We start from the raw sequence: 41428 nt of genomic DNA on the forward strand, positions 1-41428 counted from the left end.
GAATTGAAATACAGTGCAATATATCGCATTTGGCAAAAAGAAAAAACGCTTGAAATCAGCGTTTTTCTTCTGTATTGATTCGTATTGAACCCCTACTTCACTTCTGTAAACACAACGTGTTTGCGAAGTTTTGGTGAGTATTTCTTCAATTGAAGACGGTCTGGAGTGTTACGTTTGTTTTTAGAAGTAAGGTACAAGCGTTCACCAGATTCTTTGTGTTCAAGTGTAATATTTACGCGCATGGTATCTCCCTTCTATTATTCAGCTGATGCAGCTTTAGCGATCTTACGTCCTTTGTAGTATCCTTTAAGTGATACACGGTGTGAACGTGAGTAATCTCCAGTTGCTTCGTCAAAGTTTACAGATGGAGCTGTAACTTTGTAGTGCGTACGACGTTTGTTTTTCTTCGCTTTTGATGTGCGACGTGCAGGTACTGCCATTTCGTTTTTCTCCTTTTAAGATATAAATTCAATTAGGTTTGATTTTCATCAACTGTAACAGTATAACAAAACTTTTTTGTAAAGTAAAGTTACTTGACAAAAAAATTGAAATTTTTGAAAGAAACTTTTCTGTCGTCTGTCTCTTCAAAGACCTTGCCTATCTTTGTGCTCTCTTTTATGCTATAATGGTAAAAAATGAAACGAGAGGAATGACATGACAGAATTAGACAAACGCCATCGTAGTAGTGTCTACGATAGCATGGTAAAATCTCCCAACCGTGCCATGCTTCGCGCGACGGGAATGACCGATGAAAGTTTTGAGAAACCGATTGTTGGAGTGATTTCGACATGGGCGGAAAATACCCCTTGTAACATCCACCTTCACGATTTTGGAAAATTGGCTAAAGAAGGTGTGAAGGATGCAGGAGCTTGGCCGGTCCAATTCGGAACCATTACGGTTGCGGACGGGATTGCTATGGGGACTCCTGGTATGCGCTTCTCCCTAACATCTCGCGATATCATTGCGGATTCTATCGAAGCAGCTATGGGTGGTCACAACGTTGATGCTTTTGTAGCCATCGGGGGCTGTGATAAGAACATGCCTGGTTCGATGATTGCCATTGCCAATATGGATATCCCAGCGATCTTTGCTTATGGTGGGACTATTGCCCCAGGGAATCTTGATGGAAAAGATATCGACCTGGTTTCGGTTTTCGAAGGAATTGGGAAATGGAATCACGGTGATATGACGGCTGAAGAAGTGAAGCAACTGGAATGTAACGCCTGCCCTGGCCCTGGTGGCTGTGGTGGGATGTATACGGCCAACACCATGGCGACAGCGATCGAGGTCCTTGGGATGAGCTTGCCAGGTTCCTCTTCTCACCCTGCTGAATCAGCGGATAAGAAGGCCGATATCGAAGAAGCAGGTCGTGCTGTTGTCAAGATGCTGGAAATGGGACTCAAGCCATCTGACATCTTGACCCGTGAAGCCTTTGAAGATGCTATTACCGTGACCATGGCGCTAGGTGGTTCCACCAATGCCACTCTTCACTTGCTCGCGATTGCTCACGCAGCCAATGTGGACTTGACCCTTGAAGACTTCAATGATTTCCAAGAGCGCGTGCCTCACTTGGCAGACTTGAAACCTTCAGGGAAATATGTCTTCCAAGACCTTTACAATGTCGGTGGTGTGCCTGCCGTCATGAAATATCTTCTTAAGAATGGTTTCCTTCACGGGGATCGCATCACATGTACTGGTAAGACAGTAGCTGAGAACTTGGAAGCCTTTGCTGATTTGACACCAGGTCAAAAAGTCATCATGCCGCTTGAAAATCCAAAACGTGCGGATGGTCCATTGATCATCTTGAAAGGGAACTTGGCTCCAGAAGGAGCAGTTGCCAAAGTATCAGGGGTGAAGGTCCGTAACATCACGGGTCCTGCTAAGGTCTTTGACTCTGAAGAAGCTGCCATTGAAGCCGTTCTTTCAGATGAAATTGTGGATGGCGATGTTGTTGTTGTCCGTTTCGTTGGTCCTAAGGGTGGTCCTGGTATGCCGGAAATGCTGTCCTTGTCATCTATGATCGTTGGGAAAGGCCAAGGAGACAAGGTGGCCCTCTTGACAGATGGACGATTCTCTGGTGGTACTTATGGTCTCGTTGTTGGACACATCGCGCCTGAAGCTCAGGTCGGCGGTCCAATCGCCTACCTCCACACAGGGGATCTGGTAACAGTTGACCAAGATACCAAAGAAATCACCATGCACGTCTCAGACGAAGAGTTAGCAAAACGTAAAGCTGAAACAACCTTGCCACCACTGTATAGCCGTGGGGTTTTGGGTAAATACGCTCATATCGTTTCTTCAGCATCACGTGGTGCTGTAACCGACTTCTGGAATATGGAACAGTCTGGTAAACAGTAATTGCAAGGACGACTTTGTCCAAAGAGAGAGTGGGACAGAAATCGGCAATTCGTTAGAATTCGATTTCGTCGTCCCACCTCCGCACAGTTGAGTAGGGCTGTAAAAGCTGATGAAATCAGCGTAGTAGAGCCCACTCAACCACTGCGTCTTGCTCGACAATCCAAAAATAATTGAGAGGCTAGGACTTTTGTCCCGGCCTCTTTTTTGGCTCAAAGTAGCTATTTTCAACCCTGTCGCTGAATCGTATGAATATTACTTTTTGGGAGATTTGAGTGTATTATCTGTCATTTTTCTTGTAAATCCGTCTATAATTTGCTATAATTGTGACTAATCGAATCAATCCTTTAATACTGTCCAGAGAGGCAGGCAAGGAGCTATGGAAATGAAAGGCCTGGGAAGACCAGCCTATATTTTGTGTATCTCCTTGTTGTGGGGGATTTTTTTGTATAGTTGAAAAGTGGTTTGATGAAAAAGAGAAATCGTCGATGATGGAGCATGAAGTACTCCTTTACGATTTGGTCATCGAAGGTAGACGTTTTTGTTCAGCCATAGCTTGCTGCATCTTAATTTTAGGAGGTTTTTACGATCGTGAATGACGTTAAATATGATGTGAATGATATGCCAAAACCAGGCTTGCTGGTTGGTTTATCTTTCCAGCATTTGTTTGCCATGTTTGGGGCGACAGTGCTGGTGCCGATTTTGGTTGGGATTGATCCTGCCATTGCTTTGTTCTCATCTGGTTTGGGGACCTTGGCTCACTTGACAGTGACCAAGTATAAGATTCCTGCTTACATGGGGTCTAGTTTTGCTTATATTGCTGCTATGCAGATGTTGATGAAGACTGATGGAATCGCAGCAGTTGCCCAAGGTGCCATGGCGGGCGGTTTGGTCTACTTGTTTGTAGCTCTGATTGTTAAGCATGCGGGTAAAGATTGGATTAATAAGGTCCTTCCACCAATCGTGGTTGGTCCCATTATCATGGTAATTGGTTTGAGTCTTGCGGCGAATGCCGTCACTGATGCGACAACCTTAAATAAAAGCTATAGCGGTTATGCTCTATTGATTTCGATGGTGACCCTCTTTGCGGTTATCCTCTTTAACATGTATGGCAAGAAGATTGTCGGTGTCGTCCCAATTTTACTTGGATTAATTGTGGGCTATATTTTCTCATTGGCTCTTGGTTTGCTGACAGGACATAGTTTTGTCAATTTCTCAGAGGTAAGTGCGGCTCATTGGATTCAAGTTCCAAACTTTGACATTCCATTTGTGGATTATAGTTTTAAGCTCTATCCAAGTGCGATTTTGACCATGGCTCCGATTGCCTTTGTGACCATGACGGAACATTTTGGCCACCTCATGGTTTTAAATAGTTTGACTGAGCGTGATTACTTCAAGGATCCAGGGCTTGACCATACGCTTACTGGTGATGGCTTGGCACAGATTATTGCTGGATTCTTTGGAGCTCCTCCGGTAACTTCTTATGGGGAAAACATTGGGGTTATGGCCCTTAGTAAGGTCTACTCAGTTTACGTTATTTCAGGCGCAGCAGTGATTGCGGTTGTCATGAGCTTTATTGGGAAGCTATCAGCACTCTTGCACTCCATTCCAACTCCTGTATTGGGAGGTTTGTCTATTGCCCTCTTTGGGGTTATCGCTGCTAGCGGTTTGAAAATTTTAGTTGAACATAAGATTGATTTTGATAATAAAAAGAATCTCTTGATTGCAAGTGTGATCCTAGTATCAGGGATCGGTGGTTTGATGATTGACCTCGGTGGACTTCAAATCACGGGTGTGGCAACGTCAACCATTCTTGGAATTGTGTTGTATCAAATCCTTCCAGAACCAAAAGCTGACGAGGCTTAGTCCATTCTGGTAGTGAAAAAGTTTGAATGGATTTAAACATTATAAAAAACGAGGAACAAACTCTGATGGCAGAGCTGGTGTTCCTCGTTTTTTTATTGTGGATCGGATTTCCAAAGAGGCCTTCCTTCATTAGTTGAATGCATTTTTAAAAAGGTAATGTTTATTATCGTGGTGGAAGACCAAGGGCGATGCGCCCGTATCGGCTGATTCGTGTAATTTTCCAAGCGGGTGACCAAGTCACTTCAACCTTGACATCTTCGATCCCCTCGATTTCTTTTAGGCGAGCGACGATTTCGATCGGAAGACTCTCAGCACAGCTACAAGCCGTATCGGTAAAGGTCATAACCACCTTGCAAGTACCGGCTTCATCTAGATGGATCTCGTAGATCAGTCCAAGATTATAAACATCTAACTCAACATCGGTATCAAATACAAGCTCCAATTTTTCGATTAACGGCTTCTCTAGTGCCAGGGCGCGGTCATTGATTTTGATATCCTCTCTCATCGCAAGATCCTTTCAGTGTAGTATGGCTTCCATTTTCTCATAATTCGGCTGATAAGGCAAGAAGAGAAAGAGGATTTGAACGTGTCGAACGAAGGAAATTCGGTCCAGTCTCCATTTCTCTTCGAATTTGTGGTAAAATAGAGGCAAAAGTAAGACAAAGGATGAAGGCTATGAAATTACAAAAACCAAAGGGGACCCAGGATATCCTTCCTGGCGATTCAGCGAAATGGCAATATGTAGAAGGCTTTGCACGCAAGGTCTTTGCGCGATACAATTATGATGAAATCCGCACACCGATCTTCGAACATTATGAAGTCATCAGCCGTTCAGTAGGGGATACGACGGATATCGTTACCAAAGAAATGTATGACTTTTATGATAAGGGAGACCGTCATATCACGCTTCGTCCAGAAGGAACAGCTCCTGTTGTCCGCTCCTATGTAGAAAATAAACTCTTTGCGCCTGAGGTACAAAAACCAAGTAAGTTCTATTACATAGGCCCAATGTTCCGTTACGAACGTCCTCAAGCAGGTCGTTTGCGTCAATTCCACCAAATTGGGGTAGAATGCTTTGGATCGAGCAATCCTGCAACGGATGTCGAAACCATTGCCATGGCTGCGCAATTCCTGAAAGAACTAGGAATTGACAATGTGACCTTGCACTTGAACACCTTGGGAAGCCCTGCTAGTCGTCAGGCTTATCGTCAAGCCTTGATTGATTATCTCTTGCCAATGAAGGATCAATTGTCTAAGGACAGCCAACGTCGTTTAGAAGAAAATCCGCTTCGTGTCTTGGATTCAAAAGAAAAAGAAGACAAGGCGGCGGTTGAACAGGCTCCTTCCATCCTAGACTATCTAGACGAAGAAAGCCAAGCTCATTTTGATGCGGTTCGTCGGATGTTAGAAGACTTGGGGGTGGCCTACGTCATCGATACCAATATGGTGCGTGGCTTGGATTACTACAACCACACGATTTTTGAGTTCATTACAGAAATTGAAGGCAATGAATTGACAGTCTGTGCGGGTGGTCGCTATGATGGTTTGGTGGAATACTTCGGTGGTCCTGCGACAGCTGGTTTTGGATTTGGTATCGGTGTGGAACGGATCCTTCTCGTTCTTGAAAAGAAAGGCATTGAATTACCGATCGAAACAGGATTAGATGCTTATATTGCCGTTCTAGGAGATGAGGCCAATGAAGCAGCGCTTAGCTTGGTTCAAGCCCTTCGAATCCAAGGTTTCAAGGCAGAACGTGACTATCTTGGGCGTAAGCTCAAGGCACAATTTAAGTCAGCAGATGTCTTTGCGGCCAAAGCCTTGATTACCTTAGGAAGTAGTGAAGTTGAGAGCGGTCAAGTTACTGTGAAAAATAACCAAACTCGTCAAGAAGTAACGGTAGCTCTTGAAAGCTTGAAGAAAGACTTCCCTTCTGTTTTAGCAGAGTTGGGATTGGCTTGATCAAGTCTTGCAGACACCTGAAAAACAGATTCGCATGGGAGTAGGGGCAAAATCGTTGCGCCTGCTCTCTTTTATCTAGCTTCTGTTTGCCGACCTTTGCCAAGATTTGGCGAAAAGCCGTTAAATTTTCTGACATTTATGATATAATGAGAAGATAACAAGTAAAGGAATGAATCAGTCATGACATTAGTTTACCAATCAACACGAGAGGAAAAAAATACTGTAACAGCTAGTCAAGCCATCCTTCAAGGATTGGCGACAGATGGCGGTTTGTTTACTCCGGTCTCTTATCCTCAAGTGGAGCTGGATTTTGATACCCTCAAAGACGCGTCTTACCAAGAAGTGGCTAAGCTTGTTTTGTCAGCTTTTTTGGATGACTTTACAGCAGAAGAGTTGGACTACTGTATTACCAACGCCTATGATAGCAAGTTTGATACACCAGTCATTGCGCCTCTTGTCAAACTCGATGGCCAATACAACTTGGAACTTTTCCACGGTTCAACCATTGCCTTTAAAGATATGGCTTTGTCGATCTTGCCTTACTTTATGACGACAGCTGCCAAGAAGCACGGTCTGGAAAACAAGATTGTCATCTTAACCGCGACTTCTGGAGATACTGGGAAAGCTGCCATGGCAGGATTTGCGGATGTTCCAGGTACTGAAATTATCGTCTTTTATCCAAAAGACGGTGTCAGCAAGGTACAAGAGTTGCAAATGACCACTCAGACTGGGGACAATACTCATGTGATCGCTATCGATGGAAACTTTGACGATGCCCAAACGAATGTCAAACATATGTTCAACGATGTTGAACTACGTGAAAAATTGGCAGCCAACAAGTTACAATTTTCATCAGCTAACTCTATGAATATCGGCCGTTTGGTACCTCAAATTGTTTATTACGTATATGCCTACGCGCAATTGGTGAAGACAGGTCAAATCACAGCTGGAGAAAAAGTCAACTTCACTGTTCCAACAGGGAACTTTGGAAATATCTTGGCAGTTTTCTATGCCAAACAAATCGGTCTTCCAGTTGGAAAATTGATCTGTGCGTCAAATGAAAACAATGTCTTGACAGACTTCTTCAAAACACATGTCTATGATAAGAAACGTGAGTTCAAGGTGACCACCAGTCCATCGATGGATATTTTGGTCTCTTCAAACTTGGAACGCTTGATCTTCCACTTGGTAGGCAATGATGCTACAAAGACCAAAGAGTTGATGGAAAGCCTCGTTGCAACAGGTCAATACCAATTGTCCAACTTTGATGAAGAAATCTTAGATTTGTTTGCGGCTGCATACGCAGATGAAGCAGAAACTGCTGCAGAGATCAAGCGGGTCTATGAAGCGTCTGATTACATTGAAGACCCTCATACAGCTGTAGCATCAGCCGTTTATCAAAAATACCTTAGCCAAACAGGGGATGCTGCTAAAACAGTCATTGCCTCTACAGCCAGTCCTTATAAATTCCCAGTTGTGGCAGTAGAAGCGGTGACGGGCGAGACAGGTCTAGGCGATTTCGAAGCCTTGGCCAGATTGCACACCCTCTCAGGTGTTCCTGTGCCACCGGCTGTAGACGGTCTTGAAACTGCGCCGGTTCGCCATCGTACAAGCGTAGCTGCTAAAGACATGCAAGCAGCCGTAGAAGACTACTTGGGACTGTAATTCTCCCTATTAGAAAGATCAAAAGAGCCGTTTGGCTCTTTTATATACTCATGAATTCATACAAAAAAATCTTAAACATTGCCCTTCCTGCCATGGGTGAAAATTTCTTACAAATGCTGATGGGCATGGTGGACTCTTATTTAGTGGCTCACCTGGGCTTGGTTGCCATTTCAGGTGTTTCTGTCGCAGGAAACATCATCACCATCTATCAGGCCATCTTTTTGGCACTGGGTGCGGCAGTTGCCAGTGTCATGTCCAAAAGTTTGGGTGAAAAAAATCAAGACAACATTGCCTACCATGCGACAGAGTCCTTAAAGGTGACCTTGTTGTTGAGTGCTCTCTTAGGAGGGGCTTCGCTGTTATTTGGACGCCAGATGATTTCGCTGTTGGGAACGGAAGCTGCAGTCGCCGAAAGTGGGGGGATTTACCTTTCCTTGGTCGGCGGGACCATTGTTCTCTTAGGCTTGATGACGACCCTGGGCTCGCTGGTTCGGGTAGCCAACAATCCACGTATTCCCATGTATGTCAGCTTGTTGACCAATGTTTTAAATGCTCTATTCTCCTCTGTGGCTATTTTCCTTTTTGGTTGGGGCATTGTCGGAGCAGCTTTGGGGACTGTGCTAGCCCGTCTGGTTGGCGTTATCCTCTTGTGGCAAAAGGTCCAGTTGCCCTTTGCCCCCCTACGTTGGGGATTGGATCGTAAGCTCTTGAATTTAGCGCTTCCAGCTGCTGGAGAGCGGCTGATGATGCGAGCTGGAGATGTGGTGATCATTGCGATCGTGGTTGCTTTTGGGACTGAGGCAGTCGCCGGAAATGCCATCGGAGAAACCTTGACCCAGTTTAACTACATGCCGGTGTTTGGAGTGGCCACAGCGACAGTCATGTTAGTGGCACGAAGCCTCGGTGAAGGGGATTTTGAGCAGATTGACCGCCTTCGAAAGCAGTCTTACTGGCTGTCCTTTGTATTGATGTTGCCCATTGCTCTGGGTATCTTTTTCGGGGGCACCCTTCTGACCCATCTCTACACACAAGATGCGAAAGCGGTAGAAGCTAGCCTTTCGGTTGTCCTCTTTTCTTTGTTAGGAACACCCTTTACAGCAGGAACAGTCATCTATACTGCTGTTTGGCAAGGCTTGGGAAATGGGAAACTTCCATTTTATGCAACGACCATTGGCATGTGGGTCATTCGAATTGGAGCCGGTTATCTGCTTGGAGTAACCCTTGGCTTGGGTCTTCCAGGTGTCTGGACGGGGACCTTGCTGGACAATGGCTTTCGCTGGCTATTTTTGAGTCAACTTTATAGACGAAAAGTAGGAGAGAGAAAATGACAAAACGAGCTTTTATTTGGGATTTGGACGGGACCTTGCTGGATTCTTATGATGCTATACTGGCGGGTCTTGAGGAGACTTATGCATCTTATCAGCTTCCGTTTGACCGAGCGAGTATTAAAGACTATATCTTGAAGCATTCGGTTCAAGATCTTTTAGTAGCGGTGGCAGCAGAGTATCAACTGGATGTGACAGACTTAAATCATCGCCGAGCAGAAAGTCTAGCAGAGAAAAATGCCCAGGTCCTTCTGATGGAGGGAGCGCGTGATGTCCTGTCCTGGGCGAAGGATGCTGGGATAGAACAATTTGTCTATACCCATAAGGGAGAGAATGCCTTGGTCATCCTACGGGACTTGGGTTTGGAATCTTTTTTTAAAGAGATTTTGACCAGTCAAAGTGGTTTTGCCCGCAAGCCTGACCCAGAAGCAGCCATTTATCTGATGAAGAAGTACGGGTTGCATCCGGAAAAGATCTACTATATTGGGGATCGGAGCCTGGATATTGACTTTGCAAGAAATAGCCAGATTCAGAGTATCAATTTCTTGACATCTGACTATCAAGGCAATCACCAGATGAAAACTTTATGGGATATTCCAAGCGTTTTAAGCCTTGAAAAGAATCTGTAAAGAGATTGTTTTCATTTTGAAACAAAGCCGTAAGCTTTCTTTAAGAAATGTCCGCTATAATAGAACCATAAACAAAGACCTCCTAACTTTGTTTAGAAAAATCCTAAAACTTTTCTTTTTCATAATAATCTCCCTAAGAGTCGCCCAATCAGGCGGCTTTTTTTGTGCGAAAGAATAGTGCAAGCTCTTTTTCTTGTCAGGATAGAAGAAAAAGTTTATAATTGACTTATCAATTATTGATTTATCAAAAATAGATCGGAGAAGGACTATGGCAGAAATAAATGATTTGCTCTACCAACTACGCTTGGCAGATCAATCGACTACACAGCTATTTGAAAAGCGGCTAGGGATTAGCTTAACACGTTATCAAATTTTGCAGTATTTATTAGAACAAGCACCTTGCAATCAGATCGCGGTTCAGGAACGCTTACAGATTGATCCAGCGGCTTTAACCCGGCATTTCAAAATATTGGAAAGGGAAGGGTTTGTCCATCGGAGTCGAAATCCAAAAAACCAGCGGGAAATCTTAATTCATTTGACGGATATGGCCTATAATCGGTTGGTCAAACATCCCCCTCGCTATCATGTGGCTGTGAAAGAACAGATGAGTCGCATTTTGACCGCTCAAGAACAAGAGCAATTTTCATACTTGCTGGATAAATTAGTATCTGGTATTGAACAAATAACGATTGAATAAAAAGGAGAATCTACGATGTCATTACTGACGATTATTTTAGCAAGTCTTGCTGCACTGGAGCATTTGTATATTTTTTATTTGGAGAGCATCAGAACCACATCTGATACCACAAGTCGGGTTTTCAACATGGATAAAGAAGAACTCGCTCGCCCATCTGTGACCTCTTTATTTAAGAATCAAGGGATATACAATGCCTTGATTGGTGCCTTCCTCTTGTATGGATTGTTTGTCTCTAAAAATAGTGAAGTTGTTACAATTTTTGTGCTTTTTATTATTGGAGCTGCGGCCTACGGTGCGATGACAGCCAATAAAAAGATTATCTTGACCCAAGGCGGTCCTGCAATTTTAGCATTGTTGAGTATCCTATTTTTGGGATAAAAAGGACGGGCCACTAGGGCTCTTTGAGCTGATTTTATTAAATAAGTGTAGAAAAAAGTATAAAAAAAGACTAAAAATTTTATTGACTTTCTAAGAAAAAGGGTTATAATGGTAGCAACAGAAAAGTAATGAGTCAGCTATTTTCAGGGAGCTTGTGGGAATTGTGAACAAGCAATAGCGACTGATGAAAATTGGACTGTTATGATCAATGAATTCTAACCCATGTGAATTCGGTTGGCACCCCTTACCGTGCAACTCCTTGATAGAGGAGATAGAGATGTAGGGAAAGACCAGCTATTTTTCCCTATAAAAGAGGTGGCACCGCGGACATTACGCCCTCACACAGTTTTTGTGTGAGGGCTTTTCTATGTGCCTTAGCAAGCGAAGCGAGCTTAGGCACATTGATCCCAAAGCGGAAATAGAGCGTGGGATAACCGTGATCGCCTTAGCAAGCCAAGGTGCGGCTGAATTCCTTAGAATAAAAGAGTTCTAAAAGAGAGGTTTCTGATATGAAAAAAGTTTTATCTGCTGATGTGTTGAGTCCAATTTTGGCTTATATGCGTTTGGATGCGCCCCATAAAATGATCTTGGAGTCGATCCCTCGTGAAAAAGAGAATGCGCGTTTTTCAATTGTAGCTTATCGGCCGGTCAGTGAAGTCAAGTTTGAAAATGGTGTCCTCTATTACAATGATCAAATTATCGAAGAGGATCCTTTGGACTTTTTGAACCGCATCACGGTCAAAACGAAAACTTCAGAAGAGCTTCCTTTTAACGGTGGGGCGATTGGATTTGTCGGCTATGACTTGATTGGTCTCTATGAGAACATTGGTTCCATTCCTGAAGATACGATCGGCACTCCGGATCTCCACTTTTTCTTATATGAAAGCTATGTGATTTTTGACCACAAAAAGGAAAAGGTCTATGTGGTGGAAGAGAACCTCTATAGTGGGCGAAGTGAAGCAGAGCAAGCCTCGAGTCTGGAGCAAGTGTTAGAGCAGTTGGCAAGACCTGCAAAGGAAGAGTTTCAGGACAAGGACCTGCATGCGCTTCATTTCCACAATCATTTGGAGCAAAAAGAGTTTGAGGAAATGGTGGCCCTAGCGCGGGATTATATTCGAAAAGGAGATATGTTCCAATGCGTGCTCAGTCAACGTTTTTCAGCTGATTTTTCAGGAAAACCGCTAGATTATTACCGCAATTTGCGTGTGACCAATCCTTCGAATTATCTCTACTTTTATGATTTTGGGGAGTACCAAATTATCGGTGCTAGTCCAGAAAGTCTGGTATCGGTCAAGGATCGAGTGGTGACGACTAACCCTATTGCCGGCACGCGTCCAAGAGGGATCGATGAAGAGGCTGATCGGCAGTTGGCAGCTGATTTGGCAGGAGATCCTAAAGAAGTCGCAGAACACCGCATGTTGGTGGATTTAGGGCGAAATGATATTGGTCGTATCGCTCAAACTGGGACGGTCGAAGTGACCAAATATATGGAAGTGGAATTCTTCCGTTATGTCATGCACCTGACCAGTGTGGTCAAGGGACAATTACTTCCGGGGCTAGCCTCCATTGAGGCTCTGAAGGCAACTCTTCCTGCTGGGACCGTTTCGGGTGCTCCCAAGATCCGAGCCATGAAGCGGATCTATGAGGCAGAAAAAGAGAAAAGAGGCGTCTACGCGGGGGCGATTGGCTATCTCTCTGTGACGGGGGATCTCGATTTTGCTATTGCGATTCGAACCATGATCCTCAAAAATAAGAAGGCTTATGTACAGGCCGGAGCAGGAATTGTTTATGATTCGATTGCTGAAAATGAATACCAAGAAACCGTCAATAAGGCAAAATTGATGACAAGGATTGGAGAAGAAGGATGATTTTATTAGTTGATAATTACGATTCATTTACCTACAATTTAGCGCAGTATATCGGGAAATTTGATGAGGTCCAGGTGCTTCGAAATGATGATGCGAACTTGTACCAGGTTGCCAAAGAAGCAGATGCCTTGGTCTTTTCTCCAGGTCCAGGTTGGCCAAAGGATGCGGGCAAGATGGAGGAGATGATCCGAGATTTCGCGGGGATCAAACCAATCTTAGGGATCTGCTTGGGACATCAAGCGATTGCAGAGGTTTTTGGAGGACGTTTGGGATTGGCGCCACAGGTCATGCATGGGAAACAAAGCCAGATCCGGCTAGAAGCTCCCTCTCCGCTATATGCAGGTGTCGCAAAAGAAGTTCCAGTCATGCGCTACCATTCGCTGACGATTGAAGACATGCCAGAGGAGTTTGTCATTACCTCTCGGACGACGGATGATGGAGCGATTATGGGGATCCAACACCGTAGCTTACCGATTTATGGTTTTCAATACCATCCAGAAAGTATCGGAACACCAGATGGGCTGAAGACCATCGAAAATTTTGTCAAACTAGTCAAGGAGCGGAAGATGAAACAAGTGCTTGCAAAGGTAGCGGAAGGAATAGATCTAACCAGCGCAGAATTAGAAGCGGCCATGGAGGAAGTTGTCGCTGGTCGTGCTTCAGAAGCGCAGGTGACGGCCCTACTTTTAGGCCTCAAAATGAAGGGGGAAACTGTTGAAGAGCGGACGGCTATTGCAAAAGTGATGCAGGCCCATGCGGTCGCTATTCCTACAGGAGTTCAAGGAGCAATGGACAATTGTGGAACGGGGGGCGATCGTTCGTATAGTTTCAATATTTCAACAACAGCTGCCTTTGTTCTCGCTGGTGGTGGTGTCAAGATGGCGAAACACGGTAATCGCTCGATCTCTTCTAAATCCGGTTCTGCTGATGTCCTAGAAGCTCTAGGGATTAACCTCGATTTGGGTCCAGAATATTTGGGACGAGTGTTTGAAAAAGCGGGCATTGTCTTTCTATTTGCCAAAAATCTGCATCCTGGCATGCGCTATATTATGCCAGCTCGCTTGGCGCTAGGAGTTCCGACGGTGATGAATTTGACCGGTCCTCTCATTAATCCGATTCCTCTAGAAACCCAGCTATTGGGAACCAGTCGTCCGGACATGCTAGAAAGTACGGCAGAGATTCTAAAGAATTTGGGTCGAAAACGCGCAGTGGTAGTGAGTGGCCCACAAGGTTTGGACGAGGCAGGCCTTGATGGAGAAACCCAGCTCGCTATTTTGGAAAATGGACAGGTTACCTTATCCAGCTTTCAACCAGAAGATATGGGAATGGAGCGCATCGAAATTGATCAAGTACGTGGTGGAGACGCTAAACGCAATGCAGAAATTTTGCTCAGCGTCTTGAAGAATGAAGCGAGTCCCTTTTTAGAGGTGACGGTCTTAAATGCTGGCCTTGGTTTTTATGCTAACGGCAAGGTAGATTCTATCAAGGAGGGGATTGCCTTGGCACGGGAAGTGATTGCCGGTGGGGCTGCCCTTGAGAAATTGAGATTATTACAGGAGTATCAAAAATGAGTCAAGAATTCTTACCAAAGATTCTAAAGGAAAAGGCGCGTGAAGTGGCTGTGATGAAAGAAGAGGAGCTCCAACCTTTGCGTGAGACCTACCGCTTGTATGATTACCTAAAGAGTCATCCAGATAAGCTTCAGGTAATCGCAGAGGTGAAAAAGGCTAGTCCGAGTCTGGGAGATATTCATGTCGATGTGGATATCGTCGCGCAGGCTAAGACTTACGAAGAAAATGGGGCTGTGATGATTTCTGTCTTGACCGATGAAGTATTTTTCAAGGGCAGTATCGAGTATCTCCGGGAAATATCTAGTCAAGTACGTATCCCCACCCTCAATAAAGATTTTATTGTGGATGAAAAGCAAATAATTCGGGCGCGAAACGCAGGGGCGACCGTTATCTTGTTGATAGTTGCAGCCTTATCAGAGGCTCGTCTGAAGGAGCTCTATGAGTTTGCGACCCATCTTGGCCTGGAGGTTTTGGTGGAGACCCACAATCTGACAGAACTAGAGGTAGCTCACCGGATTGGGGCTCAGATCATAGGGGTCAATAATCGCAACTTGGTGACCTTTGAGACAGATCTCCATACTAGCCTTGAATTGGCGGCCAATTTTGAACAAGAACCGGTTTACATCTCGGAGTCTGCTATTTTTACAGCAGCAGACGCGCGCATGCTCGCTCCTTATTTCAATGGCATTCTCGTTGGGACAGCCCTCATGAAGGCAGACAATGTGGCTGAAAAAGTAAAGGAGTTGCAGATTGACAAAGGTTAAAATTTGCGGATTATCCACCCCAGAAGCTGTCCAGACGGCTGTTGAGGCAGGTGCGGATTACATTGGTTTTGTCTTTGCACCAAGCAAACGGCAAGTCACGCTGGAGCAAGCCCAGCAGTTAGCTACAGGGATTCCAAAGGGGGTTCAAAAAGTCGGTGTTTTTGTATCACCACAAAGAGAAGAAGTGGCGAAAGCTTGCCAAGTTGTGGGCTTGGACCTGATACAAGTGCATGGACCGATGGATGATACCATCTTGCAAGAGTTTCCCCAACAAACGATTCGCGCTGTTCAAGTGGGGAAAGATGCAGCACTTCCTGATACCAGTGCCGACTATCTGCTCTTTGATGCTCCTGTAGCAGGAAGTGGAGAGACTTTTAACTGGAAAAAGCTCGAAAGTCAAAACGTTACAAAGCCCTTCTTTATTGCAGGAGGCTTGACGGTAGACAATGTAGCAGATGCCATTCGCTTCTTTCATCCTTATGCGGTGGATGTATCCAGTGGGGTCGAGACAAATGGAAAAAAAGATCAAGAAAAGATAAAACGATTTATAGAAAGGGTCAAGCATGGCATATAAACAACCAGATAAAAACGGATTTTACGGGCGGTTCGGGGGACGATTTGTCCCTGAAACTTTGATGACAGCAGTTTTAGAATTAGAAGAAGCCTACAGAGAAAGTCAAGCAGATCCTTCTTTTCAAGCAGAATTGGATCAGCTTCTGAAACAATATGTCGGTCGGGAAACACCGCTCTATTACGCTAAGAATCTAACCAAGTATGTCGGCGGAGCCAAGATCTTTCTAAAAAGAGAAGATCTCAACCACACAGGAGCTCATAAAATTAATAATGCTCTAGGACAGGTTTTGCTGGCACACCGAATGGGTAAAAAGAAGATCATCGCAGAAACAGGAGCCGGACAGCACGGTGTTGCAACGGCAACAGCCGCTGCTTTATTTGATATGGAATGTACCATCTACATGGGGGAAGAAGATGTCAGACGCCAAGCCCTTAATGTCTTTCGGATGGAGTTGTTGGGGGCAAAGGTTCAATCAGTAACAGATGGATCGCGTGTTCTCAAGGATGCAGTCAATGCTGCCCTTAGAGCCTGGGTAGCAAACGTGGAAGATACCCACTATATCATGGGATCTGCTCTAGGACCTCATCCATTCCCAGAGATTGTCCGTGATTTTCAAAGTGTCATTGGCAGGGAAGCTAAACGCCAATTTGCAGAGCAAAATGACGGGGCTCTGCCAGATGCCATCCTAGCCTGTGTAGGAGGTGGATCGAACGCTATTGGCCTCTTTTATCCTTTTGTAGAGGATACAACTGTTGCCATGTATGGGGCGGAAGCTGCTGGACTTGGAGTAAATACAGACCAGCATGCAGCAACCTTGACCAAGGGACGTCCAGGAGTCCTTCACGGCGCCTTGATGGATGTTTTACAGGATGCGCATGGACAGATTTTAGAAGCCTTCTCGATTTCAGCAGGTCTCGATTATCCAGGAATTGGGCCAGAGCATTCTTATTTCCATGAAATCAAGCGGGCAACCTATGTGCCTGTGACAGACCAAGAAGCCCTAGAAGCCTTTCAATTACTTTCAAAAGTAGAAGGAATCATTCCAGCCCTGGAATCGAGCCATGCTATCGCCTATGCGGTGAAATTGGCCAAGGAGATGGGACCTGAAAAATCCATGATCGTTTGCTTGTCAGGTCGTGGGGACAAAGATGTGGTACAAGTCAAAGACCGCCTAGAACAAGAGAGAGGAGAGTAAGATGGGAAAGACCTTAACAGAGCATTTACAAAAGCTGAAAGACCAGCAGCAAGGGATCTTTGTTCCTTATATCATGGCAGGAGATCATGAAAAAGGTTTAGCAGGTTTGCAGGAAACCATCCAATTTTTGGAAGATCTTGGTGTCTCAGCTATTGAAGTTGGTATTCCTTTTTCGGATCCGGTGGCAGATGGCCCTGTGATTGAAGAGGCAGGACTACGAAGTTTAGGCCATGGGACGACGACAGAGGGTCTGGTGCAAACGATCCAGCGTCTGGAGACAAGTGTTCCTTTGGTCATCATGACCTATTTCAATCCCTTGTTCCAATATGGTCTAGAAAGCTTTTTTAGAGATGTAGAAGGAACAGCGGTCAAAGGAGTGATTATTCCGGATCTTCCTCATGAGCATGCGGATCTGGTAGAGCCTCTGTTAGCGGATAAAGACATCGCTTTGGTTCCACTAGTGAGCTTAACCACAGGAATCGAGCGCCAGAAAAAATTGATCCAAGGTGCAGAAGGTTTTATCTATGCTGTAGCGGTTAATGGAGTGACGGGGAAAGCTGGTAGCTATCGAGACGATCTGGACCACCACTTGGCCCAATTACACGAAATAGCTTCGATTCCTGTTTTAACAGGTTTTGGAGTTTCCAGCATGGAGGATGTTCACCGTTTCAACAAGGTCTCAGATGGCGTTATTGTGGGATCTAAAATCGTTAAGGCTCTCCACCAAGGGGAGACAGACGCCGTCGCTCATTTTATTTCTCAAGCAGTAAAGGGCTAGCAGGTCTATTCTACTTGTAATTGGCTCGATTCTCCTAGATCAAGCTCTTTGTCTACTATTTTAAACATTCCCCTCGTTTGTCTTTACAAACAAGGGTTTCTCGTTACAATAGAGATAGTAACAAGAAAAGAGGAGAAGACAATGATAAGCCTTGAAGAGATTGATCAAGTCATCCAGTCGGGTCCTTTTGAACCAAGCTGGGACTCTCTTAGCCATCAAGTTTGTCCAGACTGGTATCGGGATGCTAAATTTGGAATATTTATCCACTGGGGTATCTACAGTGTACCTGCCTTTGGATCAGAGTGGTATTCACGAAATATGTATATCCAAGGGAATCCTTGCTATCACTACCATCGGGAGCATTTTGGAGATCAGGCTAGCTTTGGCTACAAGGATATCATTCCTCTTTTTACAGCGGATCGATTTGATCCGGCATCTTGGCTGGCTCTCTTTCAAAAAGCAGGCGCTCAGTATCTTTTCCCAGTTGCAGAGCACCACGATGGGTTTCAGATGTATGCCTCTACTCTCTCGCCTTATAATAGCTTAGAAATGGGGCCAAGACGAGATGTTTTAGGAGAACTGAGGGCGGAAGCAGAAAAACGTGGTCTACACTTCTGTACATCTTCTCACCGGGCAGAGCACCAGTTTTTCTTTTCACATGGCAAGGAGTTTGCCAGTGATATTCTGCAAGAAGTCCCAAGAGACAGCCTCTATTGGCCAGCAGAGCCAGAGCCCAAGGATCATTTTGATCTCACCTCCAAGCCCTATCCAAGTGAAGAGTTTTTGGAAGACTGGCTCTTGCGGACCTGCGAACTGGTGCGGGATTATCAGCCAGAGCTCCTTTATTTCGATTGGTGGATCCAGCATGAGAGTTTCCGTCCCTACTTAATGCGCTTTTTGGCTTACTATTACAATCTAGCAGCACAAGAGGATCGCGAGGTGGCCGTTTGTTATAAACAGGATGCCCTACCTTTTGGTTCAGGAATCGTTGAGATGGAGCGGGGAGGCTACGGAGAGACGCAAGCCTTTCTGTGGCAAATGGATACTGCGATTGCCCGTAATTCTTGGTGCTATACCCAGGATCTAGCCTACAAGACCAGCAAGGAATTGTTGCAAAATTTAGTTGATGTTGTGGCCAAAAATGGGAATCTTCTGCTCAATATTGGACCCAAGGCAGATGGCACCATCCCTGAGCAAGACCAAGACATCCTCACAGAGATAGGGGACTGGCTGGCGGTAAACGGAGAAGCCATTTATCAGAGCCGGCCTTGGTGGGTGTCATCGGACGGACCGACCGAGGCCCAGGAAGGTTCCTTTTCAGATGGGGAAGCGCCACTCTATACCAGCCAAGATTTCCGCTATACCATGCGTGAAGGCCTGCTTTATGCTATCCAGCTAGAACCAAGTGGACGGACAGAAGAGTTGACCTTGCCGTCTCTAGCCTATGATTTCAAGCAACCGAGAATCCTTCATGCGCGTATTCGGCAGGTAGAGCTCCTTGGCGAAAGCCAGCTCCTTTCTTGGAGCCAAGATGAGGCAGGCCTCCATCTTCAGTTACCAGCTTGCAGCAAAAAACAACCGCGTGTTTTTCGCCTCAGCTTTTAGTTTTCTTGAAGCTTTCTATAAGGAATCGTTTAGGTTTCTCTTGTATACTGTACTCATCCAATAAGAAATGAGGTACAGAAAATGAAAATCTCAGTTAATTATCCAAAACGCTTTAAGAAATTGCCACAACAAGGTTCTTGTTACGGCGAATAAACACTTCTCTTCATTTTTCATAAGAAACTCCTAAAGAAGGCTCTACCCGAAAGGGTAGAGTTTTTATGTACCAGAGACCTTGTGATTCGTGGTATAATAGGCCTATGGAAAAAAAGAACAAATTACTACTCATCGACGGGTCTTCCGTCGCTTTTCGTGCCTTTTTCGCACTCTATAATCAAATTGATCGCTTCAAAAATGCCAATGGTCTGCATACCAATGCGGTCTATGGCTTTAATCTCATGTTGAGCCATCTCTTGGAGCGCATCCAACCAACCCATGTCCTTGTTGCTTTTGATGCAGGAAAGACGACTTTTCGGACGGAGATGTATGCCGACTACAAAGGGGGCCGTGCAAAAACACCAGATGAGTTCCGCGAGCAGTTTCCTTTCATTCGTGAACAACTGGACCATATGGGAATCCGTCACTATGAGCTAGCTCAATATGAAGCAGATGATATTATTGGAACGCTGGACAAGTTGGCAGAATCAACTTCTGTTCCTTTTGATGTGACCATTGTCTCAGGGGACAAGGACTTGATTCAGCTAACGGATGACAATACGGTGGTTGAAATCTCAAAAAAAGGAGTGGCAGAGTTTGAAGAATTCACTCCAGCCTATCTAAAAGAAAAGATGGGACTGACACCAGAGCAATTTATCGACCTCAAGGCCTTGATGGGAGATAAGTCGGATAATATCCCAGGTGTTACTAAGATCGGAGAAAAGACCGGGATCAAACTGCTCCTTGAGTATGGCTCTCTCGATGGCATTTACGAGCATATCGATGAGATGAAGGCTTCTAAGATGAAGGAAAATCTCATCAACGATAAGGAACAGGCCTATCTGTCCAAGACCCTTGCGACCATTGATACCAATGCGCCCATTGAGATCGGGCTGGACGATATCACCTATACGGGACCTCATCTAGAAAATCTCGCCAAGTTTTATGAGGAGATGGGCTTTAAGCAACTCCGTCAGGCCTTGGATTTAAGCGGGGAAGCAGCAACTCCTGTAGCCCTTGACTATACAGAAGTCGAGCAGGTCACTTCAGATATGCTCACAGAAGATAGTTTCTTCCATTTTGAGATGTTTGGGGACAATTACCATACGGAACCCATCATCGGTTTCGCGTGGGGGACCAAAGGTCAGCTCTACGCGAGTACAGATACTGGTCTTTTACAAACACCGATTTTCAAAGAATTTCTCGAAAAAACGCCCCTCAAGGTCTATGACTTCAAACGGGCCAAAGTCTTGCTCAGCCACTTGGGTATTACCCTTCAAAATCCCGCGTTTGACAGTCGATTGGCCAAGTATCTCTTGTCGACCGTAGAGGACAATGAAATTTCCACCATTGCGAGTCTCTATAGCCAGATTGCGCTGCCTCTGGACGAAGTCGTTTATGGCAAGGGAGCCAAAAAAGCCATTCCAGAAAAGGCGGTCCTATTAGAGCATTTGGTAAGAAAAGTCGCTGTTTTACTAGACACTGAAGAGCCTATGACGGAGCAGTTACAAGCTCACGACCAACTAGATTTGCTCTATGATATGGAGCAACCCTTAGCGGCTGTTTTAGCCAAGATGGAAATCGCAGGGATTAAGGTGGAACGCCAGACCCTCCAAGACATGCAGGTGGAAAACGAAGCAGTCTTGGAGCGCTTGACTCAAGAAATCTACGAGTTGGCAGGAGAAGAATTTAACATCAATTCTCCAAAACAATTGGGTGTCATCCTCTTTGAAAAATTGGAACTCCCTCTTGAATATACTAAGAAGACCAAAACCGGCTATTCCACAGCTGTTGATGTCTTGGAACGCCTAGCTCCCATCGCACCGATCGTGTCTAAGATTCTTGAATACCGCCAAATTGCTAAGATTCAGTCGACCTATGTCATCGGTCTTCAAGACTGGATTTTGGAAGACGGGAAGATCCATACTCGCTATGTACAGGATTTGACGCAGACCGGACGCTTGTCTAGTGTGGATCCCAACCTACAAAACATTCCTGTCCGTTTGGAACAAGGCCGTCTCATTCGTAAGGCCTTTGTCCCAGAAGAGGAAAACAGTGTCTTGCTGAGTTCGGACTATTCACAGATCGAATTGCGCGTCTTGGCCCATATTTCAGGAGATGAGCATTTGATCAATGCCTTTCAGCATGGGGCAGATATCCATACATCGACCGCTATGCGGGTCTTCAATATTGAAAAACCTGAAGATGTGACGCCGAACGACCGTCGCAATGCAAAAGCAGTAAACTTCGGTGTGGTTTATGGAATTTCCGACTTTGGACTGTCTAACAACCTAGGGATCAGTCGAAAAGAAGCCAAGGCTTATATTGAGACCTACTTCGAACGCTACCCTGGCATCAAGGACTATATGGAGAGAGTGGTACGGGAAGCGCGTGATAAAGGCTATGTGGAGACCCTCTTCAAGCGTCGTCGGGAGATTCCAGATATCAATTCTCGCAACTTCAATGTTCGAGGCTTTGCGGAGCGGACGGCTATCAACTCACCAATCCAAGGATCTGCAGCAGATATCTTGAAAATTGCCATGATCCACTTGGACCAAGCGCTAGAAGCAGGAGCATACAAGACCAAGATGCTTCTTCAGGTGCACGATGAAATCGTTCTGCAAGTACCAAGTGATGAACTGGCAGCGATCAAAGAACTCGTCAAAGAGACCATGGAATCCGCTATTGAACTTGCAGTACCACTGGAAGCTGATGAGAACGAAGGCAAAACATGGTATGAAGCCAAATAAAATGGAAGTCGTACAAGTACGTCCAGTACCATATAAATTCTTAAGACAAGAAACACAAAAAGGAGATTCTTATGGCTTATTCATTTCGCAATCCTAGTGATGGCATTATCAAACATTACCTAGAAACCAGCAAGATCATCGCTGTGGTTGGATTATCTGACCGTGAAGAGACGACCAGTCATCGTGTTAGCAAGGAGATGCAAGAGCGGGGCTATCGGATTATTCCTGTCAACCCTCGTGCAGCTGGTGGCCAGATTCTTGGAGAAACGGTGTATGCTAGCCTGCAGGAGATTCCTTTCCCAGTAGATATCGTCGATGTATACCGTCGCAGTGAGTTTTTACCAGATGTGGCACGTGATTTTATTGAGACGGATGCGAAAATTTTCTGGGCACAATTGGAACTGGAAAATCAAGAAGCAGAAGAAATCCTTCGTGGAGCTGGACGAGAAGATATCGTCATGAACCGCTGTATCAAACGAGAACACACCCGACTGATCTTAGGAGACTCCCTATACGGATTATAAATGATAAACAATTGACATAGAAGAAAACCCCAGCTTGCTGGGGTTTTCTTCTTACTCTTATTCAGTCTCATGGCTTGGATGGCCTGTAAAATGGCGCGGCCCTTGTTTGATCTGCTTGATTTGATCATAAAATGCAATTTGGCAGTTAATAAAGTAAGGCATGGTATAAAAGCCGATGACATCGCGCGTGAAGTAATTCAAGAAGTACCAACCAATCAAGGTTAGATCGAGCACCAAGCGATTGCTGCGGAACCCTTTCATAGTTTCACGACTTTGGCGAAGGACTCCAAAGGCTCCCTTGTAGTCGCCGTCTCGTAATTGCTCGTAGAGGATCAATTCGACCAAGCTGAGACTGTAGTATTGTGGCAGGTAAAAGAGGAGGCCAAGTAGGCCCAGCACGACACCAGCAGTCATCAGAGGCATTTGTTGCATGAGAGATTGAAATTCAGGACTGGAAGCACTCAAAGTGCTAGGGTTGCTCACCTTGTCGTAAATCGCTAAAAATCGAATGCTGGCGTAGGTGCTGATGAGACTCCCCACATAGAGGATGAGTCCCCATAAAAAGAGGACGGCTTGCTTCAAAATCAAGGTGGCAAATACAGAGGTAAAGCGATCTTGTTTAAAGATATCTAAGACGCGTGTTCGGTGTTCGATCTTGGGATTAATCGTATCTAAATAGCTAAAAGTCGCACCAACCACTAAAATGGAGATGACAAAGGAGACGACAGAAGGAAAGAGTTGTCGCTGGATCATGTAGATACTTGCTTGCTGCAAGGTCATATCCGGTAGTAGATCGACCAGATCTTGCCCACTTAAGAGAAAGTTAGCAAGAATGGTCAACAGGACCGGAAGAGCAAAAAGGATAGCTAAGCCCGGTTGCTGGACTTGCATGGTACGTGCCCGGAGGCGAATCAGTTTAAGGTTCATAGATGACACTCTCTTCATAGTAGTACTTTTTATTATAACATAAGTCCGTGACAGAGCCGGTAAAATTTGGTACAATCGTACAGGTGCTCACAGGAAAACTGTGACAGGAATAAGAAGGCTGGGACTGTTTTTCCCAGTACGGAGGTAACCATGACAGATTCACCGATTCAATATCGATTAATCAAAAAAGAAAAGCATACAGGTGCTCGTCTGGGAGAAATTATCACCCCTCACGGGACCTTCCCGACCCCAATGTTTATGCCTGTAGGGACTCAGGCAACCGTTAAGACCCAATCGCCAGAAGAACTCAAGGAAATGGGTTCTGGAATTATCTTGGCCAACACCTACCATCTCTGGCTTCGTCCCGGGGACGACTTGGTTGCAAAAGCAGGAGGATTGCACCAGTTCATGAACTGGGACCAGCCGATTTTGACAGATAGTGGAGGCTTCCAGGTCTATTCATTAGCGGATACCCGCAACATCACTGAAGAAGGGGTAACCTTTAAAAACCACCTCAACGGCTCAAAGATGTTCCTCTCTCCGGAAAAGGCCATCTCCATCCAAAACAATCTAGGGAGCGACATCATGATGTCCTTTGATGAATGCCCTCAGTTCTATCAGCCCTATGATTATGTGAAAAAATCGATCGAACGGACCAGTCGTTGGGCAGAACGTGGACTGAAGGCTCACCGTCGCCCTCATGATCAAGGTCTTTTCGGGATTGTCCAAGGGGCTGGATTTGAAGACTTGCGCCGTCAGTCTGCTCAAGATCTGGTCAGTATGGACTTCCCAGGCTATTCCATTGGTGGCTTAGCTGTTGGGGAAAGCCATGAAGAGATGAATGCCGTGTTGGATTTCACAACTCCGCTCTTACCAGAAAACAAGCCACGCTATCTCATGGGAGTAGGAGCTCCAGACAGTCTGATCGATGGCGTTATTCGTGGAGTGGACATGTTTGACTGTGTCTTGCCGACGCGGATTGCGCGAAATGGTACCTGTATGACTAGTCAAGGTCGCCTAGTAGTGAAAAATGCGCAATTTGCAGAAGACTTTACACCGCTGGATCCCGAATGTGATTGCTACACTTGTAAGAACTATACCCGAGCTTATCTTCGCCACCTCCTCAAGGCAGATGAGACCTTCGGCATTCGCTTGACCAGCTACCACAACTTGTATTTCTTGATCAACCTCATGAAGCAGGTCCGTCAAGCCATCATGGATGACAATCTCTTAGAATTCCGTGAGCATTTCGTCGAAAAATATGGCTATAACAAGTCAGGACGGAATTTCTAGAAATAGATAAATAGGAAGAAAAAAGACTACAGCCATCTGAGAATAATAGGAATAACTGCTAGACGCAGTGGTTGATTGGTATCTTTGTTCGCTTGTTAAGCTCCAAAGATAACCTAATCAACTGTGCGGGGGCGAGACGACGAACAAATTGGATATAAATTTGTTCTGTCTCGCTCCCTTTTTCCTATATAATAGCAACTTTTTTAGCACGCTTTTTCTTTCGAAAACACTTTCATCAAAAAAACGAAAAAAATCTTCTCAAATCCCTTGCATTGGGCCTTTGTTTGTGTTAAACTACTATGGTGCTGTGAAAAACAGCTATTAGCTTTGATGCAAGAGGTTGCGACACGCTCGGTTGCATTGCCACGCAACGCGCGTCGGTTTTCTTGTGGAGCTAGCCTATTATCTTAAATAGACGAAAAGGAGAAAAAGATGGCAAACAAAAAAATCCGCATCCGTTTGAAAGCGTACGAACACCGTACACTCGACACAGCGGCTGCAAAAATCGTAGAATCAGCTACTCGTACAGGTGCACAAGTTGCGGGTCCAATCCCACTTCCAACTGAGCGTAGCCTCTACACAATCATTCGTGCGACTCACAAATACAAAGATTCTCGCGAACAATTCGAAATGCGTACACACAAACGTTTGATCGACATCATCAACCCAACTCAAAAAACAGTTGACGCTTTGATGAAATTGGATCTTCCAAGTGGTGTAAACGTAGAAATCAAACTTTAATCTAAAGCTTGATCGAGAGCATAAAAAACGCTCGTTAAAAACTTTTTGAATAAAAAACTATAGAAAAGGAACTATTTTCTCATGACAAAAGGAATCTTAGGGAAAAAAGTGGGAATGACTCAAATCTTCACTGAAGCTGGCGAATTGATCCCTGTAACAGTTATCGAAGCAACTCCAAACGTTGTTCTTCAAGTTAAAACTGTTGAAACAGATGGTTACAACGCTATCCAAGTTGGTTTCGATGACAAACGCGAAGTATTGAGCAACAAACCTGCTAAAGGACATGTAGCAAAAGCTAACACGGCTCCTAAGCGCTTCATTCGTGAATTCAAAAACGTTGAAGGCTTGGAAGTTGGTGCTGAAATCACAGTTGACACTTTCGAAGCTGGAGACATTGTTGATGTAACTGGTACTTCTAAAGGTAAAGGTTTCCAAGGTGTTATCAAACGCCACGGACAATCACGTGGACCAATGGCTCACGGTTCTCGTTACCACCGTCGTCCAGGTTCTATGGGACCTGTTGCACCTAACCGCGTATTCAAAGGTAAAAACCTTGCAGGACGTATGGGTGGCGATCGTGTAACGATTCAAAACCTTGAAGTTGTACAAGTTGTTCCAGAAAAGAACGTTATCCTTATCAAAGGTAACGTACCAGGTGCTAAGAAATCTCTTATCACTATCAAGTCAGCAGTTAAAGCTGGTAAATAATAAGGAAAGGGGAATACAGTCAAAATGGCAAATGTAACATTATTCGACCAAACTGGTAAACAAGCGGGCGAAGTTGTTCTTAACGATGCGATCTTTGGTATCGAACCAAACCAAGCAGTTGTATTTGATGTGATCATCAGCCAACGTGCTAGCCTTCGTCAAGGAACTCACGCTGTTAAAAACCGTTCAGCCGTTTCAGGTGGCGGACGCAAACCATGGCGTCAAAAAGGAACTGGACGTGCTCGTCAAGGTTCTATCCGCTCTCCACAATGGCGTGGTGGTGGAATCGTCTTCGGACCAACTCCACGTAGCTATGCGTACAAACTTCCTCAAAAAGTTCGTCGCCTTGCACTTAAATCTGTTTACTCAGAAAAAGTTGCTGAAAACAAATTTGTAGCCGTTGATTCTCTTGAATTTACAGCTCCAAAAACTGCTGAATTTGCAAAAGTTCTTGCAGCTTTGAGCATCGATTCTAAAGTCCTTGTTATTCTTGAAGAAGGAAACGAATTCGCAGCTCTTTCAGCTCGTAACCTTCCAAACGTGAAAGTTGCGACTGCTACAACTGCAAGTGTTCTTGACATCGCAAATAGTGACAAACTTCTTGTTACTCAAGCAGCTATCTCTAAAATCGAGGAGGTTCTTGCATAATGAATTTGTATGATGTTATCAAAAAACCTGTTATCACTGAAAAGTCAATGGCTCAACTTGAAGCAGGCAAATATGTATTCGAAGTTGACACTCGCGCTCACAAACTTTTGATCAAACAAGCTGTTGAAGCTGCGTTTGAAGGTGTAAAAGTTGCGAATGTGAACACTGTAAACGTAAAACCTAAAGCAAAACGCGTTGGACGTTACACTGGTTTTACATCAAAAACTAAAAAAGCTATCATCACGCTTGCAGCTGATTCTAAAGCAATCGAGTTGTTTGCTACTGAAGCTGAATAATCTAAGGAGGAAATATCGTGGGAATTCGTGTTTATAAACCAACAACAAACGGTCGCCGTAATATGACTTCTTTGGATTTCGCTGAAATCACAACAAACACACCTGAGAAAACTTTGCTTGTTTCTCTTAAAAACAAAGCAGGTCGTAACAATAACGGTCGTATCACTGTTCGTCACCAAGGTGGTGGACACAAACGTCATTACCGTTTGATCGATTTCAAACGTAACAAAGATGGAGTTGAAGCAGTCGTTAAAACGATCGAATACGATCCAAACCGCTCAGCAAACATCGCGCTTGTACACTACACTGACGGTGTGAAAGCTTACATCATCGCCCCTAAAGGTCTTGAAGTAGGTCAACGCATCGTATCAGGACCAGAAGCAGATATCAAAGTCGGAAATGCTCTTCCACTTGCTAACATCCCAGTTGGTACTTTGATCCACAACATTGAATTGAAACCTGGTAAAGGTGGAGAATTGGTACGTGCTGCTGGAGCTTCTGCTCAAGTATTGGGTTCTGAAGGTAAATATGTACTTGTTCGTCTTCAATCAGGCGAAGTTCGTATGATTCTTGGAACTTGCCGTGCTACAGTTGGTGTTGTCGGAAACGAACAACATGGACTTGTAAACCTTGGTAAAGCGGGACGTAACCGCTGGAAAGGTGTTCGCCCTACAGTTCGTGGTTCTGTAATGAACCCGAATGATCACCCACACGGTGGTGGTGAAGGTAAAGCACCAGTTGGACGTAAAGCGCCATCTACTCCTTGGGGTAAACCTGCGCTTGGTCTTAAAACTCGTAACAAGAAAGCGAAATCTGACAAACTTATCGTTCGTCGTCGCAACCAAAAATAATCATAAGCAACTAGCTTACACTTTCCGCCAGCTCGGTAGCGCTGCATAGCAGCGCAAGCCGCTGTGGTACTAAATTTTAAAGGAGAAAATTAAAAAATGGGACGTAGTCTTAAAAAAGGACCTTTCGTCGATGAGCATTTGATGAAAAAAGTTGAAGCTCAAGCAAACGACGAAAAGAAAAAAGTAATTAAAACTTGGTCACGTCGTTCGACGATCTTCCCAAGTTTCATCGGATACACTATCGCAGTTTATGATGGACGTAAACATGTACCTGTTTACATCCAAGAAGACATGGTAGGTCACAAGCTTGGTGAATTTGCACCAACTCGTACTTACAAAGGTCACGCGGCAGACGACAAGAAGACACGTAGAAAATAAGGAGAACATAAATGGCAGAAATTACTTCAGCTAAAGCAATGGCTCGTACAGTGCGTGTTTCACCTCGTAAATCACGTCTTGTTCTTGACAACATCCGTGGTAAAAGCGTAGCCGATGCCATCGCTATTTTGACATTCACACCAAACAAAGCTGCAGGGATCATCCTTAAAGTGTTGAACTCAGCAGTAGCAAACGCTGAAAACAACTTTGGTTTGGAAAAAGCTAACTTGGTAGTATCTGAAGCATTCGCAAACGAAGGACCAACTATGAAACGTTTCCGTCCACGTGCGAAAGGTTCAGCATCACCAATCAACAAACGTACAGCTCACATCACAGTAGCTGTTGCAGAAAAATAAGGAGGTAAACTCGTGGGTCAAAAAGTACATCCAATTGGTATGCGTGTTGGTATCATCCGTGATTGGGATGCCAAATGGTATGCTGAAAAAGAATACGCGGATTACCTTCATGAAGATCTTGCAATCCGTAAATTCATTCAAAAAGAATTGGCTGACGCAGCCGTTTCAACTATTGAAATCGAACGCGCAGTAAACAAAGTTAACGTTTCACTTCACACTGCTAAACCAGGTATGGTTATCGGTAAAGGTGGAGCAAACGTTGATGCACTTCGTGCAGCTCTTAACAAATTGACTGGTAAACAAGTCCACATCAACATCATTGAGATCAAACGTCCTGATTTGGATGCTCACCTTGTTGGTGAAGGAATTGCTCGTCAATTGGAACAACGTGTTGCTTTCCGTCGTGCACAAAAACAAGCGATCCAACGTGCTATGCGTGCTGGAGCTAAAGGAATCAAAACTCAAGTATCAGGTCGTTTGAACGGTGCAGATATTGCCCGTGCAGAAGGATACTCTGAAGGAACTGTTCCACTTCACACACTTCGCGCTGATATTGATTACGCTTGGGAAGAAGCAGACACTACTTACGGTAAACTTGGTGTTAAAGTATGGATCTACCGTGGTGAAGTTCTTCCAGCTCGTAAAGACGCTAAAGGAGGTAAATAACCAATGTTAGTACCTAAACGTGTAAAACACCGTCGCGAATTCCGTGGTAAAATGCGCGGTGAAGCAAAAGGTGGAAAAGAAGTAGCATTCGGTGAATACGGTCTTCAAGCTACAACTAGCCACTGGATCACAAACCGTCAAATCGAAGCTGCTCGTATCGCCATGACTCGTTACATGAAACGTGGTGGTAAAGTTTGGATTAAGATTTTCCCACACAAATCATACACCGCTAAAGCTATCGGGGTACGTATGGGATCTGGTAAAGGGGCTCCTGAAGGTTGGGTAGCACCAGTTAAACGTGGTAAAGTGATGTTCGAAATCGCTGGTGTATCTGAAGAGATCGCACGCGAAGCGCTTCGTCTTGCTAGCCACAAATTGCCAGTTAAAACTAAATTTGTGAAACGTGAAGCAGAATAAGGAGAGGTCATGAAACTTACAGAAGTAAAAGAATTTGTTAAAGAACTTCGTGGTCTTTCTCAAGAAGAACTCGCGAAGCGTGAAAATGAATTGAAGAAAGAATTGTTTGAACTTCGTTTCCAAGCGGCTGCTGGTCAATTGGAACAAACTGGACGTTTGAAAGAAGTGAAAAAACAAATCGCTCGTATCAAAACTGTTCAATCAGAAGCTAAATAATAGACTAGGGAAGGAGAATTTCAATGGAACGCAATAATCGTAAAGTTCTTGTTGGACGCGTTGTGTCTGACAAAATGGACAAAACAATCACAGTTGTAGTTGAAACTAAACGTAACCACCCAGTCTATGGTAAACGTATCAACTATTCTAAAAAATACAAAGCTCATGATGAAAACAATGTTGCTAAAGAAGGCGATATCGTTCGTATCATGGAAACTCGTCCGCTTTCAGCTACAAAACGCTTCCGTCTTGTAGAAGTCGTTGAAGAAGCGGTCATCATCTAATCATACCTGAAAGGAGAAAACGTAAATGATTCAAACAGAAACTCGTTTGAAAGTCGCTGACAACAGTGGCGCACGCGAAATCTTGACAATCAAAGTTCTTGGTGGTTCAAAACGTAAATTCGCGAGCATCGGTGATGTAATCGTTGCATCAGTAAAACAAGCTACTCCTGGTGGTGCGGTTAAGAAAGGTGACGTTGTAAAAGCTGTTATCGTTCGTACTAAATCAGGTGCTCGTCGTAAAGATGGTTCATACATCAAATTCGACGAAAATGCAGCAGTAATCATCCGTGACGACAAAACTCCTCGCGGAACTCGTATCTTTGGCCCAGTTGCACGTGAATTGCGTGACGGTGGTTTCATGAAGATCGTGTCACTTGCTCCAGAAGTACTTTAATCAATAAAAAAACAAACACAGTCCCCTGGCTTAGCCAGGGTGCCCATCGGGCGTAAGAATAAAAGGAGAATAAAATGTTTGTAAAAAAAGGCGACAAAGTTCGCGTTATCGCTGGTAAAGACAAAGGCGTAGAAGCTGTTGTTCTTACTGCTCTTCCAAAAGTAAATAAAGTTGTTGTAGAAGGTGTAAACATCATCAAGAAACACCAACGTCCAAATAACGAAAACCCTCAAGGTGCGATCGTTGAAAAAGAAGCTCCAATCCATGCTTCTAACGTTCAAGTTTTGGACAAAAACGGTGTTGCTGGACGTGTTGGCTACAAATTTGTAGACGGCAAAAAAGTTCGCTACAACAAAAAATCAGGCGAAGTGCTTGACTAATCACGAAGGAAAGGAGAAGTATAATGGCTAATCGTTTAAAAGAAAAATACCTTAATGAAGTAGTACCATCATTGACTGAACAGTTCAACTATTCATCAGTTATGGCTGTGCCAAAAGTTGATAAAATCGTTTTGAACATGGGTGTTGGTGATGCAGTATCAAATGCTAAAAACCTTGAAAAAGCTGCTGAAGAGCTTGCTTTGATCTCAGGTCAAAAACCATTGATCACTAAGGCTAAAAAATCAATCGCCGGCTTCCGTCTTCGTGAAGGTGTTGCGATCGGTGCAAAAGTTACCCTTCGTGGTGAACGTATGTACGAATTCTTGGATAAATTGGTAACAGTTTCACTTCCACGTGTACGTGACTTCCATGGTGTTCCAACTAAATCATTTGATGGACGCGGAAACTACACACTTGGTGTGAAAGAACAATTGATCTTCCCAGAAATCAACTTTGATGATGTTGATAAAACTCGTGGTTTGGATATCGTAATCGTAACTACAGCGAACACAGACGAAGAATCACGTGCATTGCTTACTGGCCTCGGAATGCCGTTTGCAAAATAATATAGGAGGTAAAACTAATGGCTAAAAAATCTATGATTGCTAAGAACAAACGCCCAGCGAAGTTCTCTACTCAAGCATACACTCGCTGTGAACGTTGTGGACGTCCACACTCAGTTTACCGCAAGTTTAAACTTTGCCGTGTTTGCTTCCGTGAATTGGCATACAAAGGTCAAATCCCAGGTGTGACAAAAGCATCTTGGTAATAGCATGATACAAAGAGCGTAACAACCCCAGCAAAAATTGGAGGTTTGGTGCAGTAGCGCTGCTCCAAAACAAATCTATCTTTTTTGCCCAGGTTGTAGCTCGTGTTCAAATGAGTATATTCTCGTTTGCATGTATCAAAACTATCTGAGCCTAGCTCAATCATTAACTAGCAAGTGCAACTTGCAAACTACTAGTAAGAGGAGAAATTATAATGGTTATGACTGACCCAATCGCAGACTTCCTTACACGTATTCGTAACGCTAACCAAGCAAAACACGAAGTACTTGAAGTACCTGCATCAAACATCAAAAAAGGGATTGCTGAAATCCTTAAACGCGAAGGTTTTGTAAAAAACGTTGAATTCATCGAAGATGACAAACAAGGCATCATCCGTGTATTCTTGAAATACGGACAAAACGGTGAAAAAGTTATCACAAACTTGAAACGTGTATCTAAACCAGGTTTGCGTGTTTACAAAAAACGTGAAGATCTTCCAAAAGTTCTTAACGGACTTGGAATTGCTATCCTTTCAACTTCTGAAGGTTTGCTTACTGATAAAGAAGCACGCCAAAAGAACGTTGGTGGGGAAGTTATCGCTTACGTTTGGTAATATTTAGTTCCCGATTTCGTTGTGACTCTTCGTTATTGTCTCTTGCCTAACCCAAAGTTATGTCTGCGAGACAATGCCTTGATTCACTTAGAAAATGAGACCTAAACATTAACTTTTAAATCAAAAAGATTTAAACCCCGTGAAAACTGGCCCGCAAAGGCCTGACAATTTAACAGGAGAATAAAAAACATGTCACGTATTGGTAATAAAGTTATCGTGTTGCCTGCTGGTGTTGAAATCACTAACAATGACAACGTTGTAACTGTAAAAGGACCTAAAGGAGAACTTACTCGTGAGTTCTCAAAAGATATTGAAATCCGTGTGGAAGGTACTGAAGTAACACTTCACCGTCCAAACGATTCAAAAGAAATGAAAACAATCCACGGAACAACTCGTGCCCTTTTGAACAACATGGTTACTGGTGTATCAGAAGGATTCAAGAAAGAACTTGAAATGCGCGGGGTTGGATACCGTGCACAACTTCAAGGATCAAAACTTGTTTTGGCTGTTGGTAAATCACACCCAGACGAAGTTGAAGCTCCAGAAGGAATTACTTTTGAACTTCCAAACCCAACAACAATCGTTGTTAGCGGAATTTCAAAAGAAGTAGTTGGTCAAACAGCTGCTTATGTACGTAGCCTTCGTTCACCTGAACCATACAAAGGTAAAGGGATCCGTTATGTTGGTGAATACGTTCGCCGCAAAGAAGGTAAAACAGGTAAATAATGTAGTTTGGTTGTTTTTCAACCAACCTTCATCTTACCAACTCAGTGCTTAGCACATGATTTTAAAATTAAGAGGTGAAAATTGTGATTTCGAAACCAGATAAAAACAAAATCCGTCAAAAACGCCACCGTCGCGTTCGCGGAAAACTCTCTGGAACTGCTGATCGCCCACGTTTGAACGTATTCCGTTCTAATACAGGCATCTACGCTCAAGTAATTGATGACGTAGCGGGTGTAACGCTCGCAAGCGCTTCAACTCTTGACAAAGAAGTTTCAAAAGGAACTAAAACTGAACAAGCCGTTGTTGTCGGCAAACTTGTTGCTGAACGTGCAGTTGCTAAAGGTATTTCTGAAGTGGTGTTCGACCGCGGTGGATATCTATATCACGGACGTGTTAAAGCTTTGGCTGATGCAGCTCGTGAAAACGGATTGAAATTCTAATAGGAGGACACTAGAAAATGGCATTTAAAGATAATGCAGTTGAACTTGAAGAACGCGTAGTTGCCATCAACCGTGTAACAAAAGTTGTTAAAGGTGGACGTCGTCTTCGTTTTGCAGCTCTTGTAGTTGTTGGTGACCGTAATGGCCGTGTTGGATTTGGTACTGGTAAAGCTCAAGAAGTTCCAGAAGCAATCCGTAAGGCTGTTGAAGATGCTAAGAAAAACTTGATCGAAGTTCCTATGGTTGGAACAACAATTCCACATGAAGTAACATCAGTATTTGGTGGAGCTCGTGTATTGTTGAAACCAGCTATCGAAGGGGCTGGGGTTGCTGCAGGTGGAGCAGTTCGTGCCGTTGTCGAATTGGCAGGTATTGCAGATGTTACATCTAAATCACTTGGATCAAACACTCCAATCAACATCGTTCGTGCAACTGTTAACGGTTTGGCACAATTGAAACGCGCTGATGAAGTTGCTGCCCTTCGTGGTATTTCAGTTTCTGACTTGGCTTAAGAAAGGAGATTCAAATGGCTCAAATTAAAATTACTTTGACTAAGTCTCCAATCGGACGCATCCCGTCACAACGTAAAACTGTTGTAGCACTTGGACTTGGCAAATTGAACAGCTCTGTTATTAAAGAAGATAACCCAGCAGTACGTGGTATGATCACTGCTGTATCTCACTTAGTAACAGTTGAAGAAGTAAAATAATCTATTTGAAATAGAAACAAAGTTTTCAGGGGTATGAGAGGTTCTCATCCCCTAAAACTAAATATAAGTATAGGCGAGTTTGTAGTTAGGACACCTTTTCCTGATTACATGCGTTAGCAATTTACAAAAGAGGAGAAAATTAATAATGAAACTTCATGAATTACAACCTGCTACAGGTTCACGTAAAGTCCGCAACCGTGTTGGTCGTGGTACTTCATCTGGTAATGGTAAAACTTCTGGCCGTGGTCAAAAAGGTCAAAAAGCTCGTAGCGGTGGCGGTGTACGTCTTGGTTTTGAAGGTGGACAAACTCCATTGTTCCGTCGTCTTCCAAAACGTGGATTTACAAACATCAACGCTAAAGAATATGCTATTGTGAACCTTGATCAATTGAACGCCTTTGAAGATGGTGCTGAAGTAACTCCAGTAGTACTTGTAGAATCAGGAATTGTAAAAGCTGAAAAATCAGGTATCAAAATTCTTGGTAACGGAGAATTGACTAAGAAGTTGACTGTTAAAGCAGCTAAATTCTCTAAATCAGCTGAAGAAGCTATCACTGCTAAAGGTGGTTCAGTTGAAGTCATCTAAGTGAGGTGACCTATGTTTTTTAAATTATTAAAAGATGCATTTAAGGTGAAACAAGTACGGTCGAAGATTTTGTTTACGATCTTCATCATTCTTGTTTTCCGCATTGGGACCACGATTACAGTGCCTGGTGTAAATGCGAAAATTCTGAACAACCTTCAAGATGTGTCCTTCTTGAACATGCTCAGTTTGGTTTCTGGGAATGCCATGAGGAACTTCTCAGTTTTCGCATTAGGGGTTAGCCCATACATTACAGCTTCGATCGTCGTGCAACTTTTACAAATGGATCTGTTACCTAAGTTTGTTGAATGGGGCAAACAAGGGGAAGTTGGTCGAAGAAAGCTCAACCAAGCAACACGCTATATTTCTTTGGTTCTAGCCTTTGTTCAATCCATCGGGATTACAGCAACCTTCCACACTTTGTCTCAGGCGAAATTAGTCGCAACTCCAAATACCAAAACCTATCTATTAATCGGTGCGATTCTGACGACCGGTTCCATGATTGTGACTTGGCTTGGAGAACAAATCACAGATAAAGGCTACGGTAATGGTGTTTCAATGATTATCTTTGCGGGGATTGTATCATCAATTCCTGAGATGATTAAAGAAATCTATGAAAATGCATTTGTGAACGTTCGTTCTGGTCAAATGACCAATTCCCTCATTTTTGTTGGGGTATTAATCCTTGCTGTCTTGGTTATTGTTTACTTTACAACCTTTGTAGAGCAAGCACAATACAAGATTCCAATCCAATATACAAAGATTGCACAAGGAGCTCCATCAAGTTCTTACCTTCCTTTGAAAGTAAACCCAGCAGGAGTTATTCCTGTCATCTTCGCTAGTTCGATTACAGCAGCGCCTGCTGCAATTTTCCAAGTGATTAGCGCTATGGGTTACAATGCAGGATGGGTGAAAACAGCTCAAGCCATGTTGGCTACAAACACACCAACTGGTGTGGCAATGTATGCCTTATTGATCATTCTCTTCACCTTCTTCTACACGTTTGTTCAGATCAATCCTGAAAAAACGGCAGAAAACCTTCAAAAGAGTGGTGCCTATATCCCAGGCGTCCGCCCTGGTAAGGGGACAGAAGAGTTTATGTCTCGTTTGCTACGTCGTTTAGCAAGCGTCGGATCAGTATTCCTTGGCTTTATTACCATCATTCCAATCCTGGCTCGAGATTTATTTGGTTTGACAGATGCAGTTGCTCTTGGAGGAACTAGTTTGTTAATCATTATTTCAACAGGTATTGAGGGAATGAAACAATTAGAAGGCTACTTATTAAAACGTAAGTATGTCGGATTTATGGACACAACAACAGAATAGAATAAGGTTGACTTTGTCAGCCTTCTATTTTGTTTTTAAATGGAAATAGGAATTCGCTCCTGCTTCCATTTAAAAACAAAATAAGGAGAATTCATCATGAATCTTTTAATTATGGGGTTGCCTGGAGCAGGTAAAGGAACTCAAGCAGCTAAAATCGTTGAAGAGTTTCACGTAGCGCACATCTCCACTGGAGATATGTTCCGCGCAGCGATGGCTAACCAAACTGAAATGGGTGTGCTTGCAAAATCATACATTGATAAAGGTGAGTTGGTACCAGATGAAGTAACCAATGGAATTGTGAAAGAACGCCTTGCTCAAGATGATATTAAAGAAACAGGTTTCCTTTTGGATGGCTATCCACGTACAATTGAACAAGCTCATGCCTTGGATCAAACTTTGTCAGATCTTGGTATCACATTAGAAGGTGTTATCAACATTGAAGTTAACCCAGAAAGCTTGTTAGAGCGTTTGAGTGGTCGTTTCATCTGCCGTACTTGTGGCGCAACTTACCACAAAGTATTTAATCCTACAAAAGTTGAAGGAACTTGTGATAACTGTCAAGGTCATGATTTCTACCAACGTGAAGATGACAAACCAGAAACGGTTAAACGTCGTTTGGACGTCAATATTGCACAAGGAGAACCAATCATTGAATTTTATCGTTCAAAAGGACTCGTACATGACATCCAAGGAAACCAAGATATCAATGATGTATTTTCAGACATTGAAAAAGTCTTGTCAAATTTGAAATAAAAGCGTTTTTCATGCTTGCAATATTGGACAACTAGTGTTACAATTAGTTAGTCTGACTTATAATTGTTACCTCTGTGCTCAGAGGAATGAATCGAAATTTATGGAGGTACTTTTGCGTGGCAAAAGACGATGTGATTGAAGTAGAAGGCAAAGTAGTCGATACAATGCCGAATGCTATGTTTACGGTTGAACTTGAAAATGGACATCAGATTTTAGCAACAGTTTCTGGTAAAATTCGTAAAAACTATATTCGTATTTTAGCGGGAGATCGTGTTACAGTGGAGATGAGTCCGTACGATTTGACACGTGGACGTATCACATACCGCTTTAAATAATCGAAAAACTTGGAGGGATAAAAATGAAAGTAAGACCATCGGTCAAACCAATTTGCGAATACTGTAAAGTAATTCGTCGTAATGGTCGTGTTATGGTAATTTGCCCAGCAAATCCAAAACACAAACAACGTCAAGGATAAGATAGAAAGGAGAAAACATGGCTCGTATTGCTGGAGTTGACATTCCAAATGACAAACGTGTAGTAATTTCATTGACTTATGTGTACGGTATCGGACTTCCAACATCTAAGAAAATCCTTGCTGCTGCAGGTGTTTCTGAAGATATTCGTGTTCGCGATCTTACACCAGATCAAGAAGATGCTATCCGTCGTGAAGTTGACGCAATTAAAGTTGAAGGTGACCTTCGTCGTGAAGTAAACTTGAACATCAAACGCTTGATGGAAATCGGTTCATACCGTGGTATCCGTCACCGTCGTGGACTTCCAGTTCGTGGACAAAACACTAAAAACAATGCTCGCACTCGTAAAGGTAAAGCTGTTGCGATTGCAGGTAAGAAAAAATAAAATAAAATAAGGAGGTAAAAATCTTGGCTAAACCAACACGTAAACGTCGTGTGAAAAAGAATATCGAATCTGGTATTGCTCATATTCACGCTACATTTAACAACACAATTGTTATGATTACTGATGTGCATGGTAACGCAATCGCTTGGTCATCTGCAGGTGCACTTGGATTTAAAGGTTCTCGTAAATCTACACCATTTGCTGCTCAAATGGCATCAGAAGCTGCTGCAAAAGCTGCTCAAGAACACGGACTTAAATCTGTTGAAGTAACTGTTAAAGGTCCTGGTTCAGGTCGTGAGTCTGCTATTCGTGCACTTGCTGCTGCTGGTCTTGAAGTAACTGCAATCCGCGATGTAACTCCTGTACCACACAATGGTGCTCGTCCTCCAAAACGTCGCCGTGTATAATCATCAACAATTACACAGCTTTTCGTTTAAGAGGGAGTATAGCAAATGATTGAGTTTGAAAAACCAAATATAACAAAAATTGATGAAAACAAAGATTATGGCGTGTTTGTCGTAGAACCACTTGAACGTGGCTATGGTACAACACTTGGAAACTCACTTCGTCGTGTACTTCTGGCTTCACTTCCAGGTGCAGCTGTCACTTCAATCAACATTGAAGGTGTACTCCACGAATTTGATACCGTTCCAGGAGTCCGTGAAGACGTTATGCAAATTATTCTTAACGTTAAAGGAATCGCCGTTAAATCTTACGTCCAAGACGAAAAGATTATTGAACTTGATGTAGAAGGACCTGCAGAAGTAACTGCCGGAGACATTCTTACTGATAGTGACATCGAAATTGTAAACCCTGATCATTATCTATTTACAATCGGAGAAGGAGCATCTTTGAAAGCAACGCTTACTGTAAACAGTGGACGTGGCTATGTTCCAGCTGATCAAAACAAAAAAGATGATGCACCAGTGGGAACACTTGCTGTAGATTCAATCTATACGCCAGTGACTAAAGTCAATTACCAAGTTGAACCAGCACGCGTTGGTAGCAACGATGGCTTTGACAAGCTAACCCTTGAAATTTTGACAAATGGGACAATCATTCCAGAAGATGCCCTAGGTTTGTCTGCTCGTATTTTGACAGAACACCTAAATCTATTCACAAACTTAACTGAAATTGCTATTGCAACAGATGTTATGAAGGAAGTGGATACAACTTCTGATGATCGCATTTTAGAACGTACAATCGAAGAATTAGATCTTTCAGTTCGTTCATATAACTGTTTGAAACGTGCTGGCATTAATACTGTTTACGATTTGACTGAAAAATCAGAAGCAGAAATGATGAAAGTTCGTAACTTGGGACGTAAGAGTCTTGAAGAAGTTAAAATCAAACTTGCCGACTTAGGCCTTGGGTTAAAAAACGATAAATAGAGGAGGAATACATGGCTTACCGTAAACTAGGACGCACTAGCTCACAACGTAAAGCAATGCTTCGCGATTTGACTACAGATCTTATCATCAATGAAGCAATTGTAACAACTGAAGCACGTGCGAAAGAAATCCGTAAATCAGTTGAAAAAATGATTACTTTGGGTAAACGTGGTGATTTGCATGCACGTCGTCAAGCTGCTGCATTCGTACGTAACGAAGTTGCATCACAAAACTTTGATGAAGAAACAGGTAAATACTCAGAAACAACTGCACTTCAAAAATTGTTCTCTGAATTAGCACCTCGTTATGCTGAGCGCAATGGTGGATATACTCGTATCCTTAAAACTGAACCACGTCGTGGTGATGCTGCGCCAATGGCTATCATCGAATTGGTATAATATCATCAATTTTGTTGAGTGTTATGATGATGGAATACACTGTTATTCTTAGTCTAGCTCTGGTCTACCGCTGGGGATTTTCCCCAGCGGGAACACTCATCATATTGAATGAATGGTAGACGCTTGTTTACGAAATTGCTTTAATTTAAAACAATTTCGTAAGCAGGCGTTTTGTCTTGCTTTTCATGAGTAGTCGAGAATAGCAAAAAATGATATAATGGAAACCCATATCTCCAATAGAAGAAAAAGGATTCAATGACAAAACAACAAGCAATTAAATTACTAAAAGAGAAGTACCTTAGTAATATGAAAAAGGATTCGGAACTCTTTGTCGGAGTTGAATTAGAGTTTCCGATTGTAGAAACAAATGGAAACAAAACAAATATAGAGGTGACGAAAAATCTTTTTCGAACCTTAGCCAACTTATCAGATTTTGAAATTGAAAAAATAGATGACGATCAAAATCCCATTCAATTGGTTCACTGCTCTTCTAAAGATCGTATTCTATTCGAGTTGAGTTACAATACAATTGAATTTGCATTTGAGAGAGCTCATTCTATAAATGAGGTAGCCAAACGTTTTGAGGCCTATTTAAAGATCATTCAACCGATTTTGCAAGAAAATAATCACGAAATCCAAGGGCGCGGAATCCATCCTTTGTGGAAAGAAAATGATAATAGCCCAGTGAAAATCGAACGATACAAGATGTTAATGGCTTTCCTTGCAATGAATGGTACAGGGATGAAAACACACTCCTATCCTTCGTACGGAGCATTTATATGCGGAAACCAGGTTCAATTGGATGTAAGGCGCGATAACTATCTTCGCATCATTAATGCATTTAATAAAATTGAAGCAGTAAAAGCATATTTGTTTTCTAACTCAGAATTTTCAGCAGAGGTTTGGGATACAAAAATTGCCAGAGATATTTTCTGGGAAGAATCCTTACATGGTTATTATAAGGAAAATGTAGGGATTTATCCTAAGGACTACCAAAGCGAAGAAGAGTTTTTTAATAATCTCGCTAGAACAGCTATTTTTACGGCAATTAGAGAGGGCAAATCATATTATTTTAAACCAATTCGAGTGGAAAACTATCTAGATCAAAAAGAAATTACGGCCTATACGGCTGATGGAAATGAGAAGATCATTAACCCTGTAAAAGAAGATCTAAAACAACATCGAAGTTACCAATTTCAAGATTTAACTGCTCGTGGGACTGTGGAATTTAGAAGCGTTTGTACACAACCATTAGAAACCACCTTTGCCCCGATAGCCTTTGAGTTGGGATTGTTTGTAGAATTAGAAAAACTGGAAAACTATTTAGAAGAATGTTCATTTTTTAAAAATGAAGAACAGGACTATCGAAAACTTAGAAAGAAATATTCAAAGAAAAATCTAAGTGAAAAGGAAAAAGAAGCGATACAATCCTTTTCAAAAGATCTTCTGGACATAGCTAAAGCAGAATTAATTAAAAGAGGTTATGGAGAAGAAAAATTTCTCATCATTAACAAAGAACTAGACTAATAGAAAAGCCTGTAATACAGGCTTTTCTTTGTTTATTTCAAAAAAACTTTCAAAAAAATAAAAAATTTTTTAAAAAAGTGTTGACAGTAAGGAGAGGTCATGATATACTAATATAGTTGTCGCGCG

At 43.3% G+C, this 41428-nt stretch carries 52 protein-coding genes and 1 pseudogene; 49 read left to right on the plus strand and 4 right to left on the minus strand.

The genetic code is table 11. The features are described 5' to 3' along the window. Positions 1-92 precede the first annotated feature (92 nt). On the minus strand, positions 93-242 hold the full coding sequence (gene rpmG / locus HMPREF2918_RS00695) for a 50S ribosomal protein L33 (protein ID WP_001265622.1): 150 nt from the start codon (positions 240-242) through the stop codon (positions 93-95). Between the two features lie 15 nt (positions 243-257). Beyond that, complete coding sequence (gene rpmF / locus HMPREF2918_RS00700; RefSeq protein WP_003009516.1) at positions 258-440, minus strand: 50S ribosomal protein L32; 183 nt, start codon at positions 438-440, stop codon at positions 258-260. A 214-nt stretch (positions 441-654) separates the two neighbouring features. Here rpmF and ilvD point away from each other — a divergent pair, with 214 nt between their 5' ends. Both ilvD and HMPREF2918_RS00710 read left to right on the plus strand, forming a co-directional pair. After that, on the plus strand, positions 655-2358 hold the full coding sequence (gene ilvD / locus HMPREF2918_RS00705) for a dihydroxy-acid dehydratase (protein WP_023920149.1): 1704 nt from the start codon (positions 655-657) through the stop codon (positions 2356-2358). 588 nt (positions 2359-2946) lie between these two features. Then, a complete protein-coding gene (locus HMPREF2918_RS00710; RefSeq protein ID WP_049515068.1) occupies positions 2947-4221 on the plus strand; it encodes a uracil-xanthine permease family protein in 1275 nt (424 codons plus the stop codon). A 163-nt stretch (positions 4222-4384) separates the two neighbouring features. Here the strand turns inward: HMPREF2918_RS00710 and HMPREF2918_RS00715 are convergent, their stop codons facing one another. Beyond that, on the minus strand, positions 4385-4726 hold the full coding sequence (locus HMPREF2918_RS00715) for a metal-sulfur cluster assembly factor (protein ID WP_003010891.1): 342 nt from the start codon (positions 4724-4726) through the stop codon (positions 4385-4387). A 170-nt stretch (positions 4727-4896) separates the two neighbouring features. Between HMPREF2918_RS00715 and hisS the strand changes: the two genes are divergently transcribed. The 16 genes and pseudogenes from hisS (at position 4897) to HMPREF2918_RS00790 (ending at position 22656) form a co-directional block, all read left to right on the plus strand. Beyond that, positions 4897-6180 (plus strand): histidine--tRNA ligase, encoded by a 1284-nt coding sequence (hisS, locus tag HMPREF2918_RS00720; RefSeq protein WP_070594351.1) that lies wholly within the window; start codon positions 4897-4899, stop codon positions 6178-6180. Between the two features lie 180 nt (positions 6181-6360). Beyond that, positions 6361-7845, plus strand: coding sequence for a threonine synthase (gene thrC, locus HMPREF2918_RS00725; protein ID WP_070594336.1), 1485 nt, complete (start codon positions 6361-6363; stop codon positions 7843-7845). A gap of 50 nt (positions 7846-7895) precedes the next feature. Further along, positions 7896-9173: an MATE family efflux transporter gene (locus HMPREF2918_RS00730; protein ID WP_070594337.1), complete on the plus strand. Its 1278-nt coding sequence runs from the start codon at positions 7896-7898 to the stop codon at positions 9171-9173. Beyond that, entirely contained in the window at positions 9170-9799 is a 630-nt protein-coding gene (locus HMPREF2918_RS00735; RefSeq protein ID WP_070594338.1) for an HAD-IA family hydrolase, read from the plus strand. Before HMPREF2918_RS00730 ends, HMPREF2918_RS00735 begins: the two co-directional genes overlap by 4 nt. Before the next feature lie 268 nt (positions 9800-10067). After that, positions 10068-10496 (plus strand): MarR family winged helix-turn-helix transcriptional regulator, encoded by a 429-nt coding sequence (locus HMPREF2918_RS00740; protein WP_070594339.1) that lies wholly within the window; start codon positions 10068-10070, stop codon positions 10494-10496. 15 nt (positions 10497-10511) lie between these two features. Next, on the plus strand, positions 10512-10874 hold the full coding sequence (locus HMPREF2918_RS00745) for a DUF1304 domain-containing protein (protein ID WP_070594340.1): 363 nt from the start codon (positions 10512-10514) through the stop codon (positions 10872-10874). Between the two features lie 509 nt (positions 10875-11383). Continuing rightward, the gene (gene trpE / locus HMPREF2918_RS00750) at positions 11384-12742 is read left to right on the plus strand and encodes an anthranilate synthase component I (RefSeq protein WP_070594341.1); all 1359 of its coding nucleotides are present in this window, start codon (positions 11384-11386) and stop codon (positions 12740-12742) included. Continuing rightward, positions 12739-13299: pseudogene (locus tag HMPREF2918_RS11510) on the plus strand (aminodeoxychorismate/anthranilate synthase component II); the annotation flags it as partial. The gene trpE and the pseudogene HMPREF2918_RS11510, both read left to right, overlap by 4 nt. Before the next feature lie 9 nt (positions 13300-13308). Then, the gene (gene trpD / locus HMPREF2918_RS11515; protein ID WP_070594352.1) at positions 13309-14313 is read left to right on the plus strand and encodes an anthranilate phosphoribosyltransferase; all 1005 of its coding nucleotides are present in this window, start codon (positions 13309-13311) and stop codon (positions 14311-14313) included. Further along, entirely contained in the window at positions 14310-15077 is a 768-nt protein-coding gene (gene trpC, locus HMPREF2918_RS00760) for an indole-3-glycerol phosphate synthase TrpC (protein ID WP_070594342.1), read from the plus strand. Before trpD ends, trpC begins: the two co-directional genes overlap by 4 nt. After that, positions 15064-15651 (plus strand): phosphoribosylanthranilate isomerase, encoded by a 588-nt coding sequence (locus HMPREF2918_RS00765; RefSeq protein WP_070594343.1) that lies wholly within the window; start codon positions 15064-15066, stop codon positions 15649-15651. Before trpC ends, HMPREF2918_RS00765 begins: the two co-directional genes overlap by 14 nt. Then, a complete protein-coding gene (gene trpB / locus HMPREF2918_RS00770; RefSeq protein WP_070594344.1) occupies positions 15641-16846 on the plus strand; it encodes a tryptophan synthase subunit beta in 1206 nt (401 codons plus the stop codon). The genes HMPREF2918_RS00765 and trpB overlap by 11 nt, the downstream gene beginning before the upstream one ends. 1 nt (position 16847) lies before the next feature. Further along, the gene (gene trpA, locus HMPREF2918_RS00775; RefSeq protein WP_070594345.1) at positions 16848-17624 is read left to right on the plus strand and encodes a tryptophan synthase subunit alpha; all 777 of its coding nucleotides are present in this window, start codon (positions 16848-16850) and stop codon (positions 17622-17624) included. A gap of 141 nt (positions 17625-17765) precedes the next feature. Next, positions 17766-19229, plus strand: coding sequence for an alpha-L-fucosidase (locus HMPREF2918_RS00780; RefSeq protein ID WP_070594346.1), 1464 nt, complete (start codon positions 17766-17768; stop codon positions 19227-19229). 257 nt (positions 19230-19486) lie between these two features. After that, complete coding sequence (gene polA / locus HMPREF2918_RS00785; protein ID WP_070594347.1) at positions 19487-22132, plus strand: DNA polymerase I; 2646 nt, start codon at positions 19487-19489, stop codon at positions 22130-22132. Between the two features lie 71 nt (positions 22133-22203). Next, entirely contained in the window at positions 22204-22656 is a 453-nt protein-coding gene (locus HMPREF2918_RS00790; protein ID WP_031576673.1) for a CoA-binding protein, read from the plus strand. 57 nt (positions 22657-22713) lie between these two features. Here HMPREF2918_RS00790 and HMPREF2918_RS00795 read toward each other — a convergent pair whose 3' ends face one another. Beyond that, a complete protein-coding gene (locus tag HMPREF2918_RS00795) occupies positions 22714-23583 on the minus strand; it encodes a DUF975 family protein (RefSeq protein WP_070449173.1) in 870 nt (289 codons plus the stop codon). A 150-nt stretch (positions 23584-23733) separates the two neighbouring features. Between HMPREF2918_RS00795 and tgt the strand changes: the two genes are divergently transcribed. From tgt to HMPREF2918_RS00945, 31 genes are all read left to right on the plus strand, one after another. After that, positions 23734-24876, plus strand: a complete 1143-nt coding sequence (tgt, locus tag HMPREF2918_RS00800) for a tRNA guanosine(34) transglycosylase Tgt (protein ID WP_003010858.1) — start codon at positions 23734-23736, stop codon at positions 24874-24876. 432 nt (positions 24877-25308) lie between these two features. Continuing rightward, the gene (gene rpsJ, locus HMPREF2918_RS00805) at positions 25309-25617 is read left to right on the plus strand and encodes a 30S ribosomal protein S10 (RefSeq protein ID WP_003009585.1); all 309 of its coding nucleotides are present in this window, start codon (positions 25309-25311) and stop codon (positions 25615-25617) included. 81 nt (positions 25618-25698) lie between these two features. Beyond that, positions 25699-26325 carry a 50S ribosomal protein L3 gene (gene rplC / locus HMPREF2918_RS00810; RefSeq protein WP_003010846.1) on the plus strand — a complete coding sequence of 209 codons (627 nt, stop codon included), beginning with the start codon at positions 25699-25701 and terminating at the stop codon, positions 26323-26325. Positions 26326-26349: 24 nt separating this feature from the next. Beyond that, a complete protein-coding gene (rplD, locus tag HMPREF2918_RS00815; RefSeq protein WP_003009591.1) occupies positions 26350-26973 on the plus strand; it encodes a 50S ribosomal protein L4 in 624 nt (207 codons plus the stop codon). After that, positions 26973-27269, plus strand: coding sequence for a 50S ribosomal protein L23 (locus tag HMPREF2918_RS00820; protein WP_003009593.1), 297 nt, complete (start codon positions 26973-26975; stop codon positions 27267-27269). The genes rplD and HMPREF2918_RS00820 overlap by 1 nt, the downstream gene beginning before the upstream one ends. A 17-nt stretch (positions 27270-27286) precedes the next feature. After that, positions 27287-28120 (plus strand): 50S ribosomal protein L2, encoded by an 834-nt coding sequence (rplB, locus tag HMPREF2918_RS00825; protein WP_000512900.1) that lies wholly within the window; start codon positions 27287-27289, stop codon positions 28118-28120. Positions 28121-28216: 96 nt separating this feature from the next. Beyond that, positions 28217-28498: a 30S ribosomal protein S19 gene (gene rpsS / locus HMPREF2918_RS00830; RefSeq protein WP_000533766.1), complete on the plus strand. Its 282-nt coding sequence runs from the start codon at positions 28217-28219 to the stop codon at positions 28496-28498. Positions 28499-28509: 11 nt separating this feature from the next. After that, a complete protein-coding gene (gene rplV, locus HMPREF2918_RS00835; protein WP_000818139.1) occupies positions 28510-28854 on the plus strand; it encodes a 50S ribosomal protein L22 in 345 nt (114 codons plus the stop codon). A 12-nt stretch (positions 28855-28866) separates the two neighbouring features. Then, positions 28867-29520 carry a 30S ribosomal protein S3 gene (rpsC, locus tag HMPREF2918_RS00840; protein ID WP_003002336.1) on the plus strand — a complete coding sequence of 218 codons (654 nt, stop codon included), beginning with the start codon at positions 28867-28869 and terminating at the stop codon, positions 29518-29520. 3 nt (positions 29521-29523) lie between these two features. Further along, entirely contained in the window at positions 29524-29937 is a 414-nt protein-coding gene (gene rplP / locus HMPREF2918_RS00845; protein ID WP_000960947.1) for a 50S ribosomal protein L16, read from the plus strand. A gap of 9 nt (positions 29938-29946) precedes the next feature. Next, positions 29947-30153, plus strand: coding sequence for a 50S ribosomal protein L29 (gene rpmC, locus HMPREF2918_RS00850; protein WP_003002350.1), 207 nt, complete (start codon positions 29947-29949; stop codon positions 30151-30153). A 23-nt stretch (positions 30154-30176) separates the two neighbouring features. Then, complete coding sequence (rpsQ, locus tag HMPREF2918_RS00855) at positions 30177-30437, plus strand: 30S ribosomal protein S17 (RefSeq protein ID WP_000440801.1); 261 nt, start codon at positions 30177-30179, stop codon at positions 30435-30437. 25 nt (positions 30438-30462) lie between these two features. Beyond that, a complete protein-coding gene (gene rplN / locus HMPREF2918_RS00860; protein WP_003002384.1) occupies positions 30463-30831 on the plus strand; it encodes a 50S ribosomal protein L14 in 369 nt (122 codons plus the stop codon). Positions 30832-30905: 74 nt separating this feature from the next. Beyond that, complete coding sequence (gene rplX / locus HMPREF2918_RS00865; protein ID WP_003002315.1) at positions 30906-31211, plus strand: 50S ribosomal protein L24; 306 nt, start codon at positions 30906-30908, stop codon at positions 31209-31211. Between the two features lie 23 nt (positions 31212-31234). After that, positions 31235-31777: a 50S ribosomal protein L5 gene (gene rplE, locus HMPREF2918_RS00870; protein ID WP_003009606.1), complete on the plus strand. Its 543-nt coding sequence runs from the start codon at positions 31235-31237 to the stop codon at positions 31775-31777. 17 nt (positions 31778-31794) lie between these two features. Continuing rightward, positions 31795-31980, plus strand: a complete 186-nt coding sequence (locus HMPREF2918_RS00875; RefSeq protein ID WP_001085699.1) for a type Z 30S ribosomal protein S14 — start codon at positions 31795-31797, stop codon at positions 31978-31980. Positions 31981-32192: 212 nt separating this feature from the next. After that, the gene (gene rpsH / locus HMPREF2918_RS00880) at positions 32193-32591 is read left to right on the plus strand and encodes a 30S ribosomal protein S8 (protein ID WP_003010897.1); all 399 of its coding nucleotides are present in this window, start codon (positions 32193-32195) and stop codon (positions 32589-32591) included. A gap of 189 nt (positions 32592-32780) precedes the next feature. Next, entirely contained in the window at positions 32781-33317 is a 537-nt protein-coding gene (gene rplF / locus HMPREF2918_RS00885; RefSeq protein WP_003009612.1) for a 50S ribosomal protein L6, read from the plus strand. A gap of 83 nt (positions 33318-33400) precedes the next feature. Continuing rightward, positions 33401-33757 carry a 50S ribosomal protein L18 gene (gene rplR, locus HMPREF2918_RS00890; RefSeq protein WP_003010871.1) on the plus strand — a complete coding sequence of 119 codons (357 nt, stop codon included), beginning with the start codon at positions 33401-33403 and terminating at the stop codon, positions 33755-33757. A 17-nt stretch (positions 33758-33774) separates the two neighbouring features. Further along, entirely contained in the window at positions 33775-34269 is a 495-nt protein-coding gene (gene rpsE, locus HMPREF2918_RS00895) for a 30S ribosomal protein S5 (RefSeq protein ID WP_003009617.1), read from the plus strand. A 14-nt stretch (positions 34270-34283) separates the two neighbouring features. After that, positions 34284-34466: a 50S ribosomal protein L30 gene (rpmD, locus tag HMPREF2918_RS00900; RefSeq protein WP_002894509.1), complete on the plus strand. Its 183-nt coding sequence runs from the start codon at positions 34284-34286 to the stop codon at positions 34464-34466. Positions 34467-34611: 145 nt separating this feature from the next. Then, complete coding sequence (gene rplO, locus HMPREF2918_RS00905) at positions 34612-35052, plus strand: 50S ribosomal protein L15 (RefSeq protein WP_003002405.1); 441 nt, start codon at positions 34612-34614, stop codon at positions 35050-35052. Between the two features lie 12 nt (positions 35053-35064). Beyond that, entirely contained in the window at positions 35065-36375 is a 1311-nt protein-coding gene (gene secY, locus HMPREF2918_RS00910; protein ID WP_023920186.1) for a preprotein translocase subunit SecY, read from the plus strand. A gap of 96 nt (positions 36376-36471) precedes the next feature. After that, positions 36472-37128 carry an adenylate kinase gene (locus tag HMPREF2918_RS00915; protein WP_003017039.1) on the plus strand — a complete coding sequence of 219 codons (657 nt, stop codon included), beginning with the start codon at positions 36472-36474 and terminating at the stop codon, positions 37126-37128. Between the two features lie 116 nt (positions 37129-37244). Then, positions 37245-37463: a translation initiation factor IF-1 gene (infA, locus tag HMPREF2918_RS00920; RefSeq protein WP_001029883.1), complete on the plus strand. Its 219-nt coding sequence runs from the start codon at positions 37245-37247 to the stop codon at positions 37461-37463. A 23-nt stretch (positions 37464-37486) separates the two neighbouring features. Next, the gene (gene rpmJ / locus HMPREF2918_RS10675) at positions 37487-37603 is read left to right on the plus strand and encodes a 50S ribosomal protein L36 (RefSeq protein ID WP_001808836.1); all 117 of its coding nucleotides are present in this window, start codon (positions 37487-37489) and stop codon (positions 37601-37603) included. Positions 37604-37620: 17 nt separating this feature from the next. Continuing rightward, on the plus strand, positions 37621-37986 hold the full coding sequence (gene rpsM / locus HMPREF2918_RS00925; RefSeq protein ID WP_003009631.1) for a 30S ribosomal protein S13: 366 nt from the start codon (positions 37621-37623) through the stop codon (positions 37984-37986). 23 nt (positions 37987-38009) lie between these two features. Continuing rightward, complete coding sequence (rpsK, locus tag HMPREF2918_RS00930; protein ID WP_003002390.1) at positions 38010-38393, plus strand: 30S ribosomal protein S11; 384 nt, start codon at positions 38010-38012, stop codon at positions 38391-38393. A 45-nt stretch (positions 38394-38438) separates the two neighbouring features. Beyond that, entirely contained in the window at positions 38439-39377 is a 939-nt protein-coding gene (locus tag HMPREF2918_RS00935; RefSeq protein ID WP_003009635.1) for a DNA-directed RNA polymerase subunit alpha, read from the plus strand. Between the two features lie 11 nt (positions 39378-39388). Then, positions 39389-39775 carry a 50S ribosomal protein L17 gene (gene rplQ / locus HMPREF2918_RS00940; RefSeq protein ID WP_003002399.1) on the plus strand — a complete coding sequence of 129 codons (387 nt, stop codon included), beginning with the start codon at positions 39389-39391 and terminating at the stop codon, positions 39773-39775. Positions 39776-40030: 255 nt separating this feature from the next. Then, complete coding sequence (locus HMPREF2918_RS00945; protein WP_070594348.1) at positions 40031-41302, plus strand: glutamate-cysteine ligase family protein; 1272 nt, start codon at positions 40031-40033, stop codon at positions 41300-41302. Positions 41303-41428 lie beyond the last annotated feature (126 nt).

The organism is Streptococcus sp. HMSC065C01, assembly GCF_001813525.1.
Classification (GTDB): Bacteria; Bacillota; Bacilli; order Lactobacillales; family Streptococcaceae; genus Streptococcus; species Streptococcus parasanguinis_V.

Bases quoted from the DNA above. Each gene is read 5' to 3' on its own strand.
- rpmG (WP_001265622.1), bottom strand. From the start codon at position 242: ATGCGCGTAAATATTACACTTGAACACAAAGAATCTGGTGAACGCTTG.
- rpmF (WP_003009516.1), bottom strand. From the start codon at position 440: ATGGCAGTACCTGCACGTCGCACATCAAAAGCGAAGAAAAACAAACGT.
- ilvD (WP_023920149.1), top strand. From the start codon at position 655: ATGACAGAATTAGACAAACGCCATCGTAGTAGTGTCTACGATAGCATG.
- HMPREF2918_RS00715 (WP_003010891.1), bottom strand. From the start codon at position 4,726: ATGAGAGAGGATATCAAAATCAATGACCGCGCCCTGGCACTAGAGAAG.
- hisS (WP_070594351.1), top strand. From the start codon at position 4,897: ATGAAATTACAAAAACCAAAGGGGACCCAGGATATCCTTCCTGGCGAT.
- thrC (WP_070594336.1), top strand. From the start codon at position 6,361: ATGACATTAGTTTACCAATCAACACGAGAGGAAAAAAATACTGTAACA.
- HMPREF2918_RS00730 (WP_070594337.1), top strand. From the start codon at position 7,896: ATGAATTCATACAAAAAAATCTTAAACATTGCCCTTCCTGCCATGGGT.
- HMPREF2918_RS00735 (WP_070594338.1), top strand. From the start codon at position 9,170: ATGACAAAACGAGCTTTTATTTGGGATTTGGACGGGACCTTGCTGGAT.
- HMPREF2918_RS00740 (WP_070594339.1), top strand. From the start codon at position 10,068: ATGGCAGAAATAAATGATTTGCTCTACCAACTACGCTTGGCAGATCAA.
- HMPREF2918_RS00745 (WP_070594340.1), top strand. From the start codon at position 10,512: ATGTCATTACTGACGATTATTTTAGCAAGTCTTGCTGCACTGGAGCAT.
- trpE (WP_070594341.1), top strand. From the start codon at position 11,384: ATGAAAAAAGTTTTATCTGCTGATGTGTTGAGTCCAATTTTGGCTTAT.
- trpD (WP_070594352.1), top strand. From the start codon at position 13,309: ATGAAACAAGTGCTTGCAAAGGTAGCGGAAGGAATAGATCTAACCAGC.
- trpC (WP_070594342.1), top strand. From the start codon at position 14,310: ATGAGTCAAGAATTCTTACCAAAGATTCTAAAGGAAAAGGCGCGTGAA.
- trpB (WP_070594344.1), top strand. From the start codon at position 15,641: ATGGCATATAAACAACCAGATAAAAACGGATTTTACGGGCGGTTCGGG.
- trpA (WP_070594345.1), top strand. From the start codon at position 16,848: ATGGGAAAGACCTTAACAGAGCATTTACAAAAGCTGAAAGACCAGCAG.
- HMPREF2918_RS00780 (WP_070594346.1), top strand. From the start codon at position 17,766: ATGATAAGCCTTGAAGAGATTGATCAAGTCATCCAGTCGGGTCCTTTT.
- polA (WP_070594347.1), top strand. From the start codon at position 19,487: ATGGAAAAAAAGAACAAATTACTACTCATCGACGGGTCTTCCGTCGCT.
- HMPREF2918_RS00790 (WP_031576673.1), top strand. From the start codon at position 22,204: ATGGCTTATTCATTTCGCAATCCTAGTGATGGCATTATCAAACATTAC.
- HMPREF2918_RS00795 (WP_070449173.1), bottom strand. From the start codon at position 23,583: ATGAACCTTAAACTGATTCGCCTCCGGGCACGTACCATGCAAGTCCAG.
- tgt (WP_003010858.1), top strand. From the start codon at position 23,734: ATGACAGATTCACCGATTCAATATCGATTAATCAAAAAAGAAAAGCAT.
- rpsJ (WP_003009585.1), top strand. From the start codon at position 25,309: ATGGCAAACAAAAAAATCCGCATCCGTTTGAAAGCGTACGAACACCGT.
- rplC (WP_003010846.1), top strand. From the start codon at position 25,699: ATGACAAAAGGAATCTTAGGGAAAAAAGTGGGAATGACTCAAATCTTC.
- rplD (WP_003009591.1), top strand. From the start codon at position 26,350: ATGGCAAATGTAACATTATTCGACCAAACTGGTAAACAAGCGGGCGAA.
- HMPREF2918_RS00820 (WP_003009593.1), top strand. From the start codon at position 26,973: ATGAATTTGTATGATGTTATCAAAAAACCTGTTATCACTGAAAAGTCA.
- rpsS (WP_000533766.1), top strand. From the start codon at position 28,217: ATGGGACGTAGTCTTAAAAAAGGACCTTTCGTCGATGAGCATTTGATG.
- rplV (WP_000818139.1), top strand. From the start codon at position 28,510: ATGGCAGAAATTACTTCAGCTAAAGCAATGGCTCGTACAGTGCGTGTT.
- rplP (WP_000960947.1), top strand. From the start codon at position 29,524: ATGTTAGTACCTAAACGTGTAAAACACCGTCGCGAATTCCGTGGTAAA.
- rpmC (WP_003002350.1), top strand. From the start codon at position 29,947: ATGAAACTTACAGAAGTAAAAGAATTTGTTAAAGAACTTCGTGGTCTT.
- rpsQ (WP_000440801.1), top strand. From the start codon at position 30,177: ATGGAACGCAATAATCGTAAAGTTCTTGTTGGACGCGTTGTGTCTGAC.
- rplN (WP_003002384.1), top strand. From the start codon at position 30,463: ATGATTCAAACAGAAACTCGTTTGAAAGTCGCTGACAACAGTGGCGCA.
- rplX (WP_003002315.1), top strand. From the start codon at position 30,906: ATGTTTGTAAAAAAAGGCGACAAAGTTCGCGTTATCGCTGGTAAAGAC.
- rplE (WP_003009606.1), top strand. From the start codon at position 31,235: ATGGCTAATCGTTTAAAAGAAAAATACCTTAATGAAGTAGTACCATCA.
- HMPREF2918_RS00875 (WP_001085699.1), top strand. From the start codon at position 31,795: ATGGCTAAAAAATCTATGATTGCTAAGAACAAACGCCCAGCGAAGTTC.
- rpsH (WP_003010897.1), top strand. From the start codon at position 32,193: ATGGTTATGACTGACCCAATCGCAGACTTCCTTACACGTATTCGTAAC.
- rplF (WP_003009612.1), top strand. From the start codon at position 32,781: ATGTCACGTATTGGTAATAAAGTTATCGTGTTGCCTGCTGGTGTTGAA.
- rpsE (WP_003009617.1), top strand. From the start codon at position 33,775: ATGGCATTTAAAGATAATGCAGTTGAACTTGAAGAACGCGTAGTTGCC.
- rpmD (WP_002894509.1), top strand. From the start codon at position 34,284: ATGGCTCAAATTAAAATTACTTTGACTAAGTCTCCAATCGGACGCATC.
- rplO (WP_003002405.1), top strand. From the start codon at position 34,612: ATGAAACTTCATGAATTACAACCTGCTACAGGTTCACGTAAAGTCCGC.
- secY (WP_023920186.1), top strand. From the start codon at position 35,065: ATGTTTTTTAAATTATTAAAAGATGCATTTAAGGTGAAACAAGTACGG.
- HMPREF2918_RS00915 (WP_003017039.1), top strand. From the start codon at position 36,472: ATGAATCTTTTAATTATGGGGTTGCCTGGAGCAGGTAAAGGAACTCAA.
- rpmJ (WP_001808836.1), top strand. From the start codon at position 37,487: ATGAAAGTAAGACCATCGGTCAAACCAATTTGCGAATACTGTAAAGTA.
- rpsM (WP_003009631.1), top strand. From the start codon at position 37,621: ATGGCTCGTATTGCTGGAGTTGACATTCCAAATGACAAACGTGTAGTA.
- HMPREF2918_RS00935 (WP_003009635.1), top strand. From the start codon at position 38,439: ATGATTGAGTTTGAAAAACCAAATATAACAAAAATTGATGAAAACAAA.
- rplQ (WP_003002399.1), top strand. From the start codon at position 39,389: ATGGCTTACCGTAAACTAGGACGCACTAGCTCACAACGTAAAGCAATG.
- HMPREF2918_RS00945 (WP_070594348.1), top strand. From the start codon at position 40,031: ATGACAAAACAACAAGCAATTAAATTACTAAAAGAGAAGTACCTTAGT.